This window comes from Actinosynnema sp. NPDC049800, from assembly GCF_040656635.1.
Taxonomy (GTDB): domain Bacteria; phylum Actinomycetota; class Actinomycetes; order Mycobacteriales; family Pseudonocardiaceae; genus Actinosynnema.
The window spans coordinates 1-57301 of record NZ_JBFAMT010000050.1 but is presented as its reverse complement, the minus strand read 5'-3'; the positions used below and the strand labels follow the sequence as shown (position 1 = coordinate 57301).

The 57301-nt window shown below is 72.3% G+C and carries 52 protein-coding genes (1 of these 52 cut by a window edge); 35 read left to right on the top strand and 17 right to left on the bottom strand.

What is annotated here, in order from left to right; all coding sequences use genetic code 11:
• On the top strand, positions 1 to 10 hold the end of the coding sequence (locus AB0I91_RS35575) for an NUDIX domain-containing protein (protein WP_498783361.1). It extends 569 nt beyond the left edge of the window; 10 of the gene's 579 nt are visible here — the last part of the coding sequence; its start codon lies beyond the left edge, outside the window; its stop codon occupies positions 8 to 10.
• Between the two features lie 72 nt (positions 11 to 82).
• Here the strand turns inward: AB0I91_RS35575 and AB0I91_RS35570 are convergent, their stop codons facing one another.
• A complete protein-coding gene (locus AB0I91_RS35570; protein ID WP_499617904.1) occupies positions 83 to 466 on the bottom strand; it encodes a hypothetical protein in 384 nt (127 codons plus the stop codon).
• A 34-nt stretch (positions 467 to 500) separates the two neighbouring features.
• Here AB0I91_RS35570 and AB0I91_RS35565 point away from each other — a divergent pair, with 34 nt between their 5' ends.
• Complete coding sequence (locus tag AB0I91_RS35565; protein WP_499640851.1) at positions 501 to 881, top strand: DUF2752 domain-containing protein; 381 nt, start codon at positions 501 to 503, stop codon at positions 879 to 881.
• Here AB0I91_RS35565 and AB0I91_RS35560 read toward each other — a convergent pair.
• Positions 870 to 1469: a DUF1707 domain-containing protein gene (locus AB0I91_RS35560; RefSeq protein WP_498783365.1), complete on the bottom strand. Its 600-nt coding sequence runs from the start codon at positions 1467 to 1469 to the stop codon at positions 870 to 872. The genes AB0I91_RS35565 and AB0I91_RS35560 overlap by 12 nt on opposite strands.
• 67 nt (positions 1470 to 1536) lie before the next feature.
• Here AB0I91_RS35560 and ald point away from each other — a divergent pair, with 67 nt between their 5' ends.
• The 12 genes from ald to AB0I91_RS35500 all read left to right on the top strand — a co-directional run bounded on the left by ald (position 1537) and on the right by AB0I91_RS35500 (position 14737).
• Positions 1537 to 2646, top strand: a complete 1110-nt coding sequence (gene ald / locus AB0I91_RS35555) for an alanine dehydrogenase (protein WP_499640849.1) — start codon at positions 1537 to 1539, stop codon at positions 2644 to 2646.
• 419 nt (positions 2647 to 3065) lie between these two features.
• Positions 3066 to 3956, top strand: a complete 891-nt coding sequence (gene xerD, locus AB0I91_RS35550) for a site-specific tyrosine recombinase XerD (RefSeq protein WP_498783435.1) — start codon at positions 3066 to 3068, stop codon at positions 3954 to 3956.
• 85 nt (positions 3957 to 4041) lie between these two features.
• On the top strand, positions 4042 to 4410 hold the full coding sequence (locus AB0I91_RS35545) for an ArsR/SmtB family transcription factor (protein WP_498783368.1): 369 nt from the start codon (positions 4042 to 4044) through the stop codon (positions 4408 to 4410).
• A 131-nt stretch (positions 4411 to 4541) separates the two neighbouring features.
• Positions 4542 to 5516 carry a ParA family protein gene (locus AB0I91_RS35540; protein ID WP_498783370.1) on the top strand — a complete coding sequence of 325 codons (975 nt, stop codon included), beginning with the start codon at positions 4542 to 4544 and terminating at the stop codon, positions 5514 to 5516.
• Complete coding sequence (locus AB0I91_RS35535) at positions 5513 to 5833, top strand: hypothetical protein (protein WP_498783372.1); 321 nt, start codon at positions 5513 to 5515, stop codon at positions 5831 to 5833. The genes AB0I91_RS35540 and AB0I91_RS35535 overlap by 4 nt, the downstream gene beginning before the upstream one ends.
• A 35-nt stretch (positions 5834 to 5868) precedes the next feature.
• Positions 5869 to 6699, top strand: coding sequence for a segregation and condensation protein A (locus AB0I91_RS35530; RefSeq protein ID WP_499640861.1), 831 nt, complete (start codon positions 5869 to 5871; stop codon positions 6697 to 6699).
• Positions 6696 to 7469, top strand: a complete 774-nt coding sequence (gene scpB / locus AB0I91_RS35525) for an SMC-Scp complex subunit ScpB (protein WP_498783376.1) — start codon at positions 6696 to 6698, stop codon at positions 7467 to 7469. Before AB0I91_RS35530 ends, scpB begins: the two co-directional genes overlap by 4 nt.
• A complete protein-coding gene (locus tag AB0I91_RS35520) occupies positions 7462 to 8208 on the top strand; it encodes a pseudouridine synthase (RefSeq protein ID WP_498783378.1) in 747 nt (248 codons plus the stop codon). The genes scpB and AB0I91_RS35520 overlap by 8 nt, the downstream gene beginning before the upstream one ends.
• 177 nt (positions 8209 to 8385) lie before the next feature.
• Complete coding sequence (locus tag AB0I91_RS35515) at positions 8386 to 12126, top strand: nSTAND1 domain-containing NTPase (protein ID WP_499640847.1); 3741 nt, start codon at positions 8386 to 8388, stop codon at positions 12124 to 12126.
• A gap of 162 nt (positions 12127 to 12288) precedes the next feature.
• On the top strand, positions 12289 to 13056 hold the full coding sequence (locus tag AB0I91_RS35510) for an ABC transporter permease (RefSeq protein WP_498783382.1): 768 nt from the start codon (positions 12289 to 12291) through the stop codon (positions 13054 to 13056).
• Complete coding sequence (locus tag AB0I91_RS35505) at positions 13053 to 13859, top strand: ABC transporter permease (protein WP_498783384.1); 807 nt, start codon at positions 13053 to 13055, stop codon at positions 13857 to 13859. Before AB0I91_RS35510 ends, AB0I91_RS35505 begins: the two co-directional genes overlap by 4 nt.
• Positions 13856 to 14737: an ABC transporter ATP-binding protein gene (locus AB0I91_RS35500; RefSeq protein WP_498783386.1), complete on the top strand. Its 882-nt coding sequence runs from the start codon at positions 13856 to 13858 to the stop codon at positions 14735 to 14737. The genes AB0I91_RS35505 and AB0I91_RS35500 overlap by 4 nt, the downstream gene beginning before the upstream one ends.
• Before the next feature lie 543 nt (positions 14738 to 15280).
• Here the strand turns inward: AB0I91_RS35500 and AB0I91_RS35495 are convergent.
• Positions 15281 to 16528 carry a 4-hydroxybenzoate 3-monooxygenase gene (locus AB0I91_RS35495; RefSeq protein WP_499617899.1) on the bottom strand — a complete coding sequence of 416 codons (1248 nt, stop codon included), beginning with the start codon at positions 16526 to 16528 and terminating at the stop codon, positions 15281 to 15283.
• Between the two features lie 142 nt (positions 16529 to 16670).
• Between AB0I91_RS35495 and AB0I91_RS35490 the strand changes: the two genes are divergently transcribed.
• From AB0I91_RS35490 to AB0I91_RS35470, 5 genes are all read left to right on the top strand, one after another.
• Positions 16671 to 17696, top strand: coding sequence for an ABC transporter substrate-binding protein (locus tag AB0I91_RS35490; protein WP_499617898.1), 1026 nt, complete (start codon positions 16671 to 16673; stop codon positions 17694 to 17696).
• Between the two features lie 409 nt (positions 17697 to 18105).
• Entirely contained in the window at positions 18106 to 21102 is a 2997-nt protein-coding gene (locus AB0I91_RS35485; RefSeq protein WP_499640845.1) for a nitrate- and nitrite sensing domain-containing protein, read from the top strand.
• Positions 21099 to 21521, top strand: a complete 423-nt coding sequence (locus AB0I91_RS35480) for a roadblock/LC7 domain-containing protein (protein WP_053721145.1) — start codon at positions 21099 to 21101, stop codon at positions 21519 to 21521. The genes AB0I91_RS35485 and AB0I91_RS35480 overlap by 4 nt, the downstream gene beginning before the upstream one ends.
• 47 nt (positions 21522 to 21568) lie before the next feature.
• Positions 21569 to 22165, top strand: coding sequence for a GTP-binding protein (locus AB0I91_RS35475; protein ID WP_498783393.1), 597 nt, complete (start codon positions 21569 to 21571; stop codon positions 22163 to 22165).
• A 72-nt stretch (positions 22166 to 22237) separates the two neighbouring features.
• A complete protein-coding gene (locus tag AB0I91_RS35470) occupies positions 22238 to 22990 on the top strand; it encodes a class I SAM-dependent methyltransferase (RefSeq protein WP_498783395.1) in 753 nt (250 codons plus the stop codon).
• On the opposite strand, the gene AB0I91_RS35465 is transcribed toward AB0I91_RS35470, so the two are convergent.
• The 4 genes from AB0I91_RS35465 to AB0I91_RS35450 all read right to left on the bottom strand — a co-directional run bounded on the left by AB0I91_RS35465 (position 22944) and on the right by AB0I91_RS35450 (position 27066).
• Positions 22944 to 24494, bottom strand: coding sequence for a diguanylate cyclase domain-containing protein (locus AB0I91_RS35465; protein WP_499640843.1), 1551 nt, complete (start codon positions 24492 to 24494; stop codon positions 22944 to 22946). The two genes, AB0I91_RS35470 and AB0I91_RS35465, sit on opposite strands and share 47 nt — an antisense overlap.
• Positions 24495 to 24582: 88 nt before the next feature.
• Complete coding sequence (locus AB0I91_RS35460) at positions 24583 to 25047, bottom strand: hypothetical protein (protein WP_498783398.1); 465 nt, start codon at positions 25045 to 25047, stop codon at positions 24583 to 24585.
• Positions 25013 to 25645: an RNA polymerase sigma factor gene (locus AB0I91_RS35455; protein WP_498783400.1), complete on the bottom strand. Its 633-nt coding sequence runs from the start codon at positions 25643 to 25645 to the stop codon at positions 25013 to 25015. The genes AB0I91_RS35460 and AB0I91_RS35455 overlap by 35 nt, the downstream gene beginning before the upstream one ends.
• A 218-nt stretch (positions 25646 to 25863) precedes the next feature.
• Positions 25864 to 27066 (bottom strand): S8 family peptidase, encoded by a 1203-nt coding sequence (locus AB0I91_RS35450; protein ID WP_499640841.1) that lies wholly within the window; start codon positions 27064 to 27066, stop codon positions 25864 to 25866.
• 76 nt (positions 27067 to 27142) lie between these two features.
• Between AB0I91_RS35450 and AB0I91_RS35445 the strand changes: the two genes are divergently transcribed.
• The 4 genes from AB0I91_RS35445 to AB0I91_RS35430 are packed head-to-tail and all read left to right on the top strand — an operon-like array spanning position 27143 to position 30987.
• The gene (locus AB0I91_RS35445; RefSeq protein ID WP_499640840.1) at positions 27143 to 29758 is read left to right on the top strand and encodes a CHAT domain-containing protein; all 2616 of its coding nucleotides are present in this window, start codon (positions 27143 to 27145) and stop codon (positions 29756 to 29758) included.
• Between the two features lie 25 nt (positions 29759 to 29783).
• Positions 29784 to 30113, top strand: a complete 330-nt coding sequence (locus AB0I91_RS35440; RefSeq protein ID WP_499618700.1) for a TfoX/Sxy family protein — start codon at positions 29784 to 29786, stop codon at positions 30111 to 30113.
• A gap of 36 nt (positions 30114 to 30149) precedes the next feature.
• Positions 30150 to 30578: a nucleoside deaminase gene (locus AB0I91_RS35435; RefSeq protein WP_498783437.1), complete on the top strand. Its 429-nt coding sequence runs from the start codon at positions 30150 to 30152 to the stop codon at positions 30576 to 30578.
• A 58-nt stretch (positions 30579 to 30636) separates the two neighbouring features.
• Positions 30637 to 30987 (top strand): hypothetical protein, encoded by a 351-nt coding sequence (locus tag AB0I91_RS35430; protein ID WP_498783407.1) that lies wholly within the window; start codon positions 30637 to 30639, stop codon positions 30985 to 30987.
• 12 nt (positions 30988 to 30999) lie between these two features.
• Here AB0I91_RS35430 and AB0I91_RS35425 read toward each other — a convergent pair whose 3' ends face one another.
• Positions 31000 to 31359 (bottom strand): STAS domain-containing protein, encoded by a 360-nt coding sequence (locus tag AB0I91_RS35425; RefSeq protein ID WP_498783409.1) that lies wholly within the window; start codon positions 31357 to 31359, stop codon positions 31000 to 31002.
• A 58-nt stretch (positions 31360 to 31417) separates the two neighbouring features.
• A complete protein-coding gene (locus tag AB0I91_RS35420; protein WP_499640837.1) occupies positions 31418 to 32506 on the bottom strand; it encodes a carboxylate-amine ligase in 1089 nt (362 codons plus the stop codon).
• 99 nt (positions 32507 to 32605) lie between these two features.
• Here AB0I91_RS35420 and AB0I91_RS35415 point away from each other — a divergent pair, with 99 nt between their 5' ends.
• Positions 32606 to 33568, top strand: coding sequence for a DNA topoisomerase IB (locus AB0I91_RS35415; protein WP_498783413.1), 963 nt, complete (start codon positions 32606 to 32608; stop codon positions 33566 to 33568).
• A gap of 435 nt (positions 33569 to 34003) precedes the next feature.
• Here AB0I91_RS35415 and AB0I91_RS35410 read toward each other — a convergent pair whose 3' ends face one another.
• The 4 genes from AB0I91_RS35410 to AB0I91_RS35395 all read right to left on the bottom strand — a co-directional run bounded on the left by AB0I91_RS35410 (position 34004) and on the right by AB0I91_RS35395 (position 36778).
• A complete protein-coding gene (locus tag AB0I91_RS35410; protein WP_499618697.1) occupies positions 34004 to 34927 on the bottom strand; it encodes a hypothetical protein in 924 nt (307 codons plus the stop codon).
• 270 nt (positions 34928 to 35197) lie between these two features.
• Complete coding sequence (locus tag AB0I91_RS35405) at positions 35198 to 35563, bottom strand: hypothetical protein (RefSeq protein ID WP_499640835.1); 366 nt, start codon at positions 35561 to 35563, stop codon at positions 35198 to 35200.
• A 109-nt stretch (positions 35564 to 35672) separates the two neighbouring features.
• Entirely contained in the window at positions 35673 to 36419 is a 747-nt protein-coding gene (locus tag AB0I91_RS35400) for a SigB/SigF/SigG family RNA polymerase sigma factor (RefSeq protein ID WP_230566250.1), read from the bottom strand.
• Positions 36416 to 36778 (bottom strand): ATP-binding protein, encoded by a 363-nt coding sequence (locus tag AB0I91_RS35395; RefSeq protein WP_498783419.1) that lies wholly within the window; start codon positions 36776 to 36778, stop codon positions 36416 to 36418. The genes AB0I91_RS35400 and AB0I91_RS35395 overlap by 4 nt, the downstream gene beginning before the upstream one ends.
• A 211-nt stretch (positions 36779 to 36989) precedes the next feature.
• Between AB0I91_RS35395 and AB0I91_RS35390 the strand changes: the two genes are divergently transcribed.
• Genes AB0I91_RS35390 through AB0I91_RS35375 form a run of 4 tightly spaced genes read left to right on the top strand, consistent with a single transcriptional unit; the run spans position 36990 to position 41324 of the window.
• Entirely contained in the window at positions 36990 to 37775 is a 786-nt protein-coding gene (locus tag AB0I91_RS35390; protein WP_498783421.1) for an ABC transporter ATP-binding protein, read from the top strand.
• Positions 37772 to 38590: an ABC transporter ATP-binding protein gene (locus AB0I91_RS35385; RefSeq protein ID WP_498783423.1), complete on the top strand. Its 819-nt coding sequence runs from the start codon at positions 37772 to 37774 to the stop codon at positions 38588 to 38590. The genes AB0I91_RS35390 and AB0I91_RS35385 overlap by 4 nt, the downstream gene beginning before the upstream one ends.
• The gene (locus tag AB0I91_RS35380; protein ID WP_499640833.1) at positions 38587 to 40440 is read left to right on the top strand and encodes an AMP-dependent synthetase/ligase; all 1854 of its coding nucleotides are present in this window, start codon (positions 38587 to 38589) and stop codon (positions 40438 to 40440) included. The genes AB0I91_RS35385 and AB0I91_RS35380 overlap by 4 nt, the downstream gene beginning before the upstream one ends.
• Entirely contained in the window at positions 40437 to 41324 is an 888-nt protein-coding gene (locus tag AB0I91_RS35375; protein ID WP_498783427.1) for a branched-chain amino acid ABC transporter permease, read from the top strand. The genes AB0I91_RS35380 and AB0I91_RS35375 overlap by 4 nt, the downstream gene beginning before the upstream one ends.
• Before the next feature lie 54 nt (positions 41325 to 41378).
• On the opposite strand, the gene AB0I91_RS35370 is transcribed toward AB0I91_RS35375, so the two are convergent.
• Positions 41379 to 42587, bottom strand: a complete 1209-nt coding sequence (locus AB0I91_RS35370; protein WP_499618689.1) for an RNA-guided endonuclease InsQ/TnpB family protein — start codon at positions 42585 to 42587, stop codon at positions 41379 to 41381.
• Between the two features lie 89 nt (positions 42588 to 42676).
• Between AB0I91_RS35370 and AB0I91_RS35365 the strand changes: the two genes are divergently transcribed.
• From AB0I91_RS35365 to AB0I91_RS35350, 4 genes are all read left to right on the top strand, one after another.
• Positions 42677 to 43777, top strand: a complete 1101-nt coding sequence (locus tag AB0I91_RS35365; RefSeq protein WP_499618687.1) for a branched-chain amino acid ABC transporter permease — start codon at positions 42677 to 42679, stop codon at positions 43775 to 43777.
• 13 nt (positions 43778 to 43790) lie between these two features.
• Positions 43791 to 45083 (top strand): ABC transporter substrate-binding protein, encoded by a 1293-nt coding sequence (locus AB0I91_RS35360; RefSeq protein ID WP_498783433.1) that lies wholly within the window; start codon positions 43791 to 43793, stop codon positions 45081 to 45083.
• A gap of 163 nt (positions 45084 to 45246) precedes the next feature.
• The gene (locus AB0I91_RS35355) at positions 45247 to 48789 is read left to right on the top strand and encodes a DUF8616 domain-containing protein (RefSeq protein ID WP_499640831.1); all 3543 of its coding nucleotides are present in this window, start codon (positions 45247 to 45249) and stop codon (positions 48787 to 48789) included.
• A gap of 11 nt (positions 48790 to 48800) precedes the next feature.
• Positions 48801 to 49232 carry a hypothetical protein gene (locus AB0I91_RS35350; protein WP_499640829.1) on the top strand — a complete coding sequence of 144 codons (432 nt, stop codon included), beginning with the start codon at positions 48801 to 48803 and terminating at the stop codon, positions 49230 to 49232.
• Between the two features lie 19 nt (positions 49233 to 49251).
• On the opposite strand, the gene AB0I91_RS35345 is transcribed toward AB0I91_RS35350, so the two are convergent.
• A complete protein-coding gene (locus AB0I91_RS35345; protein ID WP_499640827.1) occupies positions 49252 to 49917 on the bottom strand; it encodes an NPCBM/NEW2 domain-containing protein in 666 nt (221 codons plus the stop codon).
• A gap of 311 nt (positions 49918 to 50228) precedes the next feature.
• Between AB0I91_RS35345 and AB0I91_RS35340 the strand changes: the two genes are divergently transcribed.
• Positions 50229 to 51233: a radical SAM protein gene (locus tag AB0I91_RS35340; RefSeq protein ID WP_498783850.1), complete on the top strand. Its 1005-nt coding sequence runs from the start codon at positions 50229 to 50231 to the stop codon at positions 51231 to 51233.
• Between the two features lie 10 nt (positions 51234 to 51243).
• On the opposite strand, the gene AB0I91_RS35335 is transcribed toward AB0I91_RS35340, so the two are convergent.
• A complete protein-coding gene (locus tag AB0I91_RS35335) occupies positions 51244 to 52227 on the bottom strand; it encodes a PHP domain-containing protein (protein WP_499619083.1) in 984 nt (327 codons plus the stop codon).
• Positions 52228 to 52585: 358 nt separating this feature from the next.
• On the opposite strand from AB0I91_RS35335, the gene AB0I91_RS35330 reads away from it, so the two are divergent.
• Positions 52586 to 52954 (top strand): hypothetical protein, encoded by a 369-nt coding sequence (locus AB0I91_RS35330; RefSeq protein ID WP_499640825.1) that lies wholly within the window; start codon positions 52586 to 52588, stop codon positions 52952 to 52954.
• A 28-nt stretch (positions 52955 to 52982) separates the two neighbouring features.
• Here the strand turns inward: AB0I91_RS35330 and AB0I91_RS35325 are convergent, their stop codons facing one another.
• The gene (locus AB0I91_RS35325; RefSeq protein ID WP_499640823.1) at positions 52983 to 54176 is read right to left on the bottom strand and encodes a serine hydrolase domain-containing protein; all 1194 of its coding nucleotides are present in this window, start codon (positions 54174 to 54176) and stop codon (positions 52983 to 52985) included.
• Between the two features lie 114 nt (positions 54177 to 54290).
• On the opposite strand from AB0I91_RS35325, the gene AB0I91_RS35320 reads away from it, so the two are divergent.
• A complete protein-coding gene (locus tag AB0I91_RS35320) occupies positions 54291 to 57095 on the top strand; it encodes an ATP-binding protein (protein ID WP_499619089.1) in 2805 nt (934 codons plus the stop codon).
• Positions 57096 to 57301 lie beyond the last annotated feature (206 nt).

Genomic DNA, 57301 nt, shown 5'->3' with positions numbered 1-57301 from the left:
CAGTTCCTGAGCGTGGGACTCGCGGTGCCCGAGCGTTCGACACGCGGGCGCTGGGCGTTCGACTCGTCCGCGTGTCGAACGCTCAGGTCGCGTCCGTCGGACGCTCGGGACCGGTGAGTTCTGCGTTCAGGTGCAGGTCGGGCAGGGTCGGGCGCTCGTACTCGCGGTCGAACGGTGTGGCTCCGCGCGGTGTGCGCAGGCCGCGCCGCTTCTCGGCTCGGCGGGTCGCCGCGTAGGCCTCCACGTGCAGTTTCCACCGGCCCCGCAGCACCAGCAGCACGTCCAGCGCCGCCGCCAACGCCCGCTCGTCGCGTTCGAACGGGCCCGCCACCAGCTCCAGGTAGCGCATGGTGACCGCATACGGCGCCGCGTGGAAGCGCCGCACGCACGAGCGGAACGCCGACGCGCGGTGCGGCAGGGGCAGGGTCGCGTCGCCTGCCCGGTGCGCGTACCAGGAGAAGCCCACGGTTGGTGAGTATCCGGGGAGGGGGAAGCGGATAATGGCGTTCGTGGGCGTGCGATGGCCGTTGGCGGTGGCCGCGGCGGCGGTGGGCGGGTGCGGGGTGCTGCTGTTCGTGGACCCCAACCGGCCCGGGTCGTTCCTGCCGCCGTGCCCCCTCTACGCGTTGACCGGCATCCAGTGCCCGGCCTGCGGGTCGACCCGGATGGTGCACGCCCTGCTGCACGGCGACCTGGTCGCCGCCTGGCAGTTCAACGCCGTCATGCTGCTGGTCGGGCTGCCGCTGCTGGCCTGGCTGTGGGTGCGGTGGTTCCGGGCGGCGAAGGACGGGCGGCCGGCGCCGCCGGTGTCGCGGAAGGTCGGCGTGCCCGTGGTGGCCCTCGCCGTCACGTGGATGGTCGCGCGGAACCTAGTCGCGTAGCTTGCGGCCCTGGCTGTCCGTGCCGCCGTTGACCAGCAGGACGATCCCGTCGATCAACGACCAGATGCCGCACCCGCCGCAGGTCAGCAGCTGTGCGATGCCGATCGCCGTGTCGCCCATGTAGAACCGGCCGATGCCGAACGGCAGCGCCAGCTGCAGCACGCCCGCCGCGATGCGCGACTTGTCGGACAACGGCTGCCCGGTCAGCGGGTCGAAGCCGTACGGCGCGTTGGGGTTGAACCCGGGCGGGTAGCCGTACGCCGGGCCGTAGGGCTGGGACGGGTCCGCGTAACCGGGCGGCGGGTAGCCGGGGATGCCCTGGCCGGGCGTGGCGGCGTAACCGGGCGGCGGCGGGGTCGGGTACGCGGCCGTCGGCGGGTAGCCGGGCGGCAGGAACACCGGGTGCGGCTGCGGCAGGTCGTGGAACAGCGCCGCCAGCTCCTGCGCGGACTGGGCCGCGGACGCGTAGCCGACGCGCTGCTCGTACTCGCCGATCTCCAGGCGACCGGCCGCGAAGTGGTCGTTCAGCGCGGTGATCGCCTCTTCGCGCTGCTGGTCGCCGATGCGCACCTGGTGGGGTTCCGACACACGTAAACGCTAACAGCCGCGAGCCGGTGGTCGAGCCGGAACCCGCTGGTCGACCTACGCTTCAGGGGTGCTGGTCGGAGTTCCCCGAGAGGTGAAGAACCACGAGCACCGGGTCGCCATCACCCCCGCCGGTGTGGTGGAGCTGGTGCGGCGGGGCCACCGCGTGCTGATCGAGGCGGGGGCCGGCGGCGGTTCCTCGGCCCCGGACCGCGAGTTCGCCGCGTCCGGCGCGGAGATCGTGCGCGACGCGGACGACGTGTGGGGCGACGCCGAGCTGGTGCTCAAGGTGAAGGAGCCGGTGGCCGAGGAGTTCCACCGGATGCGGCCGGGGCAGACCCTGTTCACCTACCTGCACCTGGCCGCCGACGCCCGCTGCACGCACGCGATCGTCACCTCCGGCATCGACGCCATCGCCTACGAGACCGTGCAGCTGGCGGACGGCTCGCTGCCGCTGCTCGCGCCGATGAGCGAGGTCGCGGGGCGGATGGCGGTGCAGGTCGGCGCGCACTGCCTGGAGCGCAACCAGGGTGGGCGGGGTGTGCTGCTCGGCGGCGTGCCCGGCGTGCCGGCGGGGAAGGTGGCGGTGATCGGCGCGGGGGTGGCGGGCGTGAACGCCGCCGCGGTGGCCGTGGGCATGCAAGCCGAGGTGGTCGTGCTGGACACCAACGTCAACCGGCTGCGGCAGATCGACTTCGCCTACCGGGGGCACCTGCAGACCGTGGCGAGCAACTCGTACGAGGTGGAGAAGGCGTGCCGGTGGGCTGATCTGGTGATCGGCGCGGTGCTCGTGCCCGGCGCCAAGGCCCCGACGCTGGTGGGCAACGAGCTCGTGTCGACCATGCGGTCCGGCTCGGTGCTCGTCGACATCGCCATCGACCAGGGCGGTTGCTTCGCCGACTCACGGCCGACCACGCACGACGACCCGACGTACCGGGTGCACGGTTCGGTGTTCTACTGCGTGGCGAACATGCCGGGCGCGGTGCCGCACACCTCGACGTGGGCGCTCACGAACGTCACACTGCCCTACGTGACGGCGCTGGCGGACAAGGGGTTTCGACGGGCGATCAGCGACGATCCGGCGTTGGCCAAGGGCGTGAACGCGGTGCGCGGCGCCGTCGTGCAGGCCGAGGTGGCCAGGGCGCACGGGATGCGGCACGTTCCGCTGGACCTGCTGTGAGCGTTGGGCGGGGGAGCGGTCCGGCGGGGGCCGGCGGCGGGACACCGGAATTGTCGGACCCCTCTGGGAGAATGAAAGCAGGGGACCCCCTGGCGGGGACCCCTGCGGGGCATGCGCCTACGGCGGCGGCTCCTACGGCGGCTCCTACGGCGGCGGGGTCTTCGGCGGCGGGGTCTTCGGGTCGCGCTCCTGGGGCGGCAGGGACCGCTGGGGGGCGGGCGGCTGCTCCGGGGCGGGCGGCTGCGGCTGCTGACGTGGCGGGTTCTCCGGAGGCGGCTTCGGCGGGTGCAGATCCTTCAGCGGCGACGCCTGTGGCGCATACGGCTGCGATTGCCTCGGCCAGGCGTGCCCGTGCGGCGGGGACGGCTGCGGCGGGCACGGCTGCGGGAGATGCGTCGGAAGCGCGGGTGACGCCTGCGGTGCGTGCGGTGGGGCTGTACCTGGACCACCTGGCGGTGGAGCGGGGGACGGCGCGCAACACGCTCGACTCCTACGGCCGGGACCTGCGCCGCTACACCGCGCACCTGGCGGCCGACGGGGTCGACGACCTGGCCCACGTCACCGAAACCCTGGTCGGGGACTTCCTGGCCACCCTGCGCGAGTCCGGGCTGGCCGCCTCCTCCGCCGCACGCACCCTGGTCGCGGTCCGCGGGTTGCACCGCTTCGCGCACCTCGAAGGCCTCACCGCGCACGACCCCGCCCGCGCCGTCCGCCCGCCGACCCCACCGCGCCGGCTGCCCAAGGCCCTGCCCGTCGACGACGTGCTGAAGCTCCTCGAAGGCCCCGCCGACACCCCCGCCCACCTGCGCGATCGCGCCCTCCTGGAGCTGCTGTACTCCAGCGGCGCGCGGATCAGCGAAGTCGTCGGGCTCGACGTGGACGACGTCGACGCCGCCGAGCGCACCGTGCTGCTCGACGGCAAGGGCGGCAAGCAGCGGATCGTGCCGGTCGGCCGCCCGGCGCTCGCGGCGCTGGAGGCGTACCTCGTGCGAGCCCGCCCCACCCTGGCCAAACGCGGCACGCCCGCGCTGTTCCTCAACGCCCGCGGCGGCCGGTTGAGCCGGCAGACGGCCTGGCAGGTGCTGAAGACGGCGGCCGAACGCGCCGGCATCGAGGCCGAGGTCTCACCGCACACGCTGCGGCACTCGTTCGCCACCCACCTGCTGGAAGGCGGCGCGGACGTGCGGGTCGTGCAGGAACTGCTGGGTCACGCCTCCGTGACGACGACCCAGGTGTACACACTGGTCACCGTCAACACCTTGCGCGAGGTCTACGCGACCGCCCATCCTCGCGCATCGGGTGGAACATGAGCGGTCCACGGGTAACGTGGGCGGCTCGCCCGACCGGGCGCCCACCCGCTTCCGATGAGCCCGACGAGCTGGAGGTGCCGACCCGGTGCCGAACTTGGACGAGCCCGAGCGCAGCGCGATCGAGCTGGGCGCGGTGCTGCACGCGTTGAGCGACGCCACCCGGCTGGCGGTGGTGCGGCAGATCGACTCCGACGGCGAGCGCCTGTGCGGCGCGCTGATGGTGGAGGTCGCCAAGTCCACGTTGTCGCAGCACCTGCGCGTGCTGCGGGAAGCGGGCATCACCCGCACCAGGGCCCGCGGCAACCAGCGGTGGGTGTCGCTGCGGCGCGACGACCTCGACGAGCTGTTCCCCGGGCTGCTCGACGTGGTGCTCCGCGCGGCCGAGCGGAACTGCCGCAACGCCGGTGACCACGCCGCCGACCGGGCCGGGGCGCGGGCCGGCGCGACGCCCTGAGCCCGCGCCGACGCCCCGAGCCTCGCAAAACGCGCTGAGAACGATTGACCGCGCTTCGGCGGGGCGCGTTGCCGGTGGACCTCGGTGTGCCTAGGCTGCGCCCAGGCAGAGGACTAGGAATCGGGAAGGCGATGTCGACACCGGAGCACGCGGGTCAGGCGTGGGGACCACCTCCACCACCCCCGCAACCGTCCGGTGTGCCGCGCGCCTCGGTCGAGCTGAGCCTCGCCCCGCACGCCGCACCCGCTGACGAAGACGCGACCGAGCAGGTCGCGGGCGATATCGGGCCGACGGGCCGCCCGCTGCGCCACGTCGCCGACCCACCGCTCGTCGCCAGGCACGGCCCGGCGAAGATCCTCGCGGTGTGCAACCAGAAGGGCGGGGTCGGCAAGACCACGTCCACCATCAACCTCGGCGCGGCGCTGACCGAGTACGGCCGGAAGGTGCTGCTGGTCGACTTCGACCCGCAGGGCGCGCTGTCGGTCGGCCTCGGCGTGCACCCGCACCAGCTCGACCAGACGATCTACAACGTGATCATGGAGCGCGACGTCGGCGTCCGCGACGTGATCATGAGCACCCCGGTCGAGGGTATGGACCTGCTGCCCAGCAACATCGACCTGTCCGCCGCGGAGATCCAGCTGGTCTCCGAGGTGGGCCGGGAGCACACGCTGGTCCGCACGCTGCGCCCGGTCATCGAGCACTACGACTACGTGCTGGTGGACTGCCAGCCGTCGCTCGGCCTGCTCACGGTCAACGCCCTCGCGGCGGCTGACGGCGTCCTCATCCCGCTGGAGTGCGAGTTCTTCAGCCTGCGCGGGGTCGCCCTGCTGATAGACACCATCGAGAAGGTCAGGGAGCGGTTGAACCCGAAGCTGGAGATCACCGGCATCCTCGCCACCATGTACGACCCGCGCACCCTGCACTCCCGCGAGGTGATGGCGCGCGTGGTCGAGGCGTTCGGCGACGTCGTGTTCGACACGGTGATCAACCGCACCGTCCGGTTCCCGGAGACGACCGTCGCCGGCGAGCCGATCACCAGCTGGGCGCCCCGCTCGGGCGGCGCGAAGGCCTACCGCGCGTTGGCGCGCGAGGTGATCGCCCGGTGACCCGACGCCCATCACTGCCGGGCGCGTCCGAGCTGTTCCGCCTCACGACCGGCACCCCCGCCGCCGACGTGCCCGCCCAGGAGCAGTCGGCGCCGCGGCGCGGCACGGGGCGGCAGAAGCACTCGACCAAGATCACGGTGTACGTGTCCGACGAGGAGCTGCTGGCGCTGGAGCACGCGCGGCTGGCGTTGCGCGGCGAGCACGGCCTCGCGGTCGACCGCGGACGTGTGGTGCGCGAAGCCATCGCGATCGTGCTGGACGACCTCGAAGGGCACGGCGAGGAGTCGCTGCTGGTGCGTAGGTTGCGCGAGCAGTGAGCGGTGACGCACCCGAGACCGAACCCGAAGTCGCCGTGCCGGTCGAGGCAGTCGAGGCGGTGGCGCCCGCGGCACCGGACGACGGCCGGTTCAAGGTCAAGCTGACCAACTTCGAGGGGCCGTTCGACCTGCTGCTGCAGCTGATCTCGCAGCACACGCTCGACGTGACCGAGGTGGCGCTGCACACCGTCACCGACGACTTCATCGCCTACATCCGCGCGTTGGGCGACCAGTGGGACCTGGACGAGACGACCGAGTTCCTGGTCATCGCGGCGACCCTGCTCGACCTCAAGGCGGCCCGCCTGCTGCCCTCGGGCGACGTGGAGGACGAGGACGACCTGGCGCTGCTGGAGGCGCGGGACCTGCTGTTCGCGCGGCTGCTGCAGTACCGGGCGTACAAGCAGGTCGCGGCGCTGTTCGCGGAGCTGGAGCGGGGCGCGTACCGGCGCTACCCGCGGTCGGTGGCGCTGGAGCAGCGGTACGAGGGGCTGTTGCCCGAGGTGATGCTGGGGGTGGACGCCCGGCGGTTCAGCGAGATCGCCGCGGTCGTGTTCCGGCCCAAGCCGCCGCCGACGGTGTCGACCTCGCACATCCACCAGCACCGGGTCTCGGTGCGCGAGCACGCGGACCTGCTGCGGGCGCGGTTGGCGGAGCTGGGGACGGCCACGTTCGCCGAGCTGATCGCCGAGTGCGCGGAGACCATGGAGGTCGTGGCGCGGTTCCTGGCGCTGCTGGAGCTGTACCGGGAGCAGTCGCTGGCCTTCGAGCAGCCCGATCCGCTCGGCGAGCTGCGCATCACGTGGGTCGGCGGCACGATCGAACAGGCGCAGGCGCAGGCCCGCGACGAGGACGAGGAGTACGGGTGAGCGACCACGCAGCGACCGGCCCCGGGCCGGCCGGGGCCGACGAGCCGGTGGTCGGGCCCGACGTGGCGGTGGAGTCGGTCGCGGCCGGGTTCGAGCAGGTCACGGACGCGGACGCCGGCGTGCCGGGGTCCGGTGCGGTCGGGGAGTCGGGGATGTTGCCGTTGGCCGTGGAGCCCGAGCCCGAGCCCGGTTCCGAGGACGAGGTCGAGGCGGGTGGGTTGCCGGACCTCTCCGACGACGCCGAGCTCGACGGCGCGCTGGAGTCGATCCTGCTCGTCGTGGACAGCCCGATCGCGGAGGAGCAGCTCGCGGGCGTGCTGGACCAGTCCGTGAAGCGCGTCACCGCCGCCCTGCGCCGGCTGGCCGACCGGTACACCGAGCAGGGCAGTGGCGTCGACCTGCGTAGAATCGGGGACGGCTGGCGGTTCTACACGCGGGACCGCTTCGCGCCATTCGTGGAGAAGCTGCTGCTCGACGGGCAGCGCGCCAAGCTCACCCGGGCCGCGTTGGAGACACTCGCGGTCATCGCCTACCGGCAGCCCGTGACCAGGGCCCGGATCGCGGCGGTGCGCGGGGTGAACGTGGACGGCGTCATCCGCACGCTCGTCGCGCGCGGCCTGATCGCCGAGACGGGCACGGACTCCGACACGGGTGGCATCCTTTACCGCACGACCGAACTGTTCCTGGAGCGGTTGGGGCTGTCGTCGTTGGGCGACCTGCCGCCGATCGCCCCCCTCCTGCCCGAAGTGGATGCGATCGACGATGTCTGACCAGGACCACAACCCCGAGGGGATCCGGCTCCAGAAGGTGCTCGCCAAGGCGGGCATCGCCTCGCGGCGGGTCGCCGAGGAGCTGATCGAACTCGGCCGCGTCCAGGTCGACGGCGAGGTGGTCCGCGAGCAGGGCCGCCGCGTCGACCCGGACACCGCGGTCGTGCACGTCGACGGCGTGCGCGTGGTGCTCAAGGAGGACGTGGTCACCATCGCGTTCAACAAGCCGCGCGGTGTCCTGTCCACCATGCACGACGACGCGCACCGACCGTGCGTCGGCGACTACCTGCACAACCGCAAGGAACGCCTGTTCCACGTCGGCAGGCTGGACGCCGACACCGAGGGCCTGCTGCTGCTGACCAACGACGGCGACCTCGCGCACCGGCTGATGCACCCGTCCTACGAGATCACCAAGACCTACCTGGCCGAGGTGCCCGGCCCGATCCCGAGGGACCTGGGCAAGCAGCTGCGCGCGGGCGTCGAGCTGGAGGACGGCCCGATCGCGGTCGACTCGTTCAAGCTGGTCTCGTCCGTGCCGGGCAAGGCGCTGGTCGAGGTGGTCCTGCACGAGGGCCGCAAGCACATCGTGCGCCGCCTGCTCGACCACGTCGGCCACCCCGTCGAGCACCTGGTCCGCACCGCGGTCGGCGAGGTGCGCCTGGGCAACCAGCGCCCCGGCTCGATGCGGGTGCTCAACCGCCAGGAAGTCGGCTCCCTCTACAAGGCCGTCGGGCTGTAGCCGGGGCAGGCGCTTGGTGGGGTCCCCCTTCACCACCAAGCGCCCCTCCCCCCTGCGGAACCCTCACGCGGTTCCACCGCCATTCCTACGGCAGACGGGTTGTTCAGTGTCAGCGCGTGGACGCTGAACAGGCTTTTCTGAACAATCGCCCTCGTCGAAGGGGAGGGCGACGAAGCGATGGCCAGATCGGAGAGCCCCTTACGGGCGGACAGCCGTGACCTCGGCGAGTTCGCCGCCGACCTGAGAGCCCTGCGGGAACGGGCGGGCAGCCCCACGTACCGGCGGCTCGCCCGCGACGCCCACTACTCGGCGGCGGCGCTGTCGGAAGCGGCGAACGGTCGCAAGCTGCCGAGCCTCGCGGTCACGCTGGCCTACGTGCGCGCCTGCGGCGGTGACGCCGTGGCGTGGGAGTCGCGCTGGCGCGCGCTGGCCGAACGGATCGCCGACGCCAACCCGCGCACCCCGCCGGAGACGACCGAGGCCCCGTACACCGGGTTGGCGGCGTTCCAGGTGCGTGACGCGGACCGGTTCTTCGGCCGCGACCGCGTCGTGCGCGAGCTGACGGGTCTCGTCGCGCAACGCCGGTTCGCCGGGGTGTTCGGCGCGTCCGGCTCGGGCAAGTCGTCGGTGCTGCGGGCGGGCCTGGCGGCGACGTGGGGCCGGTGCTCGGTCGTGCTCACGCCCGGCGCGCGGCCGGTGCAGGAGCTGGCGGTGCGGGTCGCCGCGAGCACCGGCGGTGACGCGCCCGCGCTGGCCGCCGAGTTCACCGCGTACCCGGAGAACCTGCACCTGCGCGTGCGGCAGGCCCTCGTCGGCGGCGACGACGACCTGCTGATCGTGGTCGACCAGTTCGAAGAGGTCTTCACGCTGTGCCAGGACCCCGCCGAACGGGCCGCGTTCATCGCCGCGCTGACCACCGCCACGTCCGCGCCGACCAGCCGCACGCGCGTGGTGCTGGGCGTGCGGGCCGACTTCCTCGGCCACTGCGGCCAGTACCCGGAGCTGGTGGAGGCGTTGCGCGGCGGGCACGTCCTGGTCGGCCCGATGTCCGCGGACGAGCTGCGCGAGGCGATCGTGTCGCCCGCCGTCGCGGTCGGCTGCAAGGTGGAGACCGCGCTGGTCACGCGCCTGGTCGCGGACGCGGCGGGCCAACCCGCGGTGCTGCCGCTGGTGTCGCACGCGTTGCTGGAGACGTGGCGGCGGCGGCGCGGTGTCGCGCTGACCCTGGCCGGCTACGAGGAGGTCGGCGGGGTCGAGCACTCGATCGCGCGCAGCGCCGAGCACGTCTACACGGCCATGAGCCGGGCCCGGCAGCTGATCGCCAAGCAGGTGTTCCTGCGGCTGATCGCGGTCGGCGAGGGCACCGAGGACACCAAGCGCCGCGTCGCCCGCGCCGAGGTCGACCACCCCGAGGTGCTGGCCGCGTTGGCGCAGGCCCGGCTGGTGGTGCTGGACCGGGACACGGTGGAGCTGGCGCACGAGGCGTTGATCCGCAACTGGCCGCGGCTGCGCGACTGGATCGCCGAGGACCGGGCGGGCCTGCGGGTGCAGCGGATGCTGACCGAGGCCGCGCACACCTGGGAGTCGCTGGACCGCGATCCCGGCGCGCTGTACCGGGGCACCCGGCTGGCGTTGGCGCGCGAGTGGGTCGACGGCACCCGCGGACCACGGCTCACGCCGGGCGAGATCCGGTTCCTCGAGGCCAGCGTCGCCGCGGACGACGCGGTGCGCGCCGTCGAGCTCGGGCGCACCCGGAGGTTGCGGCAGCTGGTGTCGGTGATGGCCGTGCTGCTGGTGCTGGCGTCCAGCGCGATCGTGTTCGCCGTCGTCGCCGAGCGGTCCGCGACCGAGCAGCGCAACATCGCGTTGGCGCACAAGGTGATCACCCAGGCCGCCGCGCTGCGCGACACCGACCCGGCGCTGTCGTTGCAGCTCACCCTGGCCGCGCACCGGCTCGCGCCGCTGCCCGAGACGCGGGACGCGTTGTACGGCGCGTTCACCGAGCCCTACGCGACCCGGATCATCGCGGTGCGCTCGGCGGCGGTCAGCCCGACCGGCACGCTGCTCGCCGTCACCGACGACACCAGCGTGCAGGACGTGCGGCTGGTGGACATCTCGGACCCGCGCCGCCCGGAGCACCGCGGCGTGCTGGCCGGGCTGACCGACCCGTGGGTGCTGGCGTTCAGCGACGACGGCCGGTGGCTCGCCGGGGCGTCCGCGAAGGCCATCGTGGTGTGGCGGGTGGCGGACCCGCGCCGACCCGTGGTCGTGCACCGGCTGGTCGACGCGGGCGAGCGGACGTCGGACCTGGCGTTCTCGCCCGACGCCCGGTACCTGGTCGCGGGCTTCGTCGCCGGCCGGGCGCGGGCGTGGGACCTGGCCGCGGGCGCCGAGCCGGTGCCGCTGCCGCAGACCGGCGGGTCGACCAGGGTGGCCTTCGTGTCCGGGCACGTGGTGGCGGTCGTGTCCGGCGACGTGGTGCACGCGGTCGACGTGGCCACCGGCGCGTCCGGGGTGCTGGTCGGCGGCGTCGGCCCGGTCACCGCGCTGGCGGTCGGCGACGACGGCCGGGTGCTCGCGACGGCGGGGGAGGACCGGGTGGTGCGGCTGTGGGAGGTCGCCGATCCCCGCCGGCCCGCCCGGCAGGTGACGGCGCTGCGGCACGGCGGCGACGTGCGCGCGCTGGCGTTCAACGACGACGCGCGGGTGCTGGCCACGGCGGGGGACGACCGCTCCGCCCGGCTGTGGGACGTCACCGACCGGGACGCGCCGGTCGAGGCCACCGCGGTCGACGGCCACCTCGGCCCGGTCACCGCGGTCGCCTTCGCCGCCGGCGGACGGGCCCTGGTCACCGCGGGGACCGACCGGTCCGTCCGGCTCACCGACCTCACCGACCTGCCGGTCGCGCACCGCGCCACGGTGCGCTCGGTCACGGTCGCCGCCGATCGCCCCCTCGCCGCCACCGTGGACGTCGACGGCGTGCTGCGGCTCGTCGACATCTCCCCGCCGCGCGGCCCGCGCACCGCCTGGCCGCTGACCGCGCACCCGGGCCGGGTCCGCGCCGCCGCGCTCAGCCCGGACGGCGAGCACCTGGTCACCGTCGCCGACGACGGGCCGGTGCGGGTGTGGCGCACCGCCAACCTCGCCTCACCCGACCTGGTCGGCGAGGCGGGCCGGGCGCACGTGGTGGCGTTCAGCCCGAAGGGGACGCACTTCGTCACCGGCGCGTTCGACGACGGCGTGCCGCGCTTGTGGAACGTGGCGACCCTGGCGCAGGTCGCCGAGATCGCCGACGGGCGGGACGCCGGGGCGCCGGTCGCCGCGCTGGCGTTCGACGGCGACGGCGACCGGTTGGTCGTGGCCAGGGCCGGTGGCGCGGTCGAGGAGTGGGACACGACCGTCCCGCTGTGGCCCGAGCGGCGGCGGCGGGACGTGCTGGACGCCCGGTCGCCGGCCGAGGTGGCGTCGGCGGCCGGCGCGATGGCGACGGTGGGGTCCGACGGCGAGGCCGTGCTGTGGCGGGAGGTCGAGCCGGGGCACGGCGCCGCCGACTCGGACGTGCGGTTCGCCTCCGCCGAGCCGCTGGGGTGGGCGGTGCGCGCGGTCGCGGCGGCGGGGACCCTCGTCGCGGTCGCCGGCGCCGACGGGACGGTGCGCGTGCACGACGTGGCGGGCGACGGGCCCGCCCGGCAGGTGGCCGTGTTCGCCGCGCACTCCTCGGGCGTCAACTCGGTGGCGTTCACGTCCGACCGGCGCACGCTCGTCAGCGCGGGCGACTCGGTGCTGCGGTTCTGGGAGACCGGCCTGGACGCGGTGGTGGACCGGATCTGCGCCACCGCGCACCCCGGGATCACCGCGCGGCAGTGGGAGGTCCACTTCCCCGACTTGCCCTACGACCCGCCCTGTGCCAACCCCTAGTTCCACTGAGCGGAAGGCGAGGAGATCGGCCCCGCCACCTGCGGGCCGGCGTTGCAAGATCACATCATGAAGTTTTCCCGCCACTCATTGTGGCGGGGGACTTCACTCTCTAGATTGAGCCGGGTTAGTCGGGGTTGATCAACTGGGAAGAGGCGTTTGCGCGTGCGTGCGCTCACCCGAGGACTGCTCGGTGTGGCCGGGTTCCTCGTCATCTGGGAGCTGGTCGGCCGGTTCCGGCTGGTTCCCTCGGAGTACTTGCCACCGCCGTCCGTCGTAGCGGTGGAACTCGTGAAGTTGTTGGGGGATGAGGCTTTCCTGCGGGACGTCATCGCGACGGTCCTCGCCGTGCTCATCGCCGTGGCGCTGTCGGTCGGGATCGCCGTCCCGCTCGGCCTCGTCCTGGGCAGCGTGGCGCCCGTCCGGCACGCGACCCGCGCCGTCGTCGAGTTCCTGCGCCCCATCCCGTCGGTGGCGTTGATCCCGCTGGCGGTGCTGCTGCTCGGCATCGGACCCGAAACCAAGATCACCCTCGCGGTGTACGCGGCGATCTGGCCCATCCTGTTCAACACCATCTACGCGCTCGACGAGCTCGACCCCCTGCTGGTCGAGACCGCGCGGGCGTTCGGCTCCGGCCGGGTGCGCGTGCTCGCGTCGGTCGCCCTGCCCAGCGCGTTGCCGTTCGTGCTGACCGGCATCCGGCTCGCCGCCACGACGAGCCTGGTCGTGATCGTCAGCGTGGAGCTGCTGGAAGGCGGCTCCGGCGGCATCGGGCAGTACATCGCGATCGCGCGCAGCGGCGCGGGCCGGATGGACATCGTCCTGGCCGGCACGGTGGTCGCGGGCATCATCGGCTACGTGCTCAACGAAGGGCTGGAACGCGCGCAGCGCCGCTGGGTCGGCTGGAGCGCGGTCACCGGAGGTCGGTCGTGAGTCGATTCCTGCAGCGGTGGGCGGTGTTCGCGGGCCTCGTCGTGGTCTGGGAACTGCTCACCTGGTACGCCGACGACACGTTCTTCCCCCGCCCCACCGAGATCGCCGTGGCCGCGCACGACCTGTGGTTCTCCGGACCGGCCGGTGACCTGTTCCTCACCGACACGGTGTTCGACCACGTGTTCCCGAGCATCGGCCGGCTGCTCGCCGGCTGGGGCATCGCGGCCGTCGTCGGCATCTCGCTCGGCGTGGCGCTCGGTCGTTCCGCGACGGCCGCGGAGTACGCCGGGCCCCTGCTGACGTTCATGCGCTCGATCCCGCCGCCCCTGCTGGTGCCGGTGTTCCTGCTCGTGTTCAGCGTCGGCACCACCATGCAGCTCGCCACGATCGTCTTCGGCGTGCTGTGGCCCATCCTGCTCAACAGCATCGACGGCGCCCGCTCCGTCGACGCCACGAAGTTCGAGACCTCGGCGGTGTTCCGCATCCCCAAGCCACAGTGGATCCTCGGTGTCGTCCTGCCCTCCGCGGCGCCGAAGATCTTCGCCGGGCTGCGGGTCTCCCTGTCGCTGTCGCTGGTGCTCATGGTCGTGTCCGAACTCGTCGGAACCGACAACGGGATCGGGTCGCAACTCCTCGTCGCACAGCGGGAGTTCGACTTCCCCGACATGTGGGCCGGGATCATCCTGCTGGGTGTCCTCGGCTATGCCCTCAACACCGTGCTCCTCGCCTTCGAGCGCCAAGCCCTTGCGTGGCAACCGAAGCAGGAGCGCACCCCCGCGACGGTGGAGGAAAAAGCAGTATGACCGCGATGCTCGAAGTGGCCGACCTCGGCCACACCTACCAGGCGAAGGACGGCGCGCACACCGCGATCGCCGACCTGTCGTTCACCGTCGGCACCGGCGAGTTGGTCTGCGTCGTCGGCCCGTCCGGCTGCGGCAAGTCCACGCTGCTGCGCACCATCTCCGGGCTGATCCGCCCCACCCGCGGCGAGATCAGCCTGCACGGCAACGAGGTCCGCGGCGTGCCGGACGACCTCGCCGTGGTGTTCCAGGACTACAGCCGCTCGCTGTTCCCCTGGCTGACGGTGCAGAAGAACGTCGAGTTCCCGCTGCGCCGCACCCTGGGCCGCGCCGAGCGCCGCACGCGCGCGGCCGAGGCGCTGGAGTGGGTCGGCCTGTCGGCGGCCGGGCGCAAGTACCCGTGGCAGCTGTCCGGCGGCATGCAGCAGCGCGTCGCCATCGCCAGGGCGCTGGCCTACCGGCCCGCGCTGCTGCTGATGGACGAGCCGTTCGCCTCGGTGGACGCGCAGACCCGGTTCGAGCTGGAGGACCTGCTGCTGAAGGTCCGCACCGAGCAGGACACCACCGTGCTGGTGGTGACGCACGACATCGACGAGAGCGTCTACCTGGGCGACCGGATCCTGGTGCTCTCCACGTCGCCCGCGTCCGTGGTGGCGGACCTGAAGGTCGACCTGCCCGCCGAGCGCGACCAGATCACCACCCGCGAGTCCGAGGCGTTCGTCGCCCTGCGGGCCGAGGTGGCGCGGCTGCTGAACGTCGGCAAGACCTCCGAGGAGGTCAAGGCGCGGCGCAAGGCGAACGAGGAGCAGGCGGCGAAGTGGGCCGAGGCGGAGCGGGCGGAGGCCTCGCGCGCGGAGGCCGAGGAGCGCGCTACGACGTGACAGGCCTTTTCCAGGCCCTATAACGCACAGCGGGCGATCCGCGGCTTGTCGGCCCTCTCAGGGCGCCGGCGCCGTGGGTCGCCCGTTGTCGTGCGCGGGGCCGCGCGGAAGCGGATTCCGGACGCGGTTTCGACGGGGATCGTTCACAACGATTCGACATCTTTCTTGCCGCGGAGGCCTTCGTCGAAGATCACCGCGCCGTCGTCGCATGATCACGCGCCGTGCGCGTCGCGCCCTTTTACGGCCGTTTCGGCGGGATGTTCCGGTGGTGATTCCCGTGCGCCCGGGGCGCCGGCGAGAAGATGTCGGCGGGTGGGTCCGGGCGGCCACCGGGTGGAATCGGTGACGAATGCACCGGCCCGATGCGGGGATCGGCCGAGTCCGGTGGTGATTCGAATGTGCCGGTGATTCGATCGGGCCATCGCCTTGTTCTCCGGGTCGAGCACGCCTGAATGCCGTGGCGGAGAACAAGGCGCCGGTCTTCCGGTGTCAATGCGGGACGTCAACCGCGGCGCAGGCCCCGCTAATCGTAAGTTGTTCTTCCTAGGGCCCCACGTAGTTTTGGGCGAAATAGCCGGCCGACGACCCGGAGGCGATGAGGTGTTCGAGTCTGGCTTGGCCCAACCGGCTCAGGAACGGCTCCGGCGACCGGTGGATCATGAACACCATCCACTGCGAGAACTCCTGCGCACGCCACACGCGCCGCAGGCACACCTCCGAGTAGCTCCGCAACCCCGTCTCATCACCCGTTCGGTGGTAGCGCGCCAGGGCGTCGGCGAGCACCTCGGCGTCGTGCAACGCGAGGTTCATTCCCTTTGCCCCCACCGGGGTGATGATGTGCGCGGCGTCGCCGAGCAGGTACAGGTTGCCGTGGTTCATCGGTTCGACCACGTGGCTGCGCATGTCGAGGATCCGCTTCTCGACGATGCGCCCCTCGGTGAGCTTCCAGTCGGAGTCCCGAAGCGCCAGCCGCTTGTGCAGCTCCGCCCACACGCGCTCGTCCGGCCAGTTGTCCACGGTGTCGTCCACCGGGACCTGGAGGTAGTAGCGCGAAACCGTCGAACTGCGGAGCATATGACCCGCGAATCCGTCCGGGTGAAGTGCGTAAATCACCTTGTGGGTGGATGGCGGCGCCTCCGCCAGGATGCTCAGCCACTCGATGCCGTGCTGGTGGCTGAACTCCTGCACCGCGCCCGGCGGGATGCTGCGCCTCGTCACGCCGTGGAACCCGTCCGCGCCCGCGATGAACGAGCAGTCGAGCCGCTCCCGGGTGCCGTCGGCGTTCGTCCAGGTCAGAGCCGGTTCAGTGGACTCGATGTCGTGCAGTTCGACGTCCTTGACCGACCACCGGACGGCGCCGCCGCGCTCGTCGACGTAGTGCCGCACGAGGTCCTGGACGACCTCCTGCTGCGGGTAGATGTAGTGCGTCTGCCCGTCGTACAGGGTGGCGTAGTCCACCTCGTGCGATTCTCCGTTCACCCGGAATTCGCACGCGCCATGCCTGTCCGCCTCTCGGAGCAACCGGTCCGCGAGCCCGTGCTCGGTCAACATTTGCACCGCGCGGTGCTCCAACACCCCGGCGCGCGGCCGGGTCTCGATGTGCTCGCGGGTGCCTTTCTCCAGCACCACGCAGGGGATTCCGGCCTCGCGGAGCAGGTTCCCCAAGGTCAATCCCGCCGGGCCCGCTCCGACGATGCCCACCGGGCGCCGGTTGCTCTGTACGGCCCATTCCGCGTCAAGATCGCTCACCGCATACCCCAACCTCTGGACAGCCTGTGCAAAGATGCTCACCGAAGGTAGTGGATCAGCCTTCGAGTGTCGGTCGACTGGGGTCTTGTCGAACCACTCGTGTCACTTTGAGTGGTTCCGCAGCACCCTGTCGCTCGTGCATCCTGCCCCCGCAAAGTCTTCACTCCAACAGGAGATGCCCCCCATGACTCGAAGAGTCGGCCTCTCGGCACGAAGGATCTTCGGCGTTGTCTCCGCGGTCGCGATGCTCGCCGTCGTCTCCGGCTGCGGTCTCCTCGGTGGCTCCGAGGAGAAGCCCACCGACGCCGCCGCCGCACCGGGCAAGGTCGAAAAGGCCAAGATCACCCTTGGCCTGCTCCCCATCCTCGACGTCGCGTCGGTCCACGTCGCGATCCAGAAGAAGTACTTCCAGGAGGAGGGTCTCGAGGTCGAGATCAAGATCATCCAGGGTGGCGCCGCGGCCATCCCGGGCTTGATCAACGGCGAGCTCGACATCACCTTCGGCAACTGGGTGTCGTTCTTCGGTGCCGAGGCGAAGGAGACGGCCAAGGCCGTCGACGGGCTCAAGCTGGTCAGCGACGGCTACCAGGCCAAGCCGGAGATGTTCCTGATCCTCGCGAAGGCCGACTCGCCGATCAAGTCGCCCAAGGACCTCGAGGGCAAGACCATCGCGATCAACACGTTCCGGAACATCGCCGAGCTGACCGCGAAGGCCACGCTGGAAGCCAACGACGTCGACCCCTCCAAGGTGACGTTCAAGGAGTTCGCGTTCCCCGACATGGAGGCCGCGGTCCAGAACGGCACGGTGGACGCCGCCTTCATGGTGGAGCCGTTCATCAGCCGGGCCCAGCGGTCCAGCGGCCAGATCACCGTGCTCGACGCGGCGTCCGGCCCCACCGCGGACATCCCGATCGCGGGCTACGCCACGACCGGGAAGTTCGTGAAGGAGAACCCGAACACCGTCGCCGCGTTCCAGCGCGCGATGGCGAAGGGCCAGCGCGACGCGGCGGACCGCCCCACGGTCGAGCCGCTCCTGGTCGAGTACGCGAAGGTCGACAAGGAAACCGCCAGCCTCGTGCACTTCGGCGAGTTCCCGACCACGCTCGACGCCACCCGCCTGCAGCGCGTGGCGGGTCTGATGCGAACCTACGGCTTGCTGGAGAAGGACTTCGACGTCAAGCCGATGTTGGTCGCCGCGTCAGGTAGCTGATCCCGCGGGGAGCCCGTCGTCGGGGCCGGGCTCCCCCGCGGGTGTTTCCCGCTCGGGTCGAGGGCGTGAAAAATCCATGAACGCCGGTTAGCGATCGTTTAGCGCGCCCACCTGTGGCCCGCGCGACAATGGTTGATTTGCAAACTACCGGCGACCTCGTCCGAACGGCGGTATGACTCGGCGGGTTTTTCCACCAAGATCCACCGGGTTTGTAGGGAAGTGTCGTTTCACCGGGCTGGGGAGTGTGCTGACGGTGCGCGGTCACGACGACCACGCCTCCGGGAGAGATCCGGAGCGGATTCAACTCGACACGGGTGCCGCTGGAAGCGGTCCACCCGACTCGGGGCCCAGCACAGGCGCCGTGCCCGGCGACCGGGGAGTGTCCCGGTGGCGGCTGCGGAACTGGCGCTTGCGCAGCAAGTTGGCCGTGGTGCTCCTGGTGCCCGCGCTGAGCACGCTGACCCTCGCCGGGCTGAGGTTGAACACCCAGCTGGACGACGTGGAGCTGTTCGGCCAGGTCCAGCGGGAGCTCCAGCTGTCCGCCCAGGTGGCGGCGGTGTCCGACGCCCTGCAGCTGGAACGCGACGCCGCGGTCTGGTTCGTCGCGGGCGGTCGCCAGGAGAACGCCCCCGAGTTCCAGACGCGCTCGAGCAAGGTCGACACCGAGGTCGGCAGGCTGCGCGACGTCGCGGCCTCCACGACCGGCGTCGACGACGCGGTGCGCGAGGCGTTCCAGAAGTCGTTGCAGGCGCTGGACGGCCTCAACGCGCTGCGGAACACGGTGACCACCACCAAGTACCCCGACATCTCGGTGCACAGCGCCTACGGCCAGGTGCTGGCCGCGCTGGCGCAGGTGCACCGCGCGACCGCGAGCAGCCTGAGCAACGAGACGATCACCCCGCTGGCCGGCGCCAACCTCGCGCTCTACTCCGCGAAGGAGCAGCTGACGCAGCAGAACTCGATCCTGCTGTCGACGGCCAAGCGCGGCGAGTTCGCGCCCGGCCAGGCCAACGCGCTGCGCGCGGCGCAGTCCCGGCTGGACGCGGCGCTCACCGACTTCGCGGTCACCGCGAGCCAGGAGAACCGGCAGCTGCTGTCGGACACCGTGACCGGCACGCCGGTCGACGCGCGCAACAGCCTGGTGCAGCTGGCGCTGGTGCAGCAGGCCGACGCCGGCGAGGTGTCCATTTCGGACGGCGACGTCATGGCGGTCGGCGAGGAGACCGCGGCGCTGCTGCGGCAGGTGTCGCAGGACCTGGAGCGGCAGGCCGACCAGGCCTCGATCGACCTGACCGAGGCGGCCCGCGCGTCCGCGTGGCGCGACGCGGCGCTGGTCGCCGTCGCGCTGGTGATCGCGTTCGCCCTCATGGCCTTCGTCGCCCGCTCGATGCTGACGCCGCTGCGCGTGCTGCGCCGCACCGCGCTGGACGTGGCCCGCAACCGCCTGCCGGACGCGATCAAGCGGATCCGGACGCACCGCGACCCGGCGCGCGCCGCGGAAGAGGCGCTGGTGCCGGTGCCCATCAACACGACCGAAGAGGTCGGCCAGGTGGCCCGGGCGTTCGACGCCGTGCAGCGCGAGGCCGTCCGCCTGGCGGTCGAGCAGGTGGCGCTGCGCGCGAACGTCAACGACATGTTCATCAACCTGTCCCGGCGCTCGCAGGCGCTGGTCGAGCGGCAGATCACCGTCATCGACCGGCTGGAGCAGGACGAGCAGGACCCCGACCAGCTGGCCAGCCTGTTCGAGCTGGACCACCTGGCCACCCAGATGCGCCGCAACAGCGAGAACCTGCTGGTGCTCTCCGGCACCACGGTCAACCGCCGCGTCACCCGGCCGGTGCCGATCTCCGAGGTGCTCGGCGCCGCGGTGTCCGAGGTGGAGAAGTACGCCCGGATCCAGATCGCGCCCGCGCCGGAGCTGAAGGTGCAGGGCCGCGTCGTCAACGACCTCGCGCACCTCATCGCCGAGCTGCTGGACAACGCGACCGCGTTCTCCAAGCCCACCACCAAGGTCACCGTGCGGGCGATCGAGACCCGGCGCGGCGAGGTGTCCATCCGCATCCACGACCGCGGTGTCGGCATGCAGGAGCAGGACGTGATCGAGGCCAACACCAAGCTCGCCGACCCGCCCGAGGTCGACGTGTCGGTGGCCCGCGAGATGGGCCTGTACGTGGTCGGCCAGCTCGCCAAGCGGCACAACATCCGGGTCACGTTGAGCAACAACGACGACATAGAGGGTGGCGTCACGGCGCAGGTCGTGCTCCCGATGGACCTGCTGCACCGCGGTCCCGAGCCGCTCGCGCCCCGGCCGGTGCCCGCCGCGCTGCCGCAGCGCCAGGCCGCGCCGCAGCTGGAGGAGAGCGGTGTCGGCGTGCTCGCGGGCGTGCCCAAGTGGACGCCGGAGATCGCGCCCGGCGGCTACGCGCCGCTGGAGCTGCCCGCCTCGACCGGACCTCAGGTCGTGCACACGCACGAGGCCGAGCCCAACGGGTACTTCCAGGTCGAGCAGACCCCGGTGGACGACCTGTTCACCGCCACCGTGACGGAGACCGTGCCGCCGCCCGGCGAAGAGGTGCCGGACTACTCGTACCCGCCCTCGGCCGCGCGGCCACCGGCGCCCGAGCCGGCCGCGGTCGAGCGGGAGGAGGACGACGCCTCCACCCAGCGGCTGCCGATCTACGAGGACGTGCTGTCGCGCTGGTTCCAGGGCGGCGAGGCCGAGGGCGGCGTGGTGCGCGGCGAGGTCGACCACCAGCCGTCCGCCGTGCCGCCGGAGACCGCGTCCGAGCGGACGATGTTCGCCGACCGCGCCGAGCTGATGGGCACCGACGGCGGCCACGTCGGCACGGCGTCGGAGCAGACCGCGTACACCGACCGGTCCGACCTGATCACCCCGCCGCCCGCGCCGACGACCAGGCCGAAGCCGCCCGAGCCGCGCGGCTCGACCCCGGCCGGCCTGCCCAAGCGCGAGCCCGCGCCGTCGGCGATCCCGTCCTCCGGCGCGTCGGCCGGTCCCGGCTGGGGCGCGGCGGCGGACGACAGCTGGACGCGGGCGACCAGCGCGCTCAAGGCGCCGGTGGACGACACGACCACCGCGGGCCTGCCCAAGCGCGTGCCCAAGGCGCGCCTGATGCCCGGTTCGCTGTCCGCGCCCTCCTCGCGCGGCTCGGCGCCCGCCCCGGCGGCGGCGCAGCCGTCGGCGAACGGCGCCACGTCGGCCGGCGTGGCCACCGCCGTGCCGCCGCGCAGGTCCGCCGACCGGTTGCGCCAGCGCTTCGCCACCTACCAGCGAGGTGTGCAACTCGGCCGCCAGGCGGGCGATGACGCCGGCATGCCGTGGGAAGGCGTGTCGTTCGACGACAACACCCCCGCCAACGGCGGGAATCAGACCAAGGAGCAGAAGTGACCACCGCAACCGAGGAACTCGAGAACTTCAGTTGGCTGGTCGATGACTTCGTCGCCCGGGTCGCGGGCGTCGCGCACGCGATCGTGGTCTCCGCGGACGGCCTGCTGCTCGCGTCCTCGGAGCGGTTGCCGATCGACCGCGCCGAGCAGCTCGCGGCCGTCGCGTCGGGCCTGGTGAGCCTGAACCTCGGCGCGGCGCGCTGCTTCGAGGCGGGTGACGTCAAGCAGACCGTGGTGGAGATGGAGCGGGGCTACCTGTTCCTGATGTCCATCAGCGACGGCTCGTGCCTGGCCGTGCTCGCGGCGCCGAACTGCGACATCGGCCTGATCGGCTACGCGATGACGCGGCTGGTCGAGCGGGTCGGCGTCCAGCTCACCCCGGAGATCCGCTCGCAGTTGCACGTCGCCATGCGCGGCTGAGGTCCCACCACCCGGCGAGGTCCTACTACTAGGGAAAGCAGAGCAACATGAGCGGTGGCGCTCCCGACCGGCCGGGGTCACCCGCGGCGAGCCTGACCGTCACGTCGACGAAGATCGTGGTGGCCGGCGGGTTCGGTGTCGGCAAGACGACCTTCGTCGGGTCGGTGTCGGAAATCGTGCCGCTGACCACCGAGGCGGTGATGACCGAGGCCAGCGTCGGCGTGGACGACCTCTCGGCCACGCCCAACAAGATGACCACCACGGTGGCCATGGACTTCGGCCGGGTGTCGCTGGACAGCGACCTCATCCTCTACCTGTTCGGCACACCCGGTCAGCACCGGTTCTGGTTCATGTGGGACGACCTGGTGAAGGGCGCGATCGGCGCGGTCGTGCTGGTGGACACCCGCCGGTTGGCGGACGCGTTCGCCTCCATCGACTTCTTCGAGGACCGCGAGCTGCCGTACGTGATCGGCGTGAACTGCTTCGACGGCCTGCTGCACCACCGCATCGAGGACATCCGGGAGGCGCTGACGATCGACGAGTCGGTGCCGATCGTGCCCTGCGACGCGCGCAACCGGCAGTCGACCAAGCAGACGCTCATCACGCTGGTGCAGCACGCGATGCGGCAGCCGATGTTCGCCTGACCCACCCCGCGCGACGGGCCGCGGCCGGAAATCCGGTCGCGGCCCGTCGCCGTGCGGGCCACACTCGCCCGAATGGCAGATTCTTTCGAGGACCCGGACCTGGCCGCCTACTACGACCTGATCAACCAGTTCGGCGACGACGACCGCTTCTACCTGGAGCGGGTGCTGGCCGCGGACGCCGTGCTCGACGTGGGCTGCGGCACGGGCACGCTGCTCAAGGCCGCCCGCGCCAGTGGGCACACCGGTCGGCTGGTGGGGCTCGACCCGGCCGAGGGCATGCTCCTGCAGGCGCGGCGCGACCCGGGCGTGGAGTGGGTGCGCGGCGACCTCGGCACGGTCGCGTTCGACGGTGAGTTCGACCTGGTCGTGATGACCGGTCACGCGTTCCAGATCTTCCTCACCGACGACGAGGCGCGCGCCCAGTTCACCGCGATCCGGCGGGCGCTCAAGCCGGACGGGCGGTTCGCGTTCGAGACCCGCAACCCCGGCGCGCGGGCGTGGGAGCGGTGGACGCCCGAGAACGGCACCGACATCGTCGGCCCCGACGGCGAGCGGGTGCGCGTCGAGCACTTCGTGGAGAGCGTCGAGGACGGGCTCGTCACGATGACCGAGACGTTCAGCAGCCCGGACTGGCCGCACCCCCGCGTCGACCGCGGCACGCTGCGGTTCACCGACGCCGACCACCTCGACGCGCTGCTGCGCGAGACCGGCTTCGACGTGGCCGAGCGCTACGGCTTCTGGGACCGCGCGCCGCTCACCGACACCAGCCGCGAGATCATCACGATCGCACGACCAGGTCCGCTCCCGGCAGGCGACCGTCGCTGACGACCAGCGCGCCGGCCGCCCGCACCAGCGGCAGCACGGCGGACAACGCCTGGTGCGCCAACGCCTCCCCGGTCGGCAGGGCCGGTTCCACGGCGTGCAGGCCGTGCCGCTCCACCGCGGACAGCTCCGGCAGGCCGAACGTGACGTCGTGCAGCAGCAGGCGGACCCCCATGCCGCCCAACGCGACCAGGTTGTCCTCCAACGCGTCCAGGTCCTCGGCCGGTGCGGACAGGCACCGCGCGGACAGGCTCAGCCACAGCAGCTCCGGCGGCAGCCCCGAGGAGCGCAACGCCTCGGCGACCGGCGCGGTCAGGTCCGGGTCGCGCGACTGGTCCGGCGACAGCCGCACGAGCACCGGCAGCCCTTCGGCCGCGGCGAAGGCGCACGCCTCGTCCAACACCCACTCGGCCAGCTGGCCGCTGAGCCCGAGCTCGTCGGCGAACCGCAGGCACTCCTCGTGCGACACCGGGCCGTACTCCGCCTCGTGCCACCGCAGCCGGGCCGCCACCGCGACCCGTTCGCCGTCCCGGTCGACCGGCGGGTAGTCCAGCGCGATCTCGCCGTTCTGCAACGCGCCGGGCATGGTCGCCACCAGCGACAGCCGGGCGCGGTCGCGGGCGTCCCGCCCGGCGTCGTAGATGCCCCACTGGCCCTTGCCGCCGCTCTCCGCGCGGCGCAGGGTGCTGTGCGCCTGCCGCAACAGCGCCATCGCGTCGGACCCGCGCGCCGACGTGCGCACGAATCCCATGCCCGCGGACACGCCGACGCCGTGCCCGGCCAGCCGCACCGGCTCGACCAGCGCGGCCTCGATCGCCTCGGCCAGCGCGGGGATGCCCGGCGTCGTGGGCGAGTCCTCGATCAGCACGACGAACTCGTCGCCGCCGATGCGCGCGACCGTGGCCTTCTCCTCCTCCGCCACCACCGCGGTCAGCCGCCGCGCCACGACCCGGAGCAGCTCGTCGCCCGCCTCGTAGCCGAGGCCGTCGTTGACGATGGCGACGCCGTCCACGTCCAGGTAGCACAACGTGATCGAGCCCGGCCGGCCCAGCGCCTGCTCCAGCCTGGGCAGGAAGCTCTGCCGGTTCGGCAGCCCGGTCAGCACGTCGTGCAGGGCCTGGTGGCGCAGGTAGTCGCGCAGCACCCGCTGCTCGGTGGTGTCCTCGACCACGGCGACGTGCCAGCGCGGCCGGCCGTCGGCGTCGCGCACCACCGACAGCGCCACCTCGGTCCACATCGGCTCGCCGGCCGCGTCGGTGAACCGGCGCTGCGTCCTGACCTCGTCCGCGGCGGACGGCGTGGCGGTGAACAGGGTCGCCAGCTCCTCCGGCGGCAGCATCGCCTCCAGCGCCGGGTTGGCGCCCACCAGCGCGCCGCGGGCGTCGAAGATCGCGATGCCCGCCGTGGAACCGACGAAGACCTGCCGGAACAGCTCCGGCAGCGCCCACGCCTCGACCGCCGTGGGAGCGCTTCCCCCGGCGGTGGTGACGCGGACTGGCTCGGTCATGGGTGGGTGTGCGGCGGTGGGTGAAGATCAGGTCACCGCGCATCTTCCGGACCCGTGGCCACCGGCGTCAAGGTTTCACCGGATCGGGTTAAACACACACCCAGTCGGTCATCACCGTCGTGCCGCCGACCTCGCAGCGGAACCGGACGGGTCCCGACGGCGGCGGGCCGAGCAGGAACATGCCCAGCTCGTCCAGCTCCGCCTCCTCCACCGGCCCGGTCGCGGTGACGAGCGCGACCCGGCCCGGCCCCGCCGGCAGCACCTGGCCCGCGACACCCGCCTCGGTCACCTCGACCTGCACCGACACGCCGTCTGCGTCGAACACGAGCTGCCGCGCGGTCTGCGTCGCCCGCGCCCGGCCCGCCAGCTCCGCGTCCAGCACGGAGTCGTAGCTGGTCAGGGCGATCAGCTCGGCGTCGACCGTGCGCCACGCGAACGCCGCCCGCGCGGCGTCGAGCAGGTGCTCGGGCACGTCGCGCTCCTCGGCGAGCGCCTCGCCGAGCTCGCGCAGCAGCACCTCATCGCTTTCCCACCCCGGATCGTCCCTCAACACCGACCACACCTCCTCCGCCCACCGGCCGCGGCTCGACCAGCTTCAGCACCGCGGGAGTCTTGCGCAACTTCTCCAGGCACCTGATCCGGGTGGGTCCGATGCTGCCCACCGGCATCGCCAGCTGCTCGGCGAGGACCGCGTAGCTCGGCGGCGGGTCGGCCATGAGCCTGGCCAGCAGCACCCGGCACGGCTCCGACAGCGAGCGGAATCCCTCGCGCAGCGCCTGCCGCCGCTGGGCGGCCTCCAGCTCCTCGTCCAGGTCCGCGACCGCGTCGTCCGGGCTCGCCGGCTCGTCCTCGGACCGCGGGTCGTACGGCAGGGTGCGCTGCTGGACCCGCAGCACCCGCAGGCACTCGTTGCGGGCGGTCGTGGCGATCCAGCCGGGCAGCGCGTCCGCCTCCCGCAGGTTGCCCAGCTGCTCCACGAGCCGCAACCACACGGTCTGGTGCACGTCCGCCGCGTCCGCGTGCCGCAACCGGTGCCGGTGCACCACCGCCAGCACCAAGGGCGAGAAGCGCGCGACGATCTCGTTCCACGCGCGCTGGTCGCCCTCCGCCGCCGCGCTCACGAGCGCGCCGATCGGCGAAGCAGGGGTCACGTCCCCTCCTCTGGTCCAGGGGATGCTGCGCCTCCGCCCCGGTCTGCGCCGGCGCGGACCCCAGCCGGGTCACGGACTTCGGATTCTTCGCTGCCACACACTACGGAGTCGCGACCGGGTCGCGAGATACAGCGTTGACGGCCGCTGCTTCGCGGACGGCGGCCCGGTCGCCTGGAAGCCGACCTCGCGAGGCGTCGGGCCGGGTCCGCGTGATCGGCCTACTCGACCAGCACCCCGTAGCCGGGGAAGAACTCCGGTCGACCGACCAGCAGGTGGTCGCGGGCCTGGACGGCGGTCAGGCCGCGCTCGGTCATCGTCGCGGCGATCCGCCCGGCCACGTGCGGCGCGGCGAACGAGGTGCCCAGCCAGTAGGCGAACCGGTCGAAGACGTCCACCGGCAGGCCCGGCAGCTCCCACCGGCCCTTGAGGAACGTGCTGGTCCGGTTGCCGACCGCGCACGCGTCGACCCAGTGCCCGTGGTTGGCGTAGCAGGCCGGCGCACGGCTGCCGTCGCGCTCCTCGGCGACCCCGGACACGGCGACGACGCCGGGCAGCGCCGCCGGCCAACTCGGCCGCGTGGTGCCCTGGTTGCCCGCCGAGGCCACCACGACGACGTCGCGCGGCAGGCCCGCGAGCGCCCGGCGGATCGGTTCGGAGGCGGTGTCGTCCTGGGTGAAGCAGCCCATCGAGACGTTGACGACCTGGACCTTCTCGTCGAACGACGACAGCGCCCGGGCGAACTGCTCCTCGGTGCCGAGACCGTTCGGGTCCAACGCCTTCTCCGGGTCGAACCGCACACCCGGCGCGGCTTGCCGGACCACGCCCGCGACGAACGTGCCGTGGCCGCCTTCGAGGGCGAACACGTCGGTGTGCCGGTAGGCGGCGTCGACCTCGTCCGCCTTGGGGACGAACGCGTCGCCGAGCCACCGCGGGTGGTCGATCGCGGCGCTCGCCGAGATGCCCGTGTCCACGATGCCGACCACGACGCCGCGGCCGAGGTCGGTGCTCGCCGGGTCCGGGTCCTTCAGCGGCGAACCGACGCGCGGCGGCTCGCCCGGGTTGCCGTGCATGTTGCCGCCGTGCCCGACGAGCACGTGGTGCGGCTGCACGTACGGCGTGCGCTCGCCGGGCCACTGGGCCGGGTCGCGCAGCAGGCGGACGATCTCCGGGATGTCGTCGGAATCGCGGGCCAGCACCAGCCGGGCCATTCCGGCGAAATCCCGGCCGCGGGAGTTGCCGATGTTGTTCTGCGCGAGTTTCCGGGCGACCCGGTCGACGTCCTCGGGAATGGTCAGCAGCTCACCGGCGACGAAGAGGAATTCCCGGCCGCGCTCGGGGTGGAGGCGGTAGCTCTTGTGGTCGCGGATGGCCTGTTGGAAGGCCTCCTGGTAGAGCCCGGAGCGATTCGATGGTTCGGACACCGAGGCCTCACAGCGACGTCGACGGGTGCCGGGTGTGAGCAAGCTACCACAGCCGACTTGGTAATAAGGTGGGTTCGTGGCAGGGGTTTCCGCCGCCGCAGCGCTGGAAGCCCGGCAGCGGGACCCGCGGGCGGCCATCGAGATCGGCCGGTCCGCGCTGCGGGCGGCGCGGGCTTCCGGCGACGACGAGGAGGCCTCCGCCGCGCAACGCGCGATCGGTCTCGCGTTCCGCGAGTTGCACGAGTTCGACGCGGCGCTGCGCCACTTGCGCCATTCCGTGCGCATCGCCGAACGGGCGGGATCGGCGCGTTCGGCGGCACTCGCCCGGATGAGCCTCGCGTTCGTGCTGTCGAACACCGGGCGGCACGCCCAGGCGTTGCGCGCGATCAACGCGGCGCTGCCGAACCTGCGCGGCGTGGACGCGGGCAGCGGCCGGATGCAACGCGGCCTGGTGCTGCACTACCTGTGCCGGTACGACGAGGCGTTGCGCGAGTACAACGCCGCGATCGAGGTGGTGCGCCGGTTCGGCGAGCGGCTGGTGGAGGCGCGGGCGCTGAACAACCGCGGGCTGCTGCGCGCCTACACCGGCGGCCTGCGCGCGGCGGACGAGGACTTCGACCGCGCGGCCGCGCTCTACCGGGACCTCGACCAGGCGCTCGCCGTGGCCGACGTGCGGTGGAACGCGGGCATCTCCGCGTCGCGCGCGGGCGACGTGCCGCGGGCGTTGACGATGTTCGCCGAGGCCGAGCGGGAGTACCGGCGGCTGGCGGTGCCGCGGCCCGCGCTGCTGATCAACCGGCTGGAGCTGCTGGTGTCCGTGCCGCTGCTGGAGGAGGCGCGGGCGGCGGCCGACCGGGCGTTGGGCGAACTGGGCGGCGACCTGGTGCTGGCCCGGTCGGAGGCGTTGTTCTACCGGGCCAGGATCGCGTTGCTGGAGGGCGACCTGGACCGGGCCGTGGAGATGGCGGTGGCCGCCCGCAAGGGCTTCCGCCGCGAGAAGCGCGAGGTGTGGGCGGAGGGCGCGCGGCACGTGGAACTGCGCGCGGCCTACCTGAGCGGGCAGCGGACCAGGGCGCTGGTGACGGCGTTGACCCGGGTGGCGGGCCGGCTGGACGCGCTGGGGTGGCGGATGGCGGGCCTGGAGGCCCGGGTCGACGGCGCGCTGGTCGCCCGCGACCTCGGCGACCGCTCGCGCGCCGTGGCGGAGCTGACCGCGGCGGGTGCGGCCCGGCGCGGCGGACCGGCGGCGCACCGCGTGCAGGGCTGGTACGCCGAGGCGTTGCGGCGCGACCTGCTCGGCAACACGCGCGGCGCGCAGATCGCGTTGCGGCGCGGGTTGGCGCTGCTCGACGAGTACCGGGTGTCCCTGGGCGCGACGGAGCTGCGGGCGTTGAGCGGGGCGCAGGGCGCGGCGCTGGCGTCGGAAGGCCTGCGCACGGCGGTCGCGGGCGGCCGGGCCGGACGGGTGCTGAGCTGGGCGGAGGCGTGGCGCGCCGGCGCGCTGCGGATGACGCCCGCCCGGCCGCCGGAGGACTCCGGGCTGGCCGACGCGCTGGCCGAGCTGCGCGCCGTGACGGCGGACCTGGAAGCGGCGTCCACGGCGGGGCGGCCGACGGCGGCGCTGCGGCAGCGGCAGGTGCGCGGCGAGCAGCGGGTGCGCGAGCTGACCCGGCGCACCGGCGGCGGTGGCGCGGTGTTCAAGCCGCCCGCGGTCGGCGAGCTGGCCCGGGCGCTGGGCACGTCGGCGTTGGTGGAGTACGTCGACCACGACGGCGAGCTGCTGGCCGTGGTCGTGGCGGGCGGCCGGGCGTCGCTGCACCGGCTCGGCCCGGCGGCCGGCGCGCTGCGCGAGCTGCGGCTGCTCCGGTTCGCCCTGCACCGGCTCGTGACGCTGCCCGATCACGTCGACCGCACCCCGGTGCGCGCGGGCGCCGAGCACGCGGCCCGGTTGCTGCAGAACCGGCTGCTGGAACCGTTGCGGCGGCGGCTCGACGACCGTCCGCTGGTGCTCGCGCCGACCGGCCTGCTCGGCGGCCTGCCGTGGTCCGCGCTGCCCGCGTGCCGCGGCCGCGCGGTGACCGTGGTGCCGTCGGCGACGGTGTGGCTGCGTGCGGCGACGTCCGAGCTCGTGTCGCACGACCGGGTGGTCCTGGCGGCGGGTCCGCGGTTGCCGGCCGCGCCGACGGAGATCACCGCGATCGCGTCGCTCGGCCCGGTCCGGCCCTCGGTGCTGGTGGGCGGCGCGGCGACGGTGGACGCGGTGGCGTCGGCGATGGACGGCGCGCCGCTGGCGCACGTGGCCGCCCACGGCTCGTTCCGCGCGGACAACCCGCTGTTCTCCGCGCTGGAACTGGCCGACGGCCCGCTCACCGTCTACGACCTCGAACGGCTGCGCACACCGCCCGCGCGGGTCGTGCTCTCGGCGTGCGACTCGGGCCTGTCGGCGGTGCGACCCGGCGACGAGCTCATGGGGTTCACCGCCGCGCTGCTCGGGCTCGGCACGCGCACGCTGGTCGCGCCGGTCATCCCGGTGCCAGCCGAGGTGACCACGCCGCTGATGGTCGACCTGCACCGCAGGCTCGGCGCGGGCCACCCGCCCGCGGAAGCGCTGGCGGGCGCGCAAGAGGCGCACCGGGACGACGGCGACGTGGCGTTCGCCGCGAGCGCCGGGTTCCTGTGCTTCGGCGCATGAGGATCGAACAGGGGAGGACCGGGAGATGGCGTTCGACGAGCACCTGGCCGAACGGATCCGCGACGAGGTCGGCGACCTGCCCGGCCTGAGCGCCAAGCGGATGTTCGGCGGCGTCGCGTTCCTGCTGCACGGCAACATGCTCGTCGGCGTGATGGGCGACGACCTGATCGCCCGCGTCGGCCCCGACGCGGCCGGGGAGTGCCTCGCCCTGCCCGGGACGCGGGTCTTCGACCTGACCGGCAAGGTGATGCGCGGCTGGGTCGTGGTGGACGGCTCCGAGCTGGACGAGGACTCCGGCCTCACCGACTGGATCGGCCGGGCCCGCGAGTTCGTCGAGACCCTGCCGCCCAAGTAGGTTGGCGCCGTGGACAAGAGCGCGGACGCACGGGACATGCTGGCGGTGGCGGTGGCCGAAGCGCGCGCCGGGCTCGCCGAGGGCGGCATCCCGATCGGCGCGGCCCTGTTCGCCGCCGACGGCACGCTCCTGGGCCGCGGCCACAACCGGCGGGTGCAGGACGGCGACGCCTCCACCCACGCCGAGACCGCCGCGTTCCGCGCCGCGGGCCGCCGGGCGAGCTACCGCGACACCGTCATGGTCACCACGCTGTCACCCTGCTGGTACTGCAGCGGGCTCGTTCGCCAGTTCGGGATACCCCGGGTGGTGATCGGCGAGGCCCGGACGTTCCACGGCGGTCACGACTGGCTCGCCGAGCACGGTGTCGAGATCACGCTGCTGGACGACCAGGCGTGCGTCCGGCTGATGACCGACTTCATCGCCGCCAAGCCCGAGCTGTGGTTCGAGGACATCGGCCAGGATTAACGCGCCGCGCCGCACGGCGACACAATCCCGACACGGGCCGACGCCACCATCGGCGGGCATGGAACCGTGGCACGTCGACGAAACACTGGCCTCCCTGGTGCTGGCCGAGGGCGCGGTGGCGGTAGAGGTGCCGGCCAGCTGGGGCGCCGAGGTCAGCACCCACCTCCGCTCCGCCGGACCGCTCGGGCCGATCCTCGCCGTGCCCGGTCCCCGGCTGCGCTGGCTGTTCCTCGCCAGACCCGACCCGGAACCCGTGGCGGGGCACGTGCCGCCGCCCGACGTCCGCTACTGGCACGGCCCGCGGCGCGTCCCGGCGGCCGAATCGCGGTGGGTGGTGCCCCCGGCGGGCGCACTGCCCCCGGTGGGGGCGGTGCGCTGCGCCATCAGGACGGTCCGCCGGTTCTGGTAGGGCGACGGCGGCCTAGAACCGGTCCAACGCCTCTTGCACGGAACCGACGACGGTGAACACCGAGCTCAGCCCGGTCGCCTCGATCGGCCGCTGCGTCGCCCGGCTGGTCGCCACCAGCACCAGCGGCACGCCGAGCGCGCTCGCCCGCTGACTGCCGACGACCAGCGACTCCAGCCCGGCCGAACCGAGGAAGCGCACCCCACCGAGGTCCACCACCACACCGCGCACGTTCTCGACCAGGTGCTCCGTGAGCGGCCTGGTCAACTCCTCCGCGCTGCTCGTGTCCAACTCGCCCGACACGTGCAGCACAACCACGCCGTCCGCGGGTCTGTCGACCCGAACGGAAGCGAGCGTCGCCGCGGGTTCTGGCACGCCGGTACTCCTCTCACTCAGCGACGCCGGCGCGGCGTCGAATCCTTCACGGTAGACCTCAACGGCCGTCGTCGACCGTTTCAGCCAAGATGAGGTCGACCAGCCCGCGCGCGTCCGGCGAGCCGCCGAACGCCCGGCGCTGGCGCGCGGCGCCGCTGCCGTGCGCGCCCAGCCAGGCCAGGTGATCCTCCACAGTGGACAGCGCGGAGGCGTCCTCGAGGGCGTTCGCGCACCACGACACCAGTTCGGCCACGCGATCCCGGGCCGGCACCAGGTTGCCCGTGCTCGGGTCGACGGCCAAGCCGTCCACGCCGTCGCGCGCGGCCCGCCAGTACGCGGCGCGCAACATCACGTCATCCACCCGTTCGGGTTCCCCCGACTCGGCGGCGGTGCGGGCGAACGCCCGGATGACCTCGGCGATGACGACCGCCTCGCGCGCCGTCATCGGGATGTCCGAGACCCGCACCTCAACCGTGGGGTGCTGCGCGGACGGCCGCACGTCCCAGTAGACCATCCCGGTGTCGAGCAGCACCTCCGTCGACTCCAGCGCCCCGACCAGCCGGTCGTACTCGGCGGCGGAACCCAGGTGCGGCGGCGGGCCGCTGATCGGCCACCGCGACCACACGATCGTGCGCCAACTCGCGTAACCCGTGTCCTCGGCCTGCTCGATCGGGGAGTTCACGCTCAACGCCAGCAACGTCGGCAGCCACGGCCGCAGGGCGTTCGAGACCCGGACCGCGACGTCCCGGTCCGGCACGCCCACGTGGACGTGCATCCCGCACACGCCCTGACCGCCGATGATCGCGCGGTGCGAGTGCTCCATCATGCGGTAGCGGCGGTCGTCCGTGCCCGGCGGCGGCCCCAGCGTGCCGATCGGCGGAATCGCCGAGGCCAGCAGCCGGCATCCCGCCGCGTGCGCGGCCTTCGCCAGGTGGAGGCGACCGCCGACGACCTGCTCCGCCAACTCCTCGGCGGTCGTGCACACCGGCGTGGCGACCTCGATCTGGAACGGCGTCAGCTCCCGTTGCACGTCGTGGCCCGCGCCGGCGTGCTGCGCGACCGAGTCGGCCAGGGGCACGGGTCGGCGCGACTCCGGGTCGACGAGGAGGAACTCCTGTTCGACTCCCACGGTCCACGGCTGTGTCATGCCGGTCCCATACCCAGTTGGCCCGGGTTTCAACCACGGTGTTGTGAATCGTTCGGGTGGTCCGCGTTTCACCGGGTCGCGGTCGGGAACCTGGGCGCTGTGAGATTGCGCCGCAGTGATCCGTCCGGGCCCGGTTGGCGTCGCCGTGCCCGTGGGCGGGGGTTCAGCTACGTCGACGCCGACGGCGAGCCGCTCGACGCCGAGTCCGTGGCGCGGATCAAGGCCCTGGTCATCCCGCCCGCGTGGCGCGACGTGTGGGTGTGCCCGCACCCGAACGGCCACATCCAGGCGGTGGGCACGGACGCGGCCGGGCGGCGCCAGTACCTGTACCACGAGCGGTGGCGGCAGGACCGGGACGAGGAGAAGCACGACCGGGTGCTCGTGCTGGCGCCGTTGCTGCCGGGGTTCCGGGCGGAGGTGGCGCGGGAGCTGAGCGGGCGGGGGCGGTCGCGGCGGCGGGTGCTGGCGGTGGCGTTGGCGGTGCTGGAGCGCGGGGTGTTCCGGGTCGGGGGTGAGACGTACGCGGCGGACAACGGGACCCACGGGGTGGCGACGTTGCTGTGCTCGCACGTGGCCGTTCGACGGTCCACTGTGGAGTTCTGCTACCCGGCGAAGGGCGGGATCGAGTTCACGACGGTGGTGGAGGACGAGGCGTTGGCGCGGGCCGTTCGGGGGTTGCTGCGGGGGCGGGGCGGGGACGAGCGGCTGCTGGTCGACTCGCGGGGGTGCGCGGTCGGGTCGGACGACGTGAACGAGCGGTTCAAGGAGCTGGTGGGGTCGGAGTTCTCGGTGAAGGACCTGCGGACGTGGCACGCGACGGTGTTGGCCGCCGCGGCGTTCGCGAGGGAGGGCCGGCCGGAGTCCGCGCGGGGGCGGAAGCGGGTGGAGGCGGCGGTGGCGCGGGAGGTGGCCGAGCACTTGGGGAACACGCCGGCGGTCGCGAGGAAGTCCTACATCGACCCGCGGGTGGTGCGGCTGTACCACGAGGGGGTGATGATCAGACCGAGGACGGCTGATCGTGAGACAGTGGAACGGGCCGTGCTGCGGATGCTACGGAGGTGAGATCCCCTCATGTGCACCATTTCCGCAGGTCGGTCGGTCGTCCGGTCACACTTTCGAGTGATCAACGGCCAAAAATGTACGGAAACACCGTTACCGCACCTCGGTTAAAACCATGAGGAGCCCTCGCCAACCACCCATCCACCTTCACCCACCCCACCCACTACATCCGCCGCCCCATCCACCACCGTCCATCACCATCCGCCGACCGCCCAACCCGCCCCACCGCAATCGCCGGCCACCGCGACACCCGCCACCGACATCGCTGGCCCGCGGGCGTCACCGATCCGCGAGCATCACCGGTCTCCGGGCATCACCGGTCTGCGGGCATCACCGGTCCGCGACCATCGCCGGCAAACGGGCGTCATCGGCCGGCGGCATTGCCCGTCACCGCATCGCCGGCCGAGCCGGCCACCGGTCGGGCAGTAGTGGACGACGTCACTCGCGGAGCAGGGCGCCGACGTCTTCGTGCAGCCGAACCGCGCCGCCGACGAGCACGATCTCGGCCCCGCACTCGACCGCCCGCAACGGCAGCACCTCGTCGGCCCGCCCGTCGTCGACCTGCTGCGAGCCGACGAGCGTGTCGGTGAGCAGGAGGGTGTCGACCCGACCCTCGGCCAGTGCCTGCCGGACCGCGACCAGTCCGTGCACCGCGCGTCCGGTGAGCCGCGTGGACTCGTCGCGGAACCGTTCGACCACTGCCCGTCGGGCGTCCTGGTTCGCCCGCCCGGCCAGGTGCAGCACGGCGCGATCGGGTGGCCCCTCGACCTCGACCACCAGGTGGTGGTAGCGGGTCGGCAGGGCTACCCGCAGTGAGCGCCGCCCGGCCAGCGGCCCGGCCAGCACCAGCAGCGGCGCACCCAGCAGGTCGACCAGGCTGGCCGCTTCCTCGGCGACGTCGGCCAACTCCTCGGCGTCCAGGCGTCGTCCGGGACGTCGCGCGCCCACCGTCGCCACCGCCACCGGGCGGCCGGTCGGGTCGACGCCGCGCAGGTCCGCGCCGTGCTCGCCGACCTGGACGACCACGTGCGGCAGGAGGGGTTCGGACAGGTCGACCAGCGGCAGGATGTAGGGGAGCGGGCCGGTGCGGGCCGTGTAGCCGGTCGGTGGGACGGGGACGTACTGGTCGACCAGCACGCGTCCGCCGCCCACGATCAGGCCACGCCCGGCGAGGCCGCGCGGGGTCGTGCCGGACACGATCGCGTTGTGCGCCAACGCTACGAGGTAGGGGTCGGCGGCCATGGCTTGGAGCTGGTCGCGCATCGCCCGCCACCGAAGGTCCACGTGATCACCGACGTCGAGGTACACGGAGACGAACGGTCCTTCGACGTCGACCAGGTTTTGCAGACTCGCCGTGTGCATCGGTTCGGTCCTCCCCGTTCGGGTTACACGGGTGATACCCGAAAGGGGGTGGGTGCAACCGCGTCCACCGGCATCGGCACCGGCATCCGAACCGGCATCCGAACCGGCATCGGAACCGCCATCGGCATTGGCATCGGAAAGTGCGCCGATGATTGAGGAACGGTCCGCGATCGGTGCGGGGGAACGGTCATCGTGGACGGGGTGCCGACCGGTCTGCGAGCGGGTGCGGCGAAGGTGCGAGCGGGTGCGGTGAGGGAGGGGAGAGGGGGGTTAGTGGGAGCCGGTGGCGCGGCGGGCGCGTTGTTCGCACCACGCGCAGCCCTCCGCGACGCCCACGGAGGCGAAGCCGATCAGCAGGTGCACCGCGTTGCCGACGATCCCGGCGTCCATCGCCCCGCCCGGCGCACCCACCCCGAACGCGAACACGACCAGGTACACGACGCCCATCATCGAGCCGACCACCCGAGCCACCCGGGTCCGCACGGACGCCACGCCGAGCACCCCGCCGGTCACCAGGTGCAGCACCGCCAACCTCGGCTCGGACCGCACGAGGTCCACCACGCCCCACGCGACCAGCAGCACGCCCAGGATCAGGGCTGCCCGCTGCGGCCACGCCAGGGTCACCGGGCCTGCCACCACTGCGACCACCCCATCCCGTCCAGACCGAGCGCCGGCCGAGCCTCGACCGAGCTTCGACGGAAGACCCGGCCGAAGACCCGAACGAAGCCCTCACCGCGCACGAGCGCTACTCATCATCGAGCAACGAGCGCAACCGGGCCAAGGACCGGCTCAGCAGTCGCGAGACGTGCATCTGCGACACGCCGACCGAGTCCGCGATCTGGCTCTGCGTCATGCCCCGGAAGAACCGCAGCACCACGATCCGCCTCTCCCGCTTGGGCAGCCCGCGGAGCATCGGGTCCAACGCGTGGTGCAGCTCGACGACCTCCAACGCCGGATCGTCGCTGATCAGGCGTTCGGCGTAGTTCAGCTCCTCGCTGATCGACTGCTCGTCCAACGACAGCAGGTGGTACGCCGACGTCGCGTGCAGCCCTTCGTAGACCTGGTCCACCCCGATGCCGAGGTGCCTGGCGACCTCGCTGGGCGTCGGCGTGCGCCCCGACACGCGCGACAGCTCCACCCGCGCCGTGTCGATGGCGACGCACAACTCCTTCAACCGCCGCGGCACGCGCAGCGCCCACCCCTGGTCGCGCAGGTACCGCCGCACCTCGCCGGTGATGGTCGGCACGGCGAACGCCAGGAAGTCGATACCGCGCGTGACGTCGAACCGGTCCACCGCGTTGATCAGCCCGACCGCCGCCACCTGCCGCAGGTCCTCCACCGACTCCCCGCGCTCGGCGAACCGGTCGGCGATGTGCCTGGCCATCGGCAGGTGCTCGGTGACCAGCCGGTCACGCAGCCGCTGGTAGCGCTCGCCGTCCCGCTCCGCCTCCGCCAGCTCGTGGAACAGCGGCTGGTAGTCCACCGCGTTCATGCCCGGCACCTCAGCTCGACCCGCAACCGGCCCTCCCCGTCGACCCAGGTGGCTACCGCGTCGGTCACGGAGCTGACAACCCGCCAGTACAACGAGTCATGATCGGGGACGGTGACGGCCGATGACCGGACCTCCGCCCGGAAGCGCACGGAATCACCTTCCCGGGCGAACCGGCACCGCAGCACGGCCGCGGGGTCCAGGGTCCGGGAGATCAACGCGCTGCACGCCTCGTCGACGGCGATGACCAGGTCGACGGCCAGCTCGGGCGTGCGCCTGGCGATCGCGCCGGCGACCGCGCGGATGACCGAGAGGTGGGCGGGCCTGGCCGCCACCCTGAGCTCCACCTCCGAGGCGTCCATGCGCGGCGAACGCTCCTCACATCCCTGGTCGCGGACGCCGGGGGCATACCCACGGACCCCTCCCGCTACACCCGTCCACACAGGACTGAGCAACAGAATCGTGAAAGCCGAACATGCCGTGGGCTGGTTCATCACGGTTTGCGAACAGCGGTAGGTAACCCTGTGATCGGAGTCATACTGATCGCCTCCCCGACATCCCCGGAGGCGCCTGGTGCTCGAGGCGAACAACCTTGAGGTGGTCTACGACGACGTGATGTTGGTGCTGCGCGGCGTGAGCCTGAAGGTCCCGGAAGGGCGGATCGTCGCCCTGCTGGGCGCGAACGGAGCGGGCAAGACGACGCTGCTGCGAGCGCTGTCCGGCCTGCTCGACGTGCACGACGGCAAGGTCACCCGCGGCCGGATCACCCTGGACGGCGATCCGATCCACCGCGCCTCGCCGTCGCGCATCGCGTCGCTCGGCGTGAAGCAGGCGCTGGAGGGCAGGCGCATCCTGGCCGAGCTGTCGGTCGAGGAGAACCTGCGCATCGGCGGGCACAGCAGGCCGCGCGGCGTCAAGCAGAACCTGGACCGGATGTACGAGTTGTTCCCCAGGTTGCGCGAACGGCGGCGGCAGAGCGCCGGCTACCTGTCCGGTGGCGAGCAGCAGATGCTCTCGATCGGCCGGGCGCTGATGTCCGAGCCGCGCTACCTGCTGCTCGACGAGCCGAGCCTCGGCCTGGCCCCGCTCATGGTCCAGCAGATCCGCGACCTCATCGTGAAGATCAACGCGGCGGGCACGACCGTGCTGCTGGTCGAGCAGAACGCGACCATGGCGCTGTCCATCGCCGACCACGGCTACGTGCTGGAGACCGGCAAGGTCGTGATGGACAAGCCGGCGGCCGCGCTGCTGGCCGACGAGGACGTGCGCGAGTTCTACCTGGGCCTGCGCGCCGAGGGCGCCGCGCGGTCGTTCCGCGACGTGAAGCACTACAAGCGGCGGAAGCGGTGGTTGTCGTGAAGCCCGAAGACCGGAGCGCCGAAGCCGGGAGGAACGTGCTCGACGTGCGGGACGTGCGGCTGGCGTTCGACGGCGTCACCGCCGTGGACGGCGTGTCGTTCCACGTCGCCGCGGGCGAGCTGTTCGCCATCATCGGACCCAACGGCGCGGGCAAGACGTCGATCTTCAACGTGCTGTCGGGCGTGTACCGGCCGCAGCAGGGCTCGGTCCTGTTCGAGGGCGAGGAGGTGCTGGGCAGGCGCCCGCACAAGGTCGCCGCCATGGGCATCGCCCGCACGTTCCAGAACATCGAGCTGTTCGCCCACCTGACCGTGGTGGAGAACCTGATGCTGGGCAGGCACAACCACATGCGGTACGGGGCGCTGGCCGCGTTCGCGTGGGTCGGCCGGGCCCGGCGCGAGGAGCTGGCCAACCGGGAGGCGGTCGAGGAGGTCATCGACTTCCTCGAGCTGGAGCAGTGGCGACGCCTGCCGGTCGGCCTGCTGCCGTACGGCGTGCAGAAGCGCGTGGAGCTCGGGCGCGCGCTGGCGATGGAGCCGAAGGTGCTGCTGCTGGACGAGCCGGTCGCGGGCATGAACGTCGAGGAGACCGAGGACATGGCGCGGTTCGTGCTCGACGTCCGCGACGAGCTCGGCATCGCGATGGTCATGGTCGAGCACGACATGGGCCTGGTGATGGACCTCGCCGACCGGGTGATGGTGCTGGACTTCGGCAAGCCGATCCGCACCGGCACGCCCGCCGAGGTGCAGCAGGACCCGGACGTGGTGCGCGCCTACCTCGGCGAGGCGCACCAGAACGCGGGAGGTGCGGCATGACGACGGCCACGACCACCGGGCTCACCACCGTGGTGACCCGCGTCCGCGACCGCGCGGCCCGCACGCCGGACGCGGTGGCGTTGCGGGCCAAGGACTTCGGCATCTGGCGCGAGGTGACCTGGGCGGGGTACTGGGCGCAGGTCGAGCTGGTCGGCCACGCCCTGCTGGCGCTCGGCGTCGACGCGGGCGACCGGGTCGCGATCGGGTCGGAGAACCGCCGCGAGTGGCTCTACACCGACCTCGGCGCGGCGGCCGTGCGCGCGGTCACCGTGGGCCTGTACCCGACGAACCCGGCCGCCGAGGTCGCGTACCTGCTCTCGCACTCCGCCACCCGCGTGCTCATCGCCGAGGACCAGGAGCAGGTGGACAAGGCGCTGGCCGTGCTGGACGCCCTGCCCGACCTGGAACGCATCGTCTACATCGAGCCGCGCGGCATCCGGCACCGCTACGACAACCCGAAGCTGCTGTCGTGGGACGACTTCCTGGCCATGGGCGCGGAGCACCGGGAGCAGAACCCGGACGCGGTCGCGCGCCGGATGCGCGAGGTCGAGCCGGACGACGTGATGACGTTGATCTACACCTCGGGCACGACCGGGCCGCCCAAGGGCGCGATGCTGACCGTGGCCAACGTGGAGTTCGCCGTCCAGTCGCTGGTCGAGGGCGGCGGGTTCACCGAGCCGCCGCCGTCGCCGAAGGACGTCACGCTGTCGTACCTGCCGCTGTGCCACGTCGCCGAACGCATCTTCACCACGTGGTTCAGCGCGTCGGCCGGGGTGCAGGTGCACTTCGCCGAGTCCATCGAGACGGTGCAGGCGAACCTGCGCGAGGTGCAGCCGACGATCCTGTTCGGCGTGCCCCGCATCTGGGAGAAGGTGTTGGCGGCCATCACGATCAGCGCGTCCAGCGCCACCTGGCTCAAGCGGGCGACCACCCGGTTCTGGCTGCGCGTGGCCGACGGCCTCGGCGAGCAGTTGGTGCGCACCGGCGGCAGGCACACGTTCGGCACGCGGCTCAAGTACGGCATCGGCTGGCTGTTGTGCTTCCGCGCGCTGAAGGCGCGGATCGGGTTGCGGCACGTCCGGTACGCGGCCTCGGGCGCCGCGCCCATCTCGCCGCAGGTGCTGCGGTTCTTCATGGGCATCGGCGTGCCGATGCACGAGGTGTACGGCATGACCGAGAACAGCGCCGTCGCCACCGGCAACCGGCCCGGCCGGGTGAAGCTCGGCACGGTCGGCGAGCCGCACCCCGGCGTGGAGCTGCGCATCGCCGACGACGGCGAGATCCAGACCAGGCACGCGGGCGTGTTCGCGGGCTACTGGCGCGACGAGGAGGCCACCCGGCGGGCGATGACCCCGGACGGCTGGCTGCGCACCGGCGACGTCGGCGAGTGGGTCGACGGCACGCACGTGCGGATCACCGACCGGATGAAGGACATCATCATCACCGCGGGCGGCAAGAACGTGGCGCCGTCGGAGGTCGAGAACGCGCTGAAGTCCTCGCCGTACATCAAGGAGGCGGTCGTGCTCGGCGACCGGCGCCCGTACCTGGTGGCGTTGATCGGCATCGAGTACGACACCGTCGGCCACTGGGCCAGGCAGCGCCGCCTCGCCTACACCACCTACCGCGACCTCGCGGAGAAGGACGAGGTGCGCGAGTTGGTGCAGGGCATCGTGACCGAGGTCAACGGGCGGTTCGCCACCGTGGAGCAGGTCAAGAAGTTCCGCATGCTGCCCAAGGAGCTCGACCACGAGGACGGCGAGCTGACCGCGACGCAGAAGGTGAAGCGGTCGGCGCTGGCCAAGGTGTTCGGCGAGCTCGTCGACGACATGTACGCCGGGGGGCGCGGATGACCGAGTTCCTGCAATCGCTGATCCGCGGCCTCGGCTCCGGGTCGATCTACGCGCTGCTGGCGCTGGGCTTCGTCATCATCTACAAGTCCACCAGGGTGATCAGCTTCGCCCAGCCGGCGTTCATGCTGGCGGGCGCGGTGCTGGTCAGCTACCTGGCCGCGGAGGTCGGGTTCTTCGCGGCCGTGCCGATCGCGGCGGTGCTGATCGCCGTGCTGGCGCTGGGCGTGGAGCGGACCGTGCTGCGGCCGATGATCGGCAAGCCGGTGTTCGTGGTCGCGATCATCACCATCGGCGTGGACGTGGTGGTGCGCGTGGTGACCAACGCGTTCATCGGGCTGGACGTTCGGCAGGTCGGCGACCCGTGGGGCCTGTCGACGGTGACGCTGCTCGGCGTCGAGGTGCAGCAGCGGTACCTGGTCATGTTCGGCACGACGGTGGCCGTGGTCGCGGTGCTGTTCGCGTTCTTCCGGTTCTCCCGGGTGGGCCTGGCGATGCGCGCGGTGGCCTACGACCAGGAGGTCGCGCTGGCGCAGGGCATCTCGGTCGGCTCGGTGTTCGCGCTGTCGTGGGCGATCGCGGGCGGGCTGGCCGCGCTGGCCGGGGTGTTCGTGGCCACCGGCGCGGGCGTGGACCAGCAGCTGTGGGTGATCGCGCTGAAGGCGTTGCCGGCGATCATCCTCGGCGGGCTCGACTCGCTGGGCGGCGCGGTCGTCGGCGGGCTGGCGGTCGGGGTCGTGGAGTCGCTGGTCGGCACCTACCAAGGTGACGTGGCGCCGTGGCTCGGGCCGAACTTCGCGCTGGTCGCGCCGTACGTGCTGATGCTGGTCGTGCTGCTGGTGCGGCCCTACGGGCTGTTCGGCAGCAAGGAGGTGGAGCGGCTTTGACTTCCTCCCAGCCCCGGAAGGTGGGAGCCCGACGCGCTTCGCAGCGCGTTGCGCTTATGCGCTGCACCTCGCGGTGCCGGCTTCCTGGTTCACAGCCGATCGCGGAAGGGAGGGCCCTTGCCGTCTGACATCAGCTCCGCAGGCATCACCCGAGTCTCCCCGGGCTACGGCTCGACCAGCCGCAAGGATGTTCTTCGCCGCGTTGTGGTCCCGATCGTGTCGGGTGCGGCAGTCCGGGCACGTCCAGTGCCGGACGGAGAGGTTCAGCTCGGCGAGCAGGTGTCCGCACGCGGAGCAGGTCTTGCTCGACGGGTACCAGCGGTCGATCACCACGAGGACGCGCCCCGCGCGTGCCGCTTTGTACTCGAGTTGACGGCGGAACTCTCCCCAACCCGCGTCGGAGATGGCGCGGGCCAGCCGACGGTTGCGCACCATGTTCCCGACAGCCAGGTCTTCGATCGCGACGAGATCCGCCGAGCGGACCAGGTTCGTGCTGGTTCGGTGCAGAAAGTCGTACCTGGCGTCGCGGACCTTCCGATGCGCGCGGGCTACTTTCGCCTTGGCCTTGCACCGGTTGTTCGAACCGCGTCGGCAGCGAGCCAGCCTGCGCTGGTGGCGGGCCAGGTTCCGGGCTTTGCGCTCCACGTGACGAGGGTTGGCGACGCGGTCGCCATCACTGGTCACGAGAAAGGTCTTCAGCCCGAGGTCGACACCGATCTGGTGACCGGCGGCCGCCCTTGGTTCGGGGTCCTCGGTGTCGATGGCGAAGGTCACGTACCAGCGGCCGTCCGGCTCACGGGACACCACGACCGTCGTGGGGTTCAGCGCGGCGAAGTCGACTTCGTCGAAGGACCAGACGAACTCCAGCGGGGCAGCGGTCTTGGCCAGCCACAGCCGTCCGTCTCGAATCCGGAACGCGGAGCGGGTGTAGTGGGCGGACTGGCGGCCGGTGCGGGACTTGAACCTCGGATATCTCGCTCGGCCGGCGAAGAAGCTCTGGAACGCCGCGTGCTGGTGGCGAAGTGCCTGCTGCAGCGGAACCGAGGACACCTCGGACAGAAATGCGAGGTCTTCGGTGCGCTTCCAGCCAGTCAGCGCCGCGTCGGTCTCCTTGTACGACGTCCGCTTGCCCTCGGCGAGATCGCGCCACCGGCGTACGGCGAGTGTCTTGTTCCACACCAGGCGCACGCAGCCGAACGTGCGGTTGAGCACGACCGTCTGTTCGGCGTCCGGATGGGCCCGTACACGGTACGCCGTTCGCACGAAGATCAGCCTATCCGAGGAGATGTGATGAGTGGGGCTGTGGCCGGTTGGCTTACGTCCTTCGGGTGGCGCTCTCGGAGGAGGCCGCTGTGAAGGGTCGTCCGGAGCTTTACACCTCCTACGCGCAGGACATGGCGTTCCTCAACACGCGCCCCAAGCGGACGTGGACGGGGGCGTTGGTGGTGGTGGCGCTGCTGGTGCCGTTCGCCATCACCGACGACCTGCTGATGCTGCTGGCCACGGGGTTCGTGGCGGCGATCGGCGCGATCGGGCTGAACATCGTGACCGGGTACGCCGGTCAGGTGTCGCTCGGGCACGCGTTCTTCCTGGCCATCGGCGCGTACACGGGCGCGGCGCTCTCCGGTGACCCGGACGGCCGGGTGCTCGGGTTCGGCGTGACGTCGCTGCCCGTGTGGCTGCTGGCGTCCGGGCTGGTGGCGGGGCTGGCGGGGCTGATCGTGGCGCCGATCGCGGTCCGGCTGCGCGGGCTGTACCTGGCGATCGTGACGCTGGGGCTGGTGTTCCTCGGCGAGCACGTCTTCCGCGAGTGGACGTCGTTGACCGGCGGCCCGGGCGTGGGTCGGCCGGCGGCGGTGCCGGAGCTGTTCGGCGTGCGGCTGGACCGGCCGTCGGAGTTCTTCAGCGGGCCGCAGCAGCTGTACCTGCTGATGTTCGTGCTGCTGGTGATCTTCGCCGTGCTGGCGCGCAACCTGGTGCGGTCGCGGATCGGGCGGGCGTTCGCCGCGGTGCGCGACCGCGACCTCGCGGCGGCCGTGATCGGCGTCGACCTGACCCGGTACAAGGCGCTGGCGTTCGCCGTGTCGTCGTTCTACGCCGGTGTCGCGGGCTCGTTGCTGTTCGTGGTCAACGGGTTCTTCGACCCCGGCTCGTTCGGCCTGCTGCTGTCGGTGCAGTACATCGCGATGGTGCTCATCGGCGGCGCGGGGACCATCTCCGGCGCGATCATGGGCGCGCTGTTCATCACGCTGCTGCCGCGCATCACCCGGGAGCTCCCGACGGTGCTGCCGTTCATCAGCGCGGACGCGACCGGTGCGGTCACGGTGTTCCAGGTCGAGGCGGTCCTCTACGGGCTGCTGATCGTGGTGTTCCTGATCGTGGAGCCACGTGGCCTGTTCGGTATCTGGGTGCGCGTGCGCAACTACTGGCGCACCTGGCCTTTCTCGTACTGAAAGGGTGGATGGGATGGCAAGTCACAGAGCGGTGCTCGCGGTGCTCTCCGTGGTGGCGCTGGCCGCCGTCGCGTGTCGCGGCGGCGACGGCGCGGCCCCGCAGGAGGGCAAGGGCGGTATCAAGGTCGACTTCGGCGTGACCAGCGAGCCGTGCCCGGACACCGGTCACAGTGACCGGGGCTGCATCTACCTCGGGTCGATCTCCGACCTGACCGAAGGGCCGTTCAAGACGCTCGCGGTGCCGATCACGGAGTCGCAGAAGGCGTTCTGGAAGCGCGTCAACGACAAGGGCGGCATCGGCGGCTACGACGTCGACGTGACCACGTACGTCAAGGACAACAAGTACAACCCGCAGATCCACAACCAGGTGTACCAGGAGATGAAGGGCAAGATCCTGGCCCTGGCGCAGACCCTGGGCTCGCCGACGACCGCGGCGATCCTGCCCGACCTGGAGAGCACGCAGATGGTCAGCGTGCCGGCGTCGTGGACGTCGCTGTGGGGCGTGGAGGAGGTCGTCCTGGAGTCGGGCGCGAACTACTGCGTCGAGTCGATGAACTCGGTCGACTACGCGGTGGACGAGCTCGGCGCGAAGAGCGTGATGGCCGTGCACCTGCCCGGTGACTACGGCGACGACGCGGCGGCGGGCGCGAAGATCGCGGCGGAGAAGCGCGGCGTGACCTTCGCCAACGCGGTCACCCAGACCGGCCAGGACAACCAGGGCGGCGCGATCGACGCGGTGCTGGCGAACAAGCCGGACGTGGTCATCCTCACCACCGGGCCGACCGACGCGGCGGTGATCATCGGCCAGACGGCGGCGCGCGGGTTCAAGGGCAAGTTCATCGGCACGTCGCCGACCTGGAACCAGGGCCTGATGCAGAGCCCGGCGGCGCCCGCGATCAAGGCGCTGTACCTGCAGTCCGCGCCGTGGAAGTCGTGGGCGACGGACTCGCCGGGGCACAAGGCGCTGCGCGAGGCCCTGCCGAGCGTGACGCCGAACGACGGCTACACGTCCGGGTGGGTGTGGTCGTACCCGTTGAAGGCGGCGCTGGAGAAGGCGGCTTCGAACAAGGACCTGACCAGGGCCGGTGTGCTCGCGGCCGTGCGGCAGCTGAACTCGGTGGACTACGAGGGCATGCTGCCCCAGGGCGCGGGCAACTTCGCGGGCAACTCGAACGACGCCACGTTCCGGCAGACGTTGATCTACAAGCCGGACGAGCAGGCGGCGACCGGGGTCGGGCTGGTGGAGGACTTCTTCACCGGGCCGACGGCGAAGGACTTCAAGTTCGAGAAGCCCTGCTACGCCTGACCTCCCCCGACGCGCCCCGGCCGCTGCTCCTCGCGGCCGGGGCGCGTTGTCCATTGTGGACATATTGCGCCGATCGGGTCACGTCGGCGTGATGCGGAACCCGTCGTTGCCGGTGTGCGTCAGTCTGGGCGTCGACGCCTGACGGACGACGGGGGGTCGCGCCGTGACGGAGCAGAACGACCTGGTGGTGCAGCCCGACGCGGAGCCGGGTGGGACCTTCAACGCCGGCACCGGTGACAACGGGTGGATGACCGGTATTTCCATCGCGGAGTCGGCGATGGACACGTTCAACGGGATCAAGGACGGCAACTGGGTCGAGGCCGGCCTGGGCATGGTGGGGTTGGCGGCGGACGCGGCGGCGATGGCGATCGACCCGTTCGGCACGTTGCTGTCGTCGGCGGCGTCGTTCCTGATGGAGCACGTGCAGCCGCTCAAGGAGATGCTGGACTGGCTGGCCGGGAACCCGCCGGTGATCGAGTCGTACTCGGCGACGTGGGGGAAGGTCGCCGAGGAGCTGGGGAAGGTCGCCGAGGAGTACGCGTCCGGGGTGCAGCGGGGCACCGAGGGGTGGACGGGTGCGGCGGCGGAGACCTACCTCGCGAACTCGAAGGCGCACGGTGACGCGCTGACGGGCGCGGCGTCGGCGGCGGGGACCGTGGGCACGGTCGTCGGCATGATGGGCATGGTCGTGGGGTTCGTGCGCGAGGTGGTGCGCGACCTGATCGCGGACCTGGTGGGCAAGCTCATCGCGTGGGTGTTGGAAGCGGTGTTCTCGCTGGGGTTCGGCACGCCGGTGATCGTGGCGCAGGCGGTGACCGCGATCTCGAAGTGGGCCGCGAAGATCGCCAAGATCATCCAGGACCTGCTGGACACGATCAAGAAGGTCTCGCCGATGCTCAAGCGTCTGGTCGAGGTCTTCGAGAAGATCATGAAGGTGGTCGGCAAGCTGGCCGGCAAGGTCACGGGGCTGGACGTGCTCAGTCCGAGCAACATCAAGCCGGGTGGTTTCCTGCAAACCGGCAAGGCCGACATCGACACCCCGTCCGGGACCGGTCGTGGGAACGGGGACTCGTCCTCCTCCCCGGACTCGGGCACGCCTGATTCCGGCACGCCTGATTCGGGCACACCTGACTCCGACGCCCCGGGCTCCACCACCCTCGGATCGACCACCCCCGGATCAACCACACCTGGATCGACCACACCTGGTTCGGACTTACCGACGCCAGACCGCCCTCGCGACAGCACCTCGACGTCGAGCACGGCTCCAACGGTCGACCCGCCGACGTCCCGTCCGACCCGCGGCGACCCTGCCGACCTGCCCACCACCGCACCGCGTCCAGGTCGTGACCCGAACAGCCCGGACACGGATGTCCCCCGTGGCGGGACACCACCTCCCGGCCCGTCCACCACGCCGCGTGGTGCGCCGGTCGGCGAGCACCGGGGCGGTCCGATGGGCCAGCCGGGCCCGACCCCGTCCGGTGGCGGTTCTCCTGGAGCCGGTTCTCCGGGTGGCGGCAGCGCTGGTGGTGGTTCACCGAGCACACCGGCACCGTCGCGGCTCGACGAGACGTCCGCGGCCAGGGCCGCGTCCCCGGAAGCCCCGAGCCGACCGGGACCACCGAGCCCGAACCCCACGAGCCCGAACCCCACCGCACCCGGCGGCAACCCGACGGTCGCGCCAACCGGGCAACCCACACCCGGCGGGATGCCGGGCAGCGCTCCCGGAAGTGGCGGCGCACCGGGTGGCGGTGGCGCCAGGCCGGGCGGCGGTGGCGGCTGGACGGGAACCCCGGGCAGCCGGGGCGACCTGGGCTCCGGCGTGCCTCCGGCCCGAACCCCGGACGGCCCCCGACCGTCATCCTTCGGCCCGTCCAGCACTTCGGCACCACCCTCTCACCACGCCGGACCACCCCACGCCGGACCGCCCCACGCAGGCCCACCTCACGCAGGCCCACCTCACGCGGTCCCGCCTCATCCCGGCCCGGGAACCCCTTCCCGCACCGGTCCGGCCCACACCACCCCTTCGCAGGCTGGGCCACCGCACCCGAACCCGCCGCGGAACGGGCCTGCGAATCCCTACGCGCCGCACTCCCCAAACGCGCCGCACTCCCCAAACGCACCGCACTCCCCAAACGCACCGCACTCCCCAAACGCACCGCACGCGCCGCACTCGCCGAACAACCCGCCGAGCCCGCCGCACCAGCGTCCCGGCAGCCCGGACTTCACCCGCCCCCGCGGCGACGGCCCGCTGCCGCACACCCCGAACCGGCCGATGGACGGCCCACCACCCCAGCGGCACCCCGACACCCAGACACCCGACCCCCGCCGCGACCCCGACGGAATCCCCGCCCAGCGCCGCGATCCGGAAGCGTGGTCACCGCCCCACCGCGACCCCGACCCGGACAGCCCTCACAGCCCTGATGGCGACCGGCCGGACATCGACGAGGCGCACGCCCGGCACGGTGAGACCACCCCCGCCGGTATCTCGCACCACCGGGGCGACAACGACATGGGCGACCTGCCCCACCGCGTCCCACCCGACCCCCGCTACTTCACCGCCGACGTCCACATCACCCCCGACGGCCGAGCCCGCATCGGCAACCACACCTACACCCCCGAGCAGTACGGCGACCTCCTACGCCGCAACGGCTGGGACGGCACAACCCCCATCCGCCTCATCGGCTGCGACGCCGGCACCAACGACTTCGCCAACCGCCTCTCCCGCCACACCAACGCCGACGTCCTCGCCCCCACCAAACCCGCCTGGACCGACACCAACGGCCGCGTCTACACCAGCGACGCCACCACCGGCCCCGACGGCAACCGCCAACCCAAAATCCCACCCAACGGCGAATGGCACACCCACCACCCCGACGGCACCACCACCAGAGCGAGCGACGACGGCTACGTCCCCGGCACGCCCGACAGCCACCGCACCGGCCACACCGACGCCGACGGTGCGGCTGACCGCGGCCGGCGAGGTCTGTACGACCAGCAGAAGTGGGGCGACAACCCCGCTACCGGCAACCCGTGGACACCGGATGAGATCGACGCGGTCCGCCGGCAGCTGATGGACGTCAATGACACCAACCGCATGCGGCGCGAGCTCGACCGCCTGGGCCTCGACGTCGACCCGGCGACCATCAGGTCGATCAAGAAGTACCTGTTCGACAGCCCCGGCATCGCGATGAGCCACGACAACTACTCGGCGTGGCGCAGGCTCACGTCGGGGCGTGGCTCGGTGATGGACGCGCAGTTCATCGCGCACGAGGCGGCCGAACAGCGACGACTGCGGGAGATCGGCAACCGCACCGGGTTCGACCACCTCGGTCGCAACTACGACGACATGTCGACGGCTCAGCGGGCCACGTGGCGCTCGGACCACGACAGGGCCTACCTGGAGGCGCACCGGGGAGCGTTGGAAGAGGAGTACGACTTCCTCGCGCGCAAGGTCGAGGAGCTGACCAATGGCCAGGTGCCGATGTCGAGGTCGTTGGCCGCGGTCGCCGACCGGAGGGCGGAGGGTCGTGACCACATGATGGTCGACGGCGTCCGCATGGCCGACCACTCGAACTACCCGCGCTGGCAGGAGCGGGCGGAGAGCCGGGTCGAGATCGGCAGTAGGGTGGCCGCGAAGCTCGGCCTGCCGTCCGATGCGCGCATAGCGGACGTCGTCGAGGCGGTCCGGCGCTATCGGGCCGACTGAGGGGAACGCGCATGGTCGCCAAGGACGAGATAGCCGAGATCATCGACATCCTGAAATCGCCCGACGCACACCGCCGCACCACCATGCTGGGGGTGCTGGCGCAGGAACCCAGCGGCGACCCACGCCTGCTGGCCGTCGTGGGGGAACTGCTGGCCGATGACACGCCGGACCTGATCAGCATCCCCATGCTGTTCGGCGAGGTCCGCTGGGTCGCCGCGCACGCGCTCGCCGCCGAACGGCGCGCCGCCGCCGTGCCCACGCCCGTGGAACTCCAGGGCGTTCCCCGACCACTGACCTCGGACGAGTTGTCGCGGCTGGTGGACGAGTCCGGTCTGCCGCGCAAGGGCGGCGTGGACGGGATGCTGGCGTCGTTCGCCGCACTGCGCGAACGCGGCCTGCTGCCGGTGAGCGACCTGCGGCTGGCGGTCGAGCCGGACGGATGAGCGTGACCCGGCCCGACCGCTAGCCGGCCGGGGTCAGGGCCGGGTCGGCCCAGACGCCCACGCGTTCCGGGCCCGGGCAGTCGTCCGGGCGGTCCGCGGTCGACTCGACGCCGATGGTCAGCAGGCGCGCCCCGGTGACGGGGAGGTCCACCGGTTGCGGGGTGGGGCCGGTGTTCGCGAGTTCGGTCGCGCGGTGGTCGTCGAGCAGGACGTAGAAGTCGAGTTCTTTCGTCGCCAATGAATCGTCGGCGATCGCGACCTGGGCGGTGAAGCGGTCGTATTTGCCGTCCAGCGCGAATGTCAGCTGGGCGGACGAGCACCAGGCGCCGGTGGCGGAAACGGATTTGGTGTAGGTCACCTTCCGCACCTTTGCGGGAGCGGCCGTCCACGGGCTCTCCACGTACATGTCGTCGATCGAGCTGCTGTCGACCGGCGGCAGGTCGGAGAGCCAGACGGCGCCCGGTCTCGCCGCGGCGACGCTCTCCGTGGTCGTGGAAGTGCTGGTCGGACGCCCGGCCTGCGGTGATGTGGTCGGCAGGGCGGCGGCGGTGGTGGCGGGTTCGGCGTCGAACGTGCTGCCGATCGCGATCCCCAGCGCCAGCACGGCCACACCACCGGCCGACAGCCAGAGCGCCGGTCCCGGTTTGCGGCGCACGTGAGCGGTGTTCAAGTCCTGGTCATCCATGTCGGCGACCCCTTCAGGTCCAAGACGTGAGCCGAACTCGGGATAATGCCGGGTAATGCCTCGACCGGCGCAGCACGCTAACACCGAATCGGTCGGCACGCGTCGAGAACGTCAATTCGAGTGGTTTCGCGAGTTGTCCGCACAATTGCGGCGGTGGTTCGGAATGCGTCCCGCTCCGGGTGGTGGGACGGCGTCGACGGGATGCCCGGGGGGAGGGGGACGAACCGCGTGAGCCGGCGTGTTGCCGGTTCGACGTATCACCGCGCCCCGTGCGTGCTCCATAGGGATATCGAGCATCGCGGGAGGGTGGAATGGGCCAGACGAGTGGCCGGGCGGTCCTGCAGGTCCACCCGACCAGGTTGTGCAACCTGCGCTGCCTGCACTGCTACTCCAGCTCGGGCCCGGACGTCGCCGAGTCCATCCCGATCTCCGTGCTGTCGGCGGTGGTCCGTGACGCGGCCGCGCTCGGCTACGACGTGCTGAACGTTTCCGGTGGTGAGCCGTTCCTGTACCCGGAACTGCCCGCGCTCCTGCGCGCCGCCCGCGCGGCCGGGATGCGCACGACCGTCACCACGAACGCGGTCGCGCTGACGCAGCGCCGCATCGGCCTGGTGCGCGGGCTGGTCGACCTGGTGGCCGTGTCGCTGGACGGCGACCGCGCCACGCACGACCGGATCCGTGATCGGGAAGGGTGCTTCGAGAAGGCCCTGGCGGGCATCCGCCGGCTCACCGAGGTCGGCCTCCCGGTCGGCGTGGTCACCACGTTGACCCAGGGGAATGCCACCCAACTGGGTGAAGTCGCACTGGCTGCGGTCCAGTCGGGCGCTCTCCTGCTCCAGGTTCACCCGTTGGAGCCGGAAGGGGCCGCGAACCGGTTGATGGCCGGCGAACGCCCGGACGCCGTCGAGCTGGCGTACGCGGCGGTGGAGCTGGGCCGCATCGCCGAGGAGCACGGCCTGGCCGTCCAGCTCGACGCCGTGCCGCGCACCATGCTGGCTCGCGAACCGGAGGCGTTCATGGCCGCGCCGGTCGACGACGGGCAACCCCTCGGCCGCTGGCTGACCCCGCTGGTGATCGAGGCGAACGGCGCGGCGGTGCCGGTGTCCTACGGCTTCGACCGCCGCTACGGCCTGGGCAACGTCCAGACCAGGCCGCTGGCGGAGCTGGCCCGCTACTGGGACGCGGCACCGTTCCTCGCCCTGTGCCGCGCCACGTGGCAACGCCTGGTCGAAGGCCCGACCGGGCCCCTGATCCCCTGGTACGGCCACCTGGTCCGCGCGTCGAGGGCCCAACGCCCGGCGACGGCGGGTCGCTGACGGGACGCGGTCAGCGGGACAGGAGCTCCGCGGCCTCCAGCGTGTTGATCACCCGGTCGGGCGTCACGCCGCACTCCTCGGCACGCTCGCAGCCGAACGACAGCCAGTCCAGCTGCCCCGGCGCGTGCGCGTCGCTGTCGATCGCGAACGAGCACCCCAGCTCGACCGCCAGCCGCAGCAGCCTGCCCGGCGGGTCGCGGCGCTCCGGCCGCGAGTTGATCTCCACCGCCGTGCGGTGCTCGACGCACGCCGAGAACACCGCCTCCGCGTCGAACGTCGACTCCGGCCGCCCCTTGCCGACCACCAGCCGTCCCGTGCAGTGCCCCAGCACGTCGACGTGCGGGTTGGACACGGCGGCCACCATCCGCCGCGTCATCTCCGGCGCCGCCATCCGCAGCTTCGAGTGCACGCTGGCGACCACGAGGTCGAGCCGCTCCAGCAGCTCGGGCCGCTGGTCGAGCGCGCCGTCGTCCAGGATGTCCACCTCGATGCCGGTCAGGATCCGGAACGGCGCCAGCTCGGCGTTCAGCTCCGCCACCACGTCCAGCTGCGCGAGCAGCCGGTCGGCGGACAGCCCGTTGGCCACGGTGAGCCGGGGCGAGTGGTCGGTCAGCACCATCCACGAGTGCCCGAGGCCGCGCGCCGTCTCGGCCATCTCGCGGATCGGGCTGCCGCCGTCGGACCAGTCGGAGTGCGTGTGGCAGTCGCCCTTCAGCAGCGCCCGCAGCGCCTGCCCGCCCACCACCGGCTCGCGGAACCGGCTCAGGTAGTCCGGCTCGCGCCCGGCGACGGCGTCGGTGATCACCCCGGCGGTGGCCTTGCCGATGCCGGGCAGGTCGGTCAACGTGCCCGCCGCGACCCGCCGCTCCACCTCGCCGTCCGGCAACGCCGCCAGCACCTCCGCCGCCTTGCGGAACGCCCGGACGCGGTAGGTCGGTTCACCCGCGCGCTCGAGCTGGAACGCCACCTGTCGCAGTGCCCACAGCGGATCCACACCTCATTGTCTACCCCGACCGGCGCGGTGGTGCGCGTCAACGTCCTCGACCCGGCGGCGGTGCGCGAGAAGACCTTGCGGCCGAACGCGCGCGGAACCGGGGATGTCCGCCAGGTCCCCACGTGCCGGCACGGTCGGGTCGCGACGCAGGCCCAGCAAGGGCGACCTCACCTCGCGGGCGATCCTCGACACCGCCGAACGGTGCTGGTGGCGATGATCGAGCGGGCCTTCCTGAGCCGTTCCCGGTCCCGGTCCGCGGCCCGGGACCGCGAGCCGGTCGACACCCTGACGTGCGTCTGGCTCCGTTCGGTCTACAGCGTCGGGTCGTAGGCCCTCGGGTTTCGAACAGCTCTGGTCCATGATCGCACTGCTGGAGCCGGTCGACGAAGCGGCGTTGGAGGACCCCGGCGATGACGAGGACCTCCAGCGCCGGGCTCGTGCCCGCACGCACCTCGTGGAAGTGGCCGCGTTGCTGCCCGAGGAGGCGTTGGCGCCCTATCGCGGGCACCTGGCCGACGGCTGGTACACCGATGCGTTCGGGGCCCTGGTGGCCGCGGTTCGCGAGCACGGTTTGCCCGACGACGGCTGGCGTGGGCTGGAAGCCGTCGCGGAGCGGCTGTACCTGTACGAGTGGTTGGACGACATCGGGGACGACCCGGAGACGCGGCAGGACTGGCCGGAGCTGGAGGGGTTCCTGGACGCCGTCCGCCACCTCCGCGCCCGCTGACGCGCCCGCTGGACTGCCGGGTGACCCGTCAGCGGAACCAGAGGCCGTTGGGGGCCTGGCGGTAGCCGATGGCGCGGTACGTGGCGTCCACAAGGGACTGTCCGCGCGCGTTGACGCCCAGGCCCGGCCCCATCTTCGTCATCGCGTACCCGAACGACAGGCGCGCGCCGGGATCGGCGAAGCCCAGCGAGCCGCCCATCCCGGAGTGCCCGAACGCGTCCTCCGACATCAGCACGCCGCGCTCCACGGCGGGCAGGCGCAGGTTGCCGACGGCCTTCATGAACCCGAGCGAGAACCGGGTCGGCGCGAGCAGCATCTCGTCGAACCCGGCCGACTCGATCCCCGACATCACCGGGAGCTGCGCCTCGTCCACCAGCCGCACCCCGTTGTACTCGCCGCCCGAGGCGAGCGGCCGGTACATCTGGGCCAGGCCGCGCGCGTTGCTCATCCCGCCGACGGCGCCGTACTGCGCCGCGTGCGCCGCCGGGGTGTTCGACGCCGCGACGTAGCCGCCGGTGTTGCCCAGCAGCAGCCCCTGCATCGACTCGGGCTCGGACAGCCCGATCACGTACATGCCCGGCAGCGGCTCGCCGCGCCCGGCGGGCACGGTCGGCGCGACCAGCGGCTCCAGGTCGTCGGGCAACGTCAGCCAGAAGTCCAGCCCCAGCGGACCGGAGACCTCCTTCTCGAAGAACTCGGCCAGCGCCAGACCGGACACCCGCCGGATCACCTCGCCGATCAGGTGCCCGAACGTCAACGCGTGGTAGCCGTGCCGCGTGCCGGGCGCCCAGAACGGCTCCTGCCGCGCCAGCAGGCCCGTCATCAGCTCCCAGTCGAGCATGCCGCCCGGCGGCACGGGCTCCCGCACGGCGGTCAACCCCGCCTGGTGCGACAGGAGGTGCCGCACGAGCGTGTCCGCCTTGCCGTTCTGCCCGAACTCCGGCCAGTACCGGACGACGGGCGCGTCGAGGTCCAGCTCGCCCCGTGTCGCGAGCACGTGCGCGCACAACGCGGTCGCGCCCTTGGTGCACGACCACACGTGCGTGATCGTGTCCTCGGTCCACGCCCGACCGCCCGCGTCGCCGCCCCACAGGTCGACCACGGTCTCGCCGTCGAGCGTCACGTGCACGCCACCGCCGAGCTCGCCGCGGTCGGCGAAGTTGCGTTCGAACTCGGCGCGGACCTCGGCGAACTCGTCGGCGCAGGTGCCCTCGACCGTCATGGACCCTCCAGGTGCGGTTGTCTGCCGCCATGCCACCACCGTGAGCCACGCCACGTGAGTAGGGATTCCTCAGTGGGTAGGGTGGTGGCCGCTCCGACGGCGGGAGGTCGCCTGTTGTCGTCTTTCGTCGGCCGGTCCTTCTTCGGCCGGGAGGCCGAGTTGGCGGCCGTGTTCGACGCGGTCGAGCGCGTGCCCGCGGCCGGGTTGGTGGCTGTCGTCGTGTCGGGCGAGCCCGGGATCGGCAAGTCCAGCCTGTTGGCCGAGGTGGGTCGCCGGCTGCGTGACCGGGGGTGCGCGGTGGCCGCCGCCGAGTCGGACGACGTGAGCAGGCGGATCCCCTACGCGGCGGTGGCCACGGCGTTGCGGTCGGTGGCGGTCGGGCCGGGCGGTGCGGGCTCGCGTGAGGTGCGCGCCGCGGTGGATGCGTTGGAGCTGACGTCTGCGCCCGACGCCACCTGGTTCGGCCGGTCGTGCGAGGTGGTCGCGCGGGCGCTGGCCGGGCTCACCGCCGAACGGCCCGCCGCCCTCGTGCTGGACGACGTCGACCAGGTGGACGACGACTCGCTGGCCATGCTCGCGGTGGTGCTGCGCCGGGTCACGGCCGCGCCGCTGGTGCTGATCACGGCGGTGCGCGAGCACCACCGCAACCCCGGCGTGGAGGAACTGCTCGACCGGCTCGAACGGCACGCCGACGTGGCGCGCGTGCGGCTGGCGCCGTTGAGCGGCGGTGACGTGGCGCGGATCGTGGAGACCGTGCTGGGCACGCCGGTGGACGACGGCCTCGCGCACGAGGTCCACCAGCGGGCGGACGGCAACCCGTTCTTCGCGGTCGAGATCGCCCGGTCGCTGCGCGAGCTGGACCTGGTCGCGGTCGACGGCAACCGGGCCCGGCTCACCGTGTCGCCGACCGCGATCCGGCTGACCAGGCGGGAGGCGGTGGTGCGGCGGGTCGCGCCGCTGGACCGGGACACCAGGGCCGTCGCCCGCGCGGTGTCGATCTTCCGGCGGGTGCGGCTCGACCAGATCGGGCTGCTCGCGCGGGTGTCGTCACTGCCGGAGGAGACGGTGGTGGACGCGTTCGACGGGCTGCTGAGGGCCCACATCGTGGTGCGGGACGAGGACCGGGGCTACCGGTTCTCGCACGCGCTGGTCGGTGAGGCGCTGTACCAGGAGATCGGGCCCGCCCAGCGCCGGCACCTGCACAGCCTGATCAGCGCCCGGCTGCTGGACGACCGGGCGCGCGGGCTGGCGGTCGACGAGATGGAGCTGGCCTGGCACCTGGCCGAGTCGGCGCCGCCGGGCGACCTGCGCGCGGTGCGGGTGATGGCGCAGGCCGCCGCGGCGAACCGCGCGACCGCGCCGGAGACGGCGGCGGCCCTGTGCGCGCGGGCGTTGGAGCTGCTGCCGGTGGCCGCGCCGGAACGGGCCGGGCTGCTGGCCTCGCAGTGCCGGGCGCTGGCACACGCGTCCCGGCCGGGTGCGGCGATCGGGCCCGGTCTGGCGGCGTTGGCGGCGCTGCCGGCGGGCGTGGAGCGGTCGCGGTGCGCGGTGGTGGTGCTGACCAGCATGTTCCTGGTCGGTCGGTTCGCCGAGGCGTTGCGGCTGGTGGACGCGGAGCTGGCGGCGGCGGAGGTGGCGGAGGGTGGCGCGCCGGCGGCGTTGCACGCGCAGCGGGCGTTGTTGCTGGTGTTCACCGGACGTCACGAGGAGGCGTTGGCCGCGGCCGAGCGGATCGAGGCCATGCCGCTGACGTCGGCGGCCGAGGGCGTGGTGGTGTTCGACCGGCTCGCGGTCGTCACGTCGATGCTGTTCCGGCACGACAAGACGGTCGACTACGCGAACCGGTCGCTGGCCGCGGCGGCCGGTCAGCCCGCGTTGGAGTTGCAGGCGTTGGCGGTGAGCGCGTCGACGGGCGCGTTGGCCGGTCTGGTGCACGACGCGTCGTGGCGGTTGCGGCGGGCGGAGGAGCTGCGGGAACGAGCGGGCGGCCACGCGTTCCGCGGCGAGCTGGAGATGGCGCGGGTGGCGCTGGACTGGTTCGGCGGTGAGTGGGACGCGTGTTTGGAACGGGTGGGTCGGGCCGCGGCGGAGCTGGAGTCGCGGCAGGAGCTGATGATGTTGGACGGGCTGCGCGCGATCGAGCTGGAGGTGCGGACCTGGCGGGGTGAGCTGGACGTGGCCGCGCGGTTGGCCGCGTTCGAGGTGCCGAACAGCCCGAACATGTCCCGGCTGCACGCGTTGGCGATGTCCGGGTACCTGGCGGCGCGGGGTGACGTGGAGGGCGCGCGGCGGGTGCTGGTGGAGGCGGTGGACGACGACGGGATGTCGGCGTACGGCTGCGAGTTGTTGGGCCGGTTGGTCGAGCTGGACCTGGCCGGTGGGCGGCTGGACGAGGCGAGGCGGGGGCTGGAGAGGCTGCGGGTGGTGGCGGGCGACCGGGTGGCGCCGTGGACCCGGACGACGGTGCGGCGGCTGGTCGGCGTGGTGGAGCGGGACGGTGCGGTGCTGCGTGAGGCGGTGCGCGAGGCGGAGGTCGGTGGGCTCGTGTTCGAGCGGGCACGGGGGCAGTTGGCGTTGGGGCTGGTGGACGGGGCGGCGGTGGACGAGCTGCTCGAGGCGTATGCGCTGTTCCAGCGGGTGGGTGCGCACGGGTTGCGCCGGCAGGCCGGCGGGCGGTTGAAGGAGCTGGGCGCGAAGGTGCCGCGGGCGCGGGGGCGGGCGCCGGGGGTGTTGACGGCGGCGGAGGAGAACGTCGCGCGGCTGGTGCAGCAGGGGATGCGCAACCGGGACATCGCGGCGGCGTTGCACTACAGCCCGCGGACGATCGAGGTGTACCTGTCGCGGATCTACGCGAAGTTGCGGGTGTCGTCGCGGTTGGAGTTGGCGCGGGTGCTGGACGGGGTGGACGGGCGCGCTTAGTTGTTGTGGAAGCCGCACTAACTCGGTGGTAACCCGGGAGGGTTGGGTTGGTGGCGTGGCGGGTGGGTCGGAGGTTCCCCCTTTCGGGGGTTCATGGCCTATGGGCCAGGTCCGGCTCGATTTGACATGGGGCCCTTACGGGCACCCCAGGCAGGCCGTAGCCGGCAGGCCCGGCGGGGAAAAGCGTCCCGCCAGGCCTGCCGGCT

Excerpts from the sequence above, each read along its gene's own strand:
- AB0I91_RS35325 (WP_499640823.1), bottom strand. The coding sequence starts at position 54,176 with ATGACGGTCGAGGGCACCTGCGCCGACGAGTTCGCCGAGGTCCGCGCC.
- AB0I91_RS35470 (WP_498783395.1), top strand. The coding sequence starts at position 22,238 with ATGGCAGATTCTTTCGAGGACCCGGACCTGGCCGCCTACTACGACCTG.
- AB0I91_RS35345 (WP_499640827.1), bottom strand. The coding sequence starts at position 49,917 with ATGGATGACCAGGACTTGAACACCGCTCACGTGCGCCGCAAACCGGGA.
- AB0I91_RS35465 (WP_499640843.1), bottom strand. The coding sequence starts at position 24,494 with ATGACCGAGCCAGTCCGCGTCACCACCGCCGGGGGAAGCGCTCCCACG.
- AB0I91_RS35360 (WP_498783433.1), top strand. The coding sequence starts at position 43,791 with ATGGCAAGTCACAGAGCGGTGCTCGCGGTGCTCTCCGTGGTGGCGCTG.
- AB0I91_RS35565 (WP_499640851.1), top strand. The coding sequence starts at position 501 with ATGGCGTTCGTGGGCGTGCGATGGCCGTTGGCGGTGGCCGCGGCGGCG.
- AB0I91_RS35375 (WP_498783427.1), top strand. The coding sequence starts at position 40,437 with ATGACCGAGTTCCTGCAATCGCTGATCCGCGGCCTCGGCTCCGGGTCG.
- AB0I91_RS35540 (WP_498783370.1), top strand. The coding sequence starts at position 4,542 with ATGTCGACACCGGAGCACGCGGGTCAGGCGTGGGGACCACCTCCACCA.
- AB0I91_RS35420 (WP_499640837.1), bottom strand. The coding sequence starts at position 32,506 with ATGACACAGCCGTGGACCGTGGGAGTCGAACAGGAGTTCCTCCTCGTC.
- AB0I91_RS35435 (WP_498783437.1), top strand. The coding sequence starts at position 30,150 with ATGCTGGCGGTGGCGGTGGCCGAAGCGCGCGCCGGGCTCGCCGAGGGC.
- AB0I91_RS35380 (WP_499640833.1), top strand. The coding sequence starts at position 38,587 with ATGACGACGGCCACGACCACCGGGCTCACCACCGTGGTGACCCGCGTC.
- AB0I91_RS35440 (WP_499618700.1), top strand. The coding sequence starts at position 29,784 with ATGGCGTTCGACGAGCACCTGGCCGAACGGATCCGCGACGAGGTCGGC.
- AB0I91_RS35520 (WP_498783378.1), top strand. The coding sequence starts at position 7,462 with ATGTCTGACCAGGACCACAACCCCGAGGGGATCCGGCTCCAGAAGGTG.
- AB0I91_RS35395 (WP_498783419.1), bottom strand. The coding sequence starts at position 36,778 with ATGGACGCCTCGGAGGTGGAGCTCAGGGTGGCGGCCAGGCCCGCCCAC.
- AB0I91_RS35490 (WP_499617898.1), top strand. The coding sequence starts at position 16,671 with ATGACTCGAAGAGTCGGCCTCTCGGCACGAAGGATCTTCGGCGTTGTC.
- AB0I91_RS35410 (WP_499618697.1), bottom strand. The coding sequence starts at position 34,927 with ATGCACACGGCGAGTCTGCAAAACCTGGTCGACGTCGAAGGACCGTTC.
- AB0I91_RS35330 (WP_499640825.1), top strand. The coding sequence starts at position 52,586 with ATGATCGCACTGCTGGAGCCGGTCGACGAAGCGGCGTTGGAGGACCCC.
- AB0I91_RS35515 (WP_499640847.1), top strand. The coding sequence starts at position 8,386 with ATGGCCAGATCGGAGAGCCCCTTACGGGCGGACAGCCGTGACCTCGGC.
- AB0I91_RS35400 (WP_230566250.1), bottom strand. The coding sequence starts at position 36,419 with ATGAACGCGGTGGACTACCAGCCGCTGTTCCACGAGCTGGCGGAGGCG.
- AB0I91_RS35500 (WP_498783386.1), top strand. The coding sequence starts at position 13,856 with ATGACCGCGATGCTCGAAGTGGCCGACCTCGGCCACACCTACCAGGCG.
- AB0I91_RS35350 (WP_499640829.1), top strand. The coding sequence starts at position 48,801 with ATGGTCGCCAAGGACGAGATAGCCGAGATCATCGACATCCTGAAATCG.
- AB0I91_RS35340 (WP_498783850.1), top strand. The coding sequence starts at position 50,229 with ATGGGCCAGACGAGTGGCCGGGCGGTCCTGCAGGTCCACCCGACCAGG.
- AB0I91_RS35475 (WP_498783393.1), top strand. The coding sequence starts at position 21,569 with ATGAGCGGTGGCGCTCCCGACCGGCCGGGGTCACCCGCGGCGAGCCTG.
- AB0I91_RS35430 (WP_498783407.1), top strand. The coding sequence starts at position 30,637 with ATGGAACCGTGGCACGTCGACGAAACACTGGCCTCCCTGGTGCTGGCC.